The sequence below is a fragment of the Terribacillus saccharophilus genome, from assembly GCF_002272075.1.
Classification (GTDB): domain Bacteria; phylum Bacillota; class Bacilli; order Bacillales; family Amphibacillaceae; genus Terribacillus; species Terribacillus saccharophilus_A.
Genome location: NZ_NPBJ01000022.1, coordinates 57012 through 114682, shown reverse-complemented (window position 1 = coordinate 114682; position 57671 = coordinate 57012). Strand labels below are relative to the sequence as shown.

Here is a 57671-nt window from a genome sequence, read left to right as displayed (position 1 = left end):
TTCGGAACATTGGGTAAAAAACAAACACGCCGAACAGGATGATAGAAGGAAGCAAATAGAGCCAGCCCTCAAGGAAGGCGAATAGGTTCCGCTTTGGGCGGCGGCTTTCTTGAGGTGGAACAGGCTGCAGGTCCCGACTGTCATTCATCTGAGTACCTCTCTGGCTGTCTGGTTTGGCTGTCCGTCATTGGCTGCCCATAGAATCCGTCCATTGTCTTTTGAAAAGAGGTGGATAGCGTCTAAGTCGAAACGGATTGGTATTCTGTCCCCGACAGAGAATTGCCATTGACCGTTCCAACGGGCAATCCATTGATCTTTGGCATTATCCAGGATGAAGGTGATGAGCGTCTCTGTACCAAGTACCTCAGTATTAACGACCTCTACCACAGCATCTGCTTGCTCGGGAGCGGAAAACAGGATATGCTCTGGCCTGATACCGACTTGAACATTTTTGCTTGCTGCTTTCACATTGCCTTTCATCGGGTTAGGCAATGTGCAGTGGGGTGAGAGACCGATTTCGCTCGGAGAAACGTCAGCTTCCATTACATTCATGGCAGGTGATCCGATAAATGATGCAACGAATGTGTTGGCAGGGTGATTGTAGATATTAAGCGGTTTGCCGATTTGCATGGCTTCGCCTTCATGAAGGATCATCATCCGGTCTGCCATCGTCATCGCTTCGGTCTGATCATGCGTGACATAGATCATCGTAATTCCCAGCTTCCGCTGTATCTGCCTAATTTCAGAGCGCATCCGGGTTCGAAGTTTCGCATCGAGATTCGATAATGGCTCATCCATGAGGCAAAGAGGAGCTTGCGTCACAATAGCTCTTGCAAGAGCAACTCGCTGTCTTTGGCCGCCTGATAATTCACGTGGTTTACGTCTTAAGTAATCAGCTAAGCCGAGCATCTCGGCAGCTTCAAGACAGCGGCGTCTTTGTTCCTCGCGTGAGATTTTCTTTGTATGTAAGCCGAAGGTGATATTTTGTTCTACATTCAAATGCGGATACAGTGCATAATTTTGAAAAACCATAGATAAATCCCGTTTATTCGGTGGTGCATCATTCATTCTCTTGCCATTCACAAACAATTCCCCGTCCGTTATTGGCTCAAGACCAGCTATCATGCGGAGAATTGTGCTCTTCCCGCAGCCTGAAGGCCCGACAAGGACGAAGAACTCACCTTGCTGCAGCTGCAGATCCACTTGCTCAATTACATTTTTTTTGCCATCATATGACTTTTTTAAACCAGCCAGTTCTACATGTGTCATAATCTGCTCCTTTCCGCGAATTCATCTATACTATAACGAGTGAAAATTGAGTTAACGTGAAGTGTGGGTGAAAAAGCGTTTACAGAGAAGAGGGGAATGGTTATTTATTTTACAAAGCTCATACAATCTCAGAAAAAAAAGACTTGCAGGCAATATTGCCTGCAAGTCCTTTTTTGTGTTCTATTACTTTCTACGCATTTTGCGTAAGATAAGGCTTAATACAAAGACGAAGATAATGGCACCGATTAAAGCTGGAATGATTGCCATCCCCGCTAGATCTGGACCGAAGTCTCCAAAGATAAGTCCGCCAAGCCATGCTCCGACAATACCGGCAATGATATTACCAATGATGCCGCCTGGAACGTCACGTCCAAGGATCAAGCCTGCTAGCCAGCCGATAATACCACCGATAATTAGATATAAGATAAAACTCATAATAACTACCTCCAAATAAGTGATGTGATTTAGTGTGTTGTAGAAATAGCATTCCCGAACTTACAAGATTGCAAACATCTATTGCTTTGTTGCATGTTTACATGTTCTTAAGATAAGCTGCATCATTCTACACAGCAGCTCAACATCCCCTTAATAAAAGGTCGTTATATTGAAAGTACAAAGAAGATGAATAAAGATCACCGTCCAATTCTTGTACTTTCCATATTGCAAAGATTACAATCCAGATACTTACAGGGAGATGATCCGAATGATGAATCAGATTAGTCCATCGTACGAGTCCGTAACTACAAGATCGCTTGATAGTCAGTCCGTGCAAAATGGTATCCTGCCAGTCATTGCTCATCGCGGTGCTTCCGGATTTGCACCTGAAAATACAATTGCAGCTTTTGACTTGGCTGTAGAGATGCAAGCCGATTTCATCGAGCTGGATGTTCAAATGACAAAGGATGGTCAGCTTGTCGTCATACATGACACATCAATCAATCGTACAGCTGCTGATGGCCCGGAAGAGACTGTATATGTGAAGGATCTTGCATTTACCGCCTTACAATCTTATGATGTAGGCGCTGGATATGATTCCGTATATGAAGGTCAGCGCATCCCACTGTTAGAAGATATAATCAGAAGGTATAAAGGAAAAACAAAATTCCTTATCGAATTAAAGTCACCAGAGCTTTACGATGGAATAGAGGAAGCAGTAGCTGAGCTGCTGGAAAGATATAAATTAGCTAATGTTCTTTATGAAGAAGTGATTCTGCAATCTTTTAACTTCGGATCTGTTGCATATCTGTCGCAGCTGTTGCCGCAAGTTCCGCTTGGTGTACTAACGTCAAGAAGTGCAGACCTTACAAATCGTAAACTTGATAAAATATCTACGTATGCAGACTATGTGAATACGCATTTCACTAATGTTACGCAGGATGATACGTTGGTTGGCAGGATTCATACACGTGGCATGCGGATTATGCCTTGGACAATTCGGGCTCCTGGCGAAGTACAACCCTTAATTCGAGCAGGTGTCGATGGTATCATTACAGACTATCCAAATTACGTGAAATAAAAAAAGGAGACCTATTTCGCAGGTCTCCTTTTTTCATGTCATCTATTCTGAACGAGTCGAAGCAGTTCGAATGCTCTGTCTCCTGCAAGGGCTGCAAGATCCTCCCAGCACTCATCGCGCTTCAGGTCGAGTTCTACAATCTGTTGGGCTAAATCAAGGGCTTCCTGATCATGTGCCACGTGCTTGACGCTCCTTTCAGTGTTTCCTATTTACTATTACGTTCAGTATACTTATAGCCGAATTACTTTGCATTAAACATGTAAGCGATGCTGACGAACTATTTTGTTGTTTGTTAGGTTTCCTCACACAACACTAGGATGATTGGATAAATACGGTATAATGTGTAATAACAGCACATGGTGATGAGGTGAACAGATGAGTAATGAGCCTTCTTACAAGAACAGGAAAGTGATCACAATAGGAATTGTGAGTGAACTGACTGGTCTGACTGAACGTAAAATTCGTTATTACGAGGAACGCAAGCTCATTTTTCCTGAACGTTCAGCGAAGGGAAATCGCAAGTACTCTTTTTCGGATGTAGAGCAATTGATCGAGATCGCCAACAAAAGGGAAGAGGGTGTGCAAACCTTCGAAATCCGTCAGCAGATGCTGAGAGACAAAAGGAAGGAAGCGGAAAGAGAGAGCCGCCAGCAAATGCTGCGTGGGCAAATCAATGCCCGCTTTGGTATACAGAGAGAGTAAGTGTGTGTACGTATGTGTTGGGAGGCCTTGTACACAGGAAAGCCGGATGTTTTTCATCCGGCTTTTTATTGTGTTAAAAATTATAATTTGCGGTCTTTAAAATCATTCATAGTTCTCAAGCATGCTGTGATTTAAACCAGTTTTAAATAATTTTTAATGAGAAATAGTATACTCCAAGTAAAATGTTCAGATTACATATATAGATTTAAAAATCCGTTGAAATCGCCATAATTCACTTGGGAGGAAGCGTTATCTAAGGGGGTAACAAAGGATAGATGTAAACTTCTGTTGATTTTTGCCGCTTAATCAATCGCTTGTTTTAAAGGTCTGTGGTCGTATATTCTCGTATTCTTCGGCTGAGTCAAATGACTGCATACTCTCCTGCTATCCTAATACAAAAAAACAGATTGATTTTTCTATAAATTTTAAAATTATATTGACAATAACTAGATTGGAAGGTAAAGTAACAAACAGATCAACAACAAAAGTATAATGAAATTCTTATCAAGAGCGGTGGAGGAACAGGTCCTATGAAGCCCGGCAACCAGATCAATGATCTAGGTGCTAATTCCTGCAGACGGTGAAAGCCGTACTGAGAGATAAGAGAATTAGTGCATACGAATACCATGCGCCTCTCTTAATCTAGAGAGGCGCTTTTTTATTGTAGTTGATGACAGCGAAGAAAAAAGGGGAGAGCAACATGAAAAAAATCTTAAGCTTTGGACTTATCGGATTATTAGCATTATTCTTAGCGGCATGCGGCAATGATAAATCTGCTGCACTAGCAAATGACAAAATATTGGTCGGCGTCAGCGGCGGACCTCATGAGCAAGTGATGGAAAAAGTGAAAGAACTAGCAGCCGATGAAGGTATCGATGTAGAAATCAAAACATTCAATGATTACAATACACCAAACAGTGCGTTAGATGATGGAAGCCTGGATGCGAACAGCTATCAAACACTTCCTTTCCTAGAAGATCAAGTAAAGAATCAAGGATATGAACTAAAAGAAGTATTTAAGACACTTACGTTCCCAATGGGTATCTATACAGATAAGATTTCGGATATTTCCGAATTGAAAGAAGGCGACAAAATCGCTGTACCGAATGATCCTGCCAACGAATATCGTGCGTTGAAACTCTTTGAGACAGCAGGAGTATTGAAAGTAGATCCAGAAGCAGAGAACTCTGCAACGGCTAAAGATGTCGTTGAAAATCCACTGAATCTGGAAATCGTTGAATTGGATGCTTCTCAGCTGCCAGCTCAGCTTCCGGAAGTAGCAGCAGCGGCAATCAACACGAACTTTGCAATGGGTGCTGATTTGAATATCAATGATGATGCTATCTTTGCAGAGGAATCTGCAAACAACCCATGGTCCAACTACTTTGTTGTAAGATCAGCGAACACGGACGATGAAGTTGTGAAGAAGATTCAAGAAATCTATCAATCTGATGAAGTAAAACAGTTTGTGGAAGATGAATTCCAAGGATCCGTTGTTCCAAGCTGGTAAGGGGGAAGCAATATGATTGAACTGAAAAATGTATCGAAGACCTTTACCACGGGCAAGAAGAAAGTGGAGGCGTTGAAAGACGTCTCCTTGAAAATAAATAAAGGTGAAATCTATGGCGTAATCGGATTCAGCGGAGCAGGGAAAAGTACCCTGATCCGCTGTGCCAATTTACTGGAGCGTCCCACTGAAGGCGAAGTATTCATCGACGGTGTAGATCTTACTAAGCTTAAAAAATGGCAGCTTCGTAAAGCAAGAGGGAAAATCGGTATGATATTCCAGCATTTTAATTTGCTGTCGACAGCAACAGTTTATGAGAACGTTGCTAGACCGCTGAAGCTTAGTAAAGTGCCGAAGCATGAAATTAAGGAACGTGTTGATAAATATCTGAAGATTGTAGGTCTGGAAGAAAAGAAAAATGTCTATCCGGCCCAATTATCAGGTGGTCAGAAACAGCGGGTAGCTATCGCAAGGGCACTTGCTCAAGAACCTGAAGTGCTGTTAAGTGATGAAGCAACAAGTGCTTTGGACCCGAATACGACGTCTTCCATTCTTGAACTGCTGCTCAGAGTGAACAAGGAGCTTGGCATCACGATCTTCCTGATTACACATGAACTGGATGTCATCCAGCGTATTTGCGATCGTGTTGGTGTTATGCACCATGGAGAACTGGTGGAAGAAGGATCCGTTATCGATGTCTTCACCAAACCGCAACATCCGCAGACACGGAAATTTGTCTTTGATGATGCGAATTTCCAAGTTCCGGACAGCGTGAAGAAAGGACTTTCTGCTACAGGGCGTCTCGTTTCACTGACGTTTATCGGAGAAGCTTCGAATGAGCCGTTTCTTGCAGCGATTACAAAGAAATTTGAAGTTGTTCCAAGTATACTGGCGGGCGGAATCGATCAGCTGAAAGCTAGCTCCGTTGGTAAATTGCTTATCCATTTGCAAGGAGATCCAGCAGAAGTGGAGAAAGCAATATCGTACTTGGAGTCGCAGCACGTAACGGTTGAGGAGGTGGCGTCATGATTGAGTTCTGGACAGAATGGGGCACTGACATCACCGAGGCATTTTGGCAGACACTGCTAATGACAGGTATTTCTTTAGCTATTTCAATCCTGATTGGATTGCCATTAGGTATTTTACTGGTCATGACAAGAAAAGGCGGACAAGCAGAGAACCGGGTATTTTATTCAATAGTGAATACAATCATAAATGTTATCCGATCTATTCCTTTCATCATCCTTTTGTTCTTGCTATTGCCTCTGACAAGAGCCTTGGTCGGAACTACAATAGGTGTTGAAGGAGTTATCCTTCCGCTTGTTGTCTATACAGCGCCTTATATTGCGCGTTTAATGGAGTCAGCATTACTTGAAGTGAATAAAGGAGTCATCGAGGCTTATGAATCGATGGGAATTTCCACAACTAAAATTATTTGGAGCGTTATCATAAGAGAAGCCAGATCAACGATGATCCTTGGTTTGACGATTGCGACAATCGGTTTGATTGGAGCCACAGCAATGGCGGGTCTTGTCGGAGCTGGCGGTCTTGGAGATTTGGCATATCAATATGGACATTTGCGTTTCGAGCCTGTCGTTATGTATGTAGTTATCATCATCCTGATCATACTTGTACAGGCAATGCAGACATTCGGAAATGTGTTAGCAAGACGCTTGCGAAAAGATTAAAAAAAGCACGCTTGGTTAATTCCAAGCGTGCTTTTCGTTATATTTAAAAGAAAATGTTCAAGATGTAATAAATCAGACCACCCAGACAAGCTGTAATCGGCAGTGTAATGAACCACGTGATGATCATGCGTTTCGCAGTACCCCAGTTAACACCTTTACGTCGGTGAGCTGCACCAACCCCCATGATAGAGGAAGAAATAACGTGCGTTGTACTTACTGGCAAGTGAATAAAAGTGGCACCGAAAATGATGAAGGCTCCAGTCAAATCAGCTGCAACGCCGTTCACTGGACGGATCTTCATGATCTTACCGCCAACAGTTTTGATGATTTTCCAGCCACCTATTGAAGTACCAAGTCCCATAGCAGTCGCACAGGCAGCTTGAACCCAGAATGGAATATCAGATGTTGTATGCAGACCTGCTGTAATTAACGCCATCGTGATGATTCCCATTGCTTTTTGGGCGTCATTCGTACCATGGGTGAATGATTGCAGTGCCGCAGTAAAAATCTGTACCCGACGGAAATTCTTGTTCGTCTTCGGTAAGTTCTTTTCCCGGAAAATTAGCTTGATGATGTTATATAATATGAAACCTACAACAAAAGCCAAAATCGGAGAAATGATCAATGCTTGCAAGATCTTAAGGAATCCGTCTAAATTAAGAATGGCAAATCCGCTTGAAGCAATGACTGCACCTGCAAGAGAACCGATGATGGCATGAGAAGAACTGCTCGGGATCCCGTAATACCATGTAATCAAGTTCCATGCAATTCCTGCAATCAAGGCAGCTAGGATAACGACAGAGCCGTTGACAATGTCGTTAGGATTTGCGATATCACTTGTGATTGTTTTAGCAACTCCAGTAAAAGTCATGGCACCAACGAAGTTCATGACTGCAGCCATGATAATAGCATGTCTTGGTTTCAATGCTTTTGTCGAAACAGATGTTGCGATAGCATTGGCGGTATCATGAAATCCGTTGATGAAGTCGAATGCAAGAGCGAAAATGACAGTTAAAATAGTTAATACTAATAAAACATCCATTGTTTACGCCTCACGAATTCTTCATGATGATTGTCTCAAGATTGTTCGCAACAGACTGGCAGCTGTCTGCGATTTCTTCCAGGATGTAGTACAACTCTTTGTACTGAATTACCTTGATTGGATCTTTTTCGTTCTGGAATAGCTGTTTCAAGGATTTACGGAAGATTGTGTCACAGTTTTGCTCGTGTTGCTTGATTTTAATTGCATGTTCTTGGATTTCTTTTAATTTGTTGTGAGAAAGTAAATCGATTGTAATCAAGATTTCTTTTGCACAAGCACGAATTTCTTCTGTGAATTGATCGATGAAGCTATCGGAAGAATAGATGCCGTATGTATCCATCATTCCAGAGAATTCTTCTATTCCATCAAGTACATCGTCCAAGCTGTTCGTAAGCTGAAGGATGTCTTCGCGCTCGATAGGTGTGATAAAGGCGTGGTTCAATTCCTTTATGATCGTATGTACAAGCTGATCACCCTTTGTCTCAAATTCCTTCAATTTATTGGAGAACTCGGATAAAGTCGCTGCATCCTTCACTTTATACGTAACAAAAAAGTCAGCTGTCTCATCAATATTCTTTGCTATATCGGATAAAAGCAAAGAGAATTTGTCTTGTTTCTTCTTGAACATTACAAAACCTCCGAATGGTGTTTAAATAGGGATGTTCCCGGGAACATATAATGATAAATTTTTGTAAACTATCCTCTAGAGATTGTAAACTTTTTATTAATAATTATCAATGTTTTACTTTGATTTTTGTCGAATGAGGTACACTTTGTCACTATTTGTTATAGTTGTATAGAAGGGGTGAAATTATGCAGATCTCCATTACAAAACCCGCATCAAACTGGTTTGTTCAAGAAATGGACCTTGAACCTGGCAGTGCTGTGCGTTTTTATGTTCGTTATGGCGGAATTGGCGGCATTAAAGAAGGATTTTCACTTGGCATTACTGCGGAACAGCCAAATGACCCAATTACGACCGAGGAAGTACAAGGAATCACATTCTTCGTCGAACGATCAGATGCATGGTATTTTGAAGGGGTAGACTTGAGCGTTAAGTATTCACGAAAGTGGGACGATATCCAATACGAATATCCTCCGCATAATTGAAAAAATGAGCAGGAGCCATAAGAGGCTCCTGCTCATTTTTTAGTTTCGGACAGGAAGCATGGAAGGGACAGAATCTTTTATGCCAACCATTCCAAGCAGGGCAAGCAGAATTCGCTGCGGCCCGTAAAAGGCATCAGTCGGATCGAAGAACTCCTCCAGCGTATGGTGTCCACCGCTGTTACCGCCACCGCCGAGTGTAAGGGCAGGAATACCCAGGCTGATCGGAACATTTGCATCGGTACTTAGCGGTTCTTCCCGTTCGACCTCAATTCCAAGAACTTCAGCTGCTTGCAAAGCAATATGACGAATCGGGGCATCTTTTGGCTGGCTGCCTGCAGGTCTGTCTCCAACCAGCTCTGTCGTAACTGAAATGCTGCCCGGCTGCTGTTGTGCTTCGCCTTCAGCCTGTGCTGCTTCTTCAATAATTGCAAGTGCGTTAGCCTCTAACTCTGCAAGAGCATCACTAGAAACAGAACGTAAATCCAGCTGAAATCCTGCGTGCTGGGCAATAGTATTGATGGATGTACCGCCATGAATCGTGCCTACATTGTATGTTGTCTTTGGATCTTTAGGAACAGTCAGATCTGCTAACGCAGCGATCGCGCGCCCTGCTGCATGGATGGCACTTGAAGTACCGAAATCTCCAAAGCTGTGTCCGCCTTTTCCTTTGAAGGTTAAGTTATAGCGTTTACTGCCGACGCCGCAATAAATCAAGTCACCAGGAGCACCTGGCTCCACAGAAATGAAGCCATCCACATATGTATTGTCCCGGAAATATGCTTTCATACCGCGTAAATCGCCTAGACCTTCTTCGCCGACATCAGCGAGAAAGACGATATCTCCTTCTGTTTCGATCTTATTTTCTTCCAAAGTACGCAACAAGGTCAGTAATACTGCTAAACCACGTCCGTCATCACCGATTCCAGGAGCGTAGACGATTCCTTCTTCTACTTTGGCTTTCACATTTGTACCTGCAGGGAAGACGGTATCCAAATGAGCTGCTATAACAACCGTGGGTCCGCTGCCGCTGCCTTTTCGTATGCCATATACATTTCCTTCGTCATCTGTCTTTAAGTCTTCCAAGCCGAATGCTGCCAGTTTCTCCTTAAAAAAGGATGCACGGATTTCTTCTTTGAATGGAGGTGCCTCCACTTCCGTTACTTCTATCTGATCCTTTGTCGTCTGTTCATTATCTTGCTTGAGAAAATACAGTGCGTCGCGTACTTGCTGCAGATCCAAAAGCTGCTCGAATTCCTTTGCAAATACCTTGCTGGTTGATGTCATATATTCCCCTGCTTTCCTGTGGTATACGTGTACTGTAACACAAAATCGCAATATACTGACAATTTAAACTGCGTAAATAGTCGAAAAGTAACGATTTGTTCTAATTTTATATTTACAAGGCATAAGATGTTATGTAAAATAAATGAACCAGAATGAATAATTATAGATTTTATTGTAAGTTTACAATATAGATAGAAAAGGGAGATCAACTATGAAATCAGTAAAAAAGCTTATGGCAGCTGCTGGACTTGTTAGTGTTTTATTCTTAAGTGCATGTATATCTAATAATGAATCAAGCGGTTCTGGCGGTGAGGAGAAGCTTACTATCGGAACAGAAGCAACTTTCGCTCCTTTTGAATCAATGGAAGGTGATAAGATTGTTGGATTTGATGCAGATTTGCTGGATGCGGTTATGAAAGAAGCAGGTCTCGATTATGAATACGAAAACACTGGCTGGGATCCAATGCTAGTCGGAGTAGATGATGAGACGCTGCAAGCTGGAATGGCTGGTATTACAATAACGGATGAGAGAAAAGAAACATATGACTTCTCTGCGCCTTATTTCGAAGCAACACAGGTTATCGCTGTACCGGAAGGAACGGATATTCAATCAGCCGAGGATCTTCAAGGGATGAAGATCGGCGTACAGAACGGTACTACTGGTGATGAAGCTGCACAGAAACTCGTTGGGGAGAACAGCAGCGATCTTTCTAAGTATGATTCATCAGCAGCAACTATGATGGCATTGCAAAACGGTGACGTAGAGGCTGTAGTGACCGATATCGCAGTAGCTCAGCATTATGTAAAAAATAATCCTGATGCCAATCTTACTTTAGTTGAAGATGACGAGAACTTTGATCAGGAATACTACGGTATGCTGCTTCCGAAGGACAGTGAGTATAAAGAACAAATAGATGAAGCTATTCAAACGATCATGGAAAACGGAACGTATGAGGAAATCTATCAAGAGTGGTTTGAAGGCACACCGGATATCGAAGCGCTGGAAAGCGCACAGCCATAAGAAGAATCATATAGCGTAACGAATAACCGTTACGCTATATTTATGTTTTGATTTATCAGCTATACTGAGGTGAGAGAAATGGATTTTAGATGGGAAATCATTAGCGAATATTTACCTTTCTTTATGAGAGGTCTCGGATATACAATCCTGGCGTCCTTGATTGGATTCCTCGTTGGGGCTTTAATTGGATTAGTGATCGGGATGGGGAAAAGCTTGTCTAACCCAATACTTCGGCTGCCGTTCATTTGGTATGTGAATATTTTCAGAGGTACCCCGCTGTTAGTACAGATCTTTTTGATTCACTTTGCGGTGATGCCGATTTTCATTAAGCCGCCGGAGCCGCTTATATCATTAATTGTTGCATTGGCATTGAATTCAGCAGCTTATATTGCAGAAATCTTCCGCGCTGGTATCAACTCCATCGATAAGGGGCAGCGAGAAGCTGCATATAGTCTTGGAATGAACCATGCACAGGTGCTGCGGCATGTCGTGCTGCCGCAGGCATTCAAACGGATGATTCCGCCGCTTGGCAACGAATTTATTGTGTTGGTGAAGGATTCTTCACTTGGAGCTGTCATTGCTGCACCGGAACTGTTCTACTGGGGAAGAGTAGCAGTTGGAGCGTATTCGAGAGTCTGGGAGCCATATTTGGCGGTTGCCGTTTTATATTTCGTTGTTTGTTTAGTATTATCATATGTACAGAGCTTTTTAGAAAGGAAGTATGCGACAGATGATCAGCGTAAAAAACCTAAAAAAGTCGTTCGGCGATCTCGAGGTGCTGCGGGACATTAACGTCGAAATAGAGGAAAAAGAAGTAGTCGTCGTTATCGGCCCTTCCGGTTCCGGGAAGTCCACTTTCATTCGGTGTCTCAACCGAATCGAGGATATTACGGGTGGTCATGTTTATATAGAAGGAACTGATATCTCTCAGAGAAAAGTGAACATCAATAAAGTGCGGACAGATGTTGGGATGGTATTCCAACAGTTCAACCTGTTTCCACATAAGACAGTAATGGAAAATATCATGCTTTCTCCGATGGTCGTCCGCAAGTGGAAAAAGAAGGATGCGGAAGAAAAGGCATTATCACTGCTTCGAAAGGTCGGTTTGGAAGATAAAGCTGGCGTATATCCGGAATCGCTTTCCGGAGGACAAAAGCAGCGTGTGGCTATTGCCCGCGCCTTGTGCATGGAGCCGAAGGTGATGCTCTTCGATGAACCAACATCTGCCCTAGATCCAGAAATGGTCGGAGAGGTGCTTGAAGTCATGAAGCAGCTTGCGAACGAAGGCATGACAATGATTGTTGTGACGCATGAAATGGGCTTTGCGCGCGAAGTCGGCGATCGAGTGCTATTCATGGATGGCGGTTATATCGTAGAGGAAGCAAAACCGGAGGATATTTTCAATAATCCGAAGGAAGAACGGACAAAGGCTTTCTTAAGTAAAGTATTATGATAATTACAATGCTGGGAAAAAAGTAATCTAGCTCATTAAAAACCGAAATTTAGGGGAAATCTGAATTGATATCGCCCTAGAGTTCGGTTTTTTTGTTTTTTATTATATTTCGTAGAAGGATTCTATGGTTTAGGAAAATACACTCGATAAGCGCAGGCAGTATACGGAGACTCCCGCGTGAAGAAGGCCTAGGTGAGACCCCGGAGTGCGAAGCGCGAGGAGGCTCACCAGCCGCCCGCAGGAAAGCGGAGATTCTGCCGAAGCGGCTCCTCCATCTATAAAACTTCTGTTAGGTTCTTATCCAGAGTGAAAATCATGTTGTGACTATTGTGAATCAGTCATGTTTTTTTATAAAAAGGATGTCAAATTACCTTACAAGATTACTGTTATCCTATATTTCCTATGCTAAAGTAAGGGTAAGATTTTCGGGTAACAAACGAACTGTAACCAATAGGCAACATTCGTCATGTTCTCGGTTAATCCCTCTCATTTGCAAGCAGAATGCATTGTTCGGCTTGTCTTACAGCTTGTACAGGTGATATGTTGCGTGGCATATCCGACTGTGCAGGCTGTTTTTTTTGTGCTTTTTGCAGAAATAAGGAAAATTGTGCTGGACATGCTATAAATTTGTAATCATTTAGCACACTCCTGCGTATGATGGGTCTATAGAAATGACAGGAGTGGCGCAATGTATAAATTAAAGGTCGTTGATGCTAGCAAGATATTCAGACGCGACGGACAGGAAGTTGTTGCATTGCAAGAGACAACAATGCAAATACCTGCTGGACGCTTTGTCAGTATTATTGGCCCCAGTGGCTGCGGCAAGTCGACACTCTTTAATATGATTGCCGGGCTTATCAAACCGACCACTGGAAAAATCCTTTTGGATGGGCAGAATATTGTCGGTAAGAGTGGTTATGTTGGTTATATGCTTCAAAAAGATCTGCTGCTGCCATGGCGGACAATCTTGGATAATGTGATTCTCGGTTTGGAAATCAAGGGTGTTTCGAAACGAGAGGCAAGAAAGAAGGCACAGCCATTACTAGAAAGATATGGTTTAAAAGGATTTGAAAACAATTATCCGCCGGAGTTATCAGGTGGTATGAGACAGCGGGCAGCATTATTGCGAACGCTGCTTTATGACCAGGATGTTATCCTGCTTGATGAGCCATTCGGGGCACTGGATGCACAGACAAGACTGCAGATGCAGGGGTGGCTGCTCCGTATTTGGGAAGACTTTCAGAAGACTATTCTATTCATCACTCACGATATAGATGAAGCTATTTACTTATCAGATGATATTTATGTTCTGTCCCATCGCCCCGGCAAGTTGAAGGCAAAGATTCACGTGGAATTGGAGCGGCCGCGCGGGGAAGAGACATTGCTGTCGGACAATTTCATATCATTAAAGCAAAAATTGCTAGATTTGCTTAGAGAGGAACCGAAAGACAATGGCACAACCTGATAAGAAACGATACATCGAGGATGAGAAAAAACGCCAGCAGCGAATGAAGCGAATTGTTTTTGGCGGTCAGATTGGTCTTGGGATACTGGTGATTGTACTATGGGAGGTTCTGACACGATACGAAGTGATGGATCCTTATTATTGGAGCAGTCCAAGCACAATCTATGAAACTGCCAAGGTCGCCTTTTTGGAAGGCTCGCTTTGGGATGATTTAGTCTATACGTCGCTTGCCACACTTGCTGGCTTTGTGTCAGGAACTTTTTTTGGATCATTGATTGGACTGTCTTTTTGGTGGTCTGCTTACTATTCCAGAATATCTGAACCATACCTGATTGCTTTCAATGCGATACCGAAGCTGGCACTTGGTCCAGTCATCGTCATTCTGTTCGGCATCGGGTTCTTTTCCAAAGTGATGCTCGCCTTCCTGATGACTGTCATTGTCACTGCACTGGCGGCTCATAGCGGAATCAAAGCAATTGATAATGATCTGGAAAAGCTGCTCTATTCCTTAGGAGCAAAACGCAGACACGTGTTTATGAAAGTAGTTGTCCCGACAACGATGCCTTGGATTGTCAGCAGTCTGCGAATCAATATCGCATTGGCGCTTGCGGGGACAATTGTCGGAGAATTCATCAGTTCCCGCCAAGGGATCGGCAGGATGATCCTTTATGCAGGACAGATTTTAGATATTGACCTTGTTTGGGTAGGTGTCGTTGTATTGTCTCTATTATCTATGCTCATGTACGCAGGGACAGTCAGCTTAGAAAAGTTATTGCTTCGCGGTCAAGAGCCGAAACAATAGGAGGTGTCCAATGAGTAAAGTACGGTTGTTTGGTGTAATTTGTTTGGCAATTTTGCTTGGTATTCTGGCAGGATGTACGGGTGGCGGTGAGGAAGAGAAGCTGAAGAAAATTACTATTGCAGAACCAGTGCATTTGACAGGCTACCTGCCACTGTATGCAGCAATCCATGAAGGATATTTTGAGGAAGAAGGACTGGATGTAGAAGTAGTAACCGCAACTGGCGGAGCGCACGTGACAACCGTTGTAAGCGGAGATGCCTGGGGTAATATCGCTGGTCCGGATTCGAATGCCCTTGCTAATATTGATTCTAATGACCCAATCGTATCAGTCGTTAACGTTGTTAACCGTGCTAATGTCTACTTGATGGCAGACGGAGACACACCTCCCGCAGGAGCATCAGAGGAAGAATTGGCAGCTTACCTGGAAGGAAAAACGATTGCAGCTGGACGCTACGGCGGCAGCCCTAACTTACTGACGCGTTATTTAATCATGGAACTTGGCATGGAGCCAGGTAAAGACGTTTTGCTTGAGGAGCCTGCCGATGCAAGTGCAGTCGTATCGTTAGTAGAGAATGGTCAGGCGGATATTGCCAATGGAGCGGAACCTCAAATATACGAAGGTATTGAAAAAGGGGTTTGGAATGAACCTTTCTATGGGTTTCCTAGTTTAGGAGATTATCCGTACAGCGTTATCAGTGTAAAGCAATCCACTATCGATGAGGATCCTGAAACTGTCCAGAAATTTGTAGAAGCTATTACAAAGGCTTTAAAAGCGGTGGATGAGGATGAAGAGCTGGCGATGCGGGTATTAAAGAAGGAGTTCCCTACAACAGAAGAAGCGAGCCTGCAAGCATCACTGGATCGAGCATATGCTGATGAGCTATGGAGCAAGGATGGCTATATAACGGAGGAAGCAACTGATAAGACGATGGATGTAGTGACGAAGACAGGTGTGTACAAGGGAGATTATAAATACGAAGAGCTGGTTAATATGGAGTTTGTCGAGGCGTTGGAATAAATTGTGGCTGGCAATTGATGCCAGCTTTTTTCTTGGAAACTTAGGCAGGACATCGCCATATAGTATGGATGGAAAGGGCTTTTTCATGTTTAAAAGTTTCTACTAGGAAACTTTATTGTTATAGTGCATAATAAGAGAAATAGAGAATGACAGCAGAACAAGGAGGGCAATGATGGACGAAAATGTATTACTAGCCTTAGGTTTGACTTTGATGGCTGGCCTTGCAACAGGTATAGGCAGTCTGATGGGATTTTTCACCTCTACAACAAATACAAAATTTCTATCACTCAGTCTCGGGTTTTCTGCCGGGGTAATGATTTATGTCTCGATGGTCGAAATCTTCATAAAAGCGAAAGACGCTTTAACTGGTGCCATGGGCATCCAGGCAGGTAACTGGGCAACTGTTGGGGGATTCTTCGGCGGAATGCTCCTCATTGCCCTAATCGATAAGTTGATACCTAAGCAATCAAATCCCCATGAAGGCAAGAAAGTCGAAGAGATGGATAATCCGACACAGAATCAGGCCTTGCTCAAAATGGGTACATTCACTGCATTGGCTATTGCCATCCATAACTTCCCGGAAGGTATTGCTACCTTTACGTCTGCCTTGCAGGATCCTTCACTTGGGATAGCGATTGCCATTGCTATCGCCATCCACAATATTCCGGAGGGGATTGCTGTTGCAGTGCCAGTCTACTTTGCGACGGGTAATAAGAAGAAGGCTTTTGGTCTTTCTTTCTTATCTGGTCTTTCGGAACCAGTAGGTGCTGTTCTTGCTTACCTTGTTCTAATGCCGTTCTTGAACGACATCATGTTCGGAGTTATCTTTGCTGCTGTGGCGGGAATCATGGTCTTTATCTCACTTGATGGTCTGCTTCCAGCTGCAAAGAAATACGATGAAGGTCATACATCCATTTATGGATTAATCAGCGGCATGATGGTAATGGCTGTTAGTTTGCTTCTATTCATCTGAATCAGAACCCGTCTGCTTAAGCAGGCGGGTTCTTTGTGTATAATAGGAAGAAACAGGAGGGATACCCTATGGGAAGTAAATTAGTGGAGAATAGCAGGAATGTATTGAGGAGCAGTCTGGCACTGAAAAAAGAAGAAACCTTGCTTATCGTCACAGATGACAGTAAGAAGGAACTGGCGGAAGCACTCTATGCAGCTGGCAGATCAATCGGATCTGAAACATTGCTGCTTGTTATGCAAGATAGGGAGAAGTCCGGTCAGGAACCGCCGAGCGGTGTGACAGAAGCAATGAAGCATTGTGATGTGGCTGTTTGTATTACGGAGCATTCCCTCACACATACACAGGCAAAAAAGGATGCAGTAGCAGCTGGAGTTCGCGTGGCGACGATGCCTGGTATTACATATGATATGTTTTTGGAAGGCGCAATAAGTGCAGATTACGATACAGTTGAAAAAATGACCTTTGAGGTAACGGAAAAATTGAGCCAATCAAAGCAAGTAATAATCAGAAAAGATGGGGAAGAGCTAAGCTTCTCTATCCAAGGCCGCAGCGGCGTACCAAGTACCGGTATCTACCGGGAAAAAGGACAATCCGGAAACCTGCCTTCTGGTGAAGCATTCATTGCGCCCTTGGAAGGTACAGCTTCAGGACGTATATGGATCGATGGTTCAATTTCTGGTTTAGGCAAGCTGGATGAACCGATTCTCCTTACAATGGAAGAAGGAAGTTTGACAGCTGCTACCGGCAGGCAAGGAGAGATGCTGCTGCAATTGCTTGGGAATGGTGATGGCCGCAATGTAGCTGAATTCGGTGTCGGTACGAATGAAAAAGCCCGAATCACTGGCAACGTCCTGGAGGATGAGAAAGTTTATGGGACGATTCATATCGCTTTTGGCAGCAATAACACCTTTGGAGGCACGATAGCTGCTGGTGTCCATATCGATTGCGTTGTGAAAGCTCCGACAGTTTATTTGGATGAAGCATTACTTTTGGAAGAAGGACACATGAAGCGCAGCTAATGCTGCGCTTCTTAGCATATCGCACAATAAAAGCGCTTACATTTTGTGCAAGTGACAAATGGAATTTAAAGACGAAACAAGGTAAAGTTAAGATATATAAAAGGAGGCGCTTACATTGGCTAAAATACAGTTGAAGAATATCCAGAAAGTCTATGATAAGAACGTTATGGCAGTTGAAGATTTCAACTTAGAGATAGATGACAAAGAATTCATCGTTTTCGTTGGTCCCTCCGGTTGCGGGAAATCAACGACTTTACGTATGATTGCTGGTCTGGAAGAAATCTCAGGCGGTGACTTCTATATGGACGGAGAAAAAATGAACGATATTCCGCCTAAGGATAGAGATATTGCAATGGTATTCCAAAACTATGCGCTTTATCCTCATATGAACGTATACAATAATATGGCATTTGGTCTAAAGCTGCGTAAATTCAAAAAGGATGAAATTGATAAGCGTGTCCAGGAGGCCAGCCGGATTCTTGGTTTGACAGACTACTTAAACAGGAAGCCGAAAGCCCTTTCCGGTGGTCAGCGTCAGCGGGTGGCACTTGGACGTGCGATTGTACGTGATGCGAAAGTATTCCTCATGGATGAGCCGCTTTCCAACTTGGATGCGAAGCTGCGGGTACAGATGCGAGCAGAAATCCAGAAGCTGCATCAACGCTTGCAGACTACCACTATCTACGTAACACATGACCAGACAGAAGCGATGACGATGGCAAGCCGCCTTGTTGTCATGAAAGACGGCATCATCCAACAGGTAGGTGCACCAAAGGACGTTTATGATAATCCAAATAACATGTTCGTAGGCGGCTTCATCGGTTCTCCATCTATGAACTTCCTCAACGTGACGATCCAGGAGGGCAAAGCAAAGCTTGGAGATGTCACATTCCAGCTTCCGCCGGCTAAAAAGAAAATGCTGCAGGAAGCAGGCTATGGCAACGGAGAGGTCGTGATGGGAATTAGGCCGGAGCATATCCACGATGCAGATTATGAAGAAAGCCTCGCCCATGCTCATGAAGTGGAAGCAACAATCGATGTAGTCGAATTGATGGGTGCTGAGAGCTTCCTTTACGCAGACATGGCTGGCCAGGAATTCGTTGCTCGTGTTGATGCCCGTTCGGATATCAAGGGCAAGGATAAGCGGACGCTATTGTTCGATATGGAGCAAGTACATTTCTTCGATAAAGAGTCAGAAGCCCGAATTACCGAAGCAAACGCTGCTTCACAAGTATCCTGATATGTAGACTGTGCCCAATTGGGTACAGTCTTTTTTTATGGTAAGATTATCTAAATTAAATACAGGGGAGGGGTTTGATGGACAAAAGATTTCCTATCGGTCAGTTTCAACAGGATGGCCCTATATCGGAGGAGCAAATAAAGCGGTGGATAGAGGAAATAAGTCAGCTGCCAGAGCAGGTCATATCGCTAGTGAAGGGGCTGTCGGAATCAGAACTTCTGCATACATATCGGGAAGGCGGCTGGAATATTAAACAGCTTGTACATCATGTAGCTGACAGTCATCTCAATTCCTTCATCCGTTTCAAATTGGCGTTGACAGAAGAAAGTCCAATCATTAAGCCATACGAAGAAGCAGAATGGTCCAAACTGCCAGACTATGACATGCCTCCACAAACTGCTTTGGATCTGCTTGCATCCATACATCGTAAATGGGTTGTTCTGTTGCGCGCGCTTACTGCTGAACAGCTGGAGCGAACATTCCAGCATCCGGAATCAGGTGAAGTGAGCTTGAAGGAGAATATCGGAATATATGCTTGGCATGGCAAACATCATTTGGCTCATATTCGCTTGGCGCTGGAAAGCCAGGACTAACCATGGAAGAGTATCCTACACGGATACTCTTTTTTAATGAACGGGGTTTTACTTCGGGATCAGTAAGGAAATAACTAGTAGATAGATGAAGGAGTGGATGACGGGATGGACGCATCTTTGAATGGGAAAGTAGCGGTTGTGACTGGAGCTGGATCTGGTATCGGAAAGGCAGCTGCAATTATGCTCGCTGAAAAAGGTGTTCAGGTAGGGCTGTTTGATATGGACGCTTCTGCTGTAGAGAAAACAGCAGCCGAAATCAAGACTGCTGGAGGTGCGGCGATAGCAGCTAAAGTCGACGTAGCAGATAGCATGCAGCTGCAACAGGCGTACATGCAAGTGCTTAAAAAGTTCGGACAGCTGGACATCGTTTTTGCAAATGCTGGTATCAATGGAACACTTTCTCCTATTGAACATTTACCTGAAGAAGATTGGGACAAGACGCTTGGAACGAATGCGAAGGGGACGTTCTTGACGGTCAAGTTCGCTATCCCTTACATGAAAAGCAATGGCGGAAGTATTATCATCACAAGTTCGATAAATGGCAATCGTACGTTCTCGGGTTTCGGGATGAGTGCGTATAGTGCCTCAAAAGCAGCAGAAACTGCCTTCGGTAAAATGGCTGCATTAGAGTTATCAGCTTATCGAATTCGAGTAAATGTCATTTGCCCAGGTGGAATCGAAACGAATATTGAAAAACGGACGAAGAAGGATGAGGAGCATCTGGCAGAAGTGACGATTCCTAAAATCTTTCCCAAAGGTCAGCACCCATTAAAAGGAGAGCCTGGAAAACCAGAGGACGTAGCTTCTATTGTCTGCTTTCTGGCATCGGATGCTTCCGGTCATATGTCAGGGAGCGTTCTTTATGCGGATGGCGCAGAAACATTGCTATAGGTGCAGTTTAATTAATAGGAGGCAAGTAAATGTATGATGTAATTATTGTAGGCGGCGGAATTGCAGGTATTCAAGCTGCAATCCAGTTCGGCAGATACAAGCGGGATGTACTAGTTTTGGATAAGCGAAATGATGGAAGATCGCATTGGTGTAAAAGCTACCACAATTTGATCGGCTGGCCAGAGGGTGTTTCAGGAAATCATTTGCTTGAGCTTGGCAGGAAGCAGATCGACTCGTATGGCTGTATAAAGATCGAACAGCAGGAAGCAGTAGAAGTGGAGAAGTGGAAGGAAGGCTTCACAGTCAAAACAGCAGACGGGCATACGCATGATACAAAACTTCTGTTGTTTTCCACTGGAATAACAGATCGGATACCAATCAAAGAACTGTATCCGCTGCTTGGCACAGATGTGTATGTGTGCCCAGATTGCGATGGATACGAAATCAGCGGAAAGCGGACTGTTATTGCTGGTACAGGAGAAGCAGGGGCTCATTTAGCCATTATGCTCTCTTACTGGTCAAACGATGTTGTCTTTGTGAATCACGAGCAGGAGCCCGTGTCCGAGGAAACGTTCGAGGAATTGAAAAAGAACTCAATCGAATACTATGATCAGCCGATTCAGGAAGTCGTACTAGACGAAGAGGATCAATTGGAAGGTTTTATAGTAAATGGTGAAAAGCTGTGGGCGGAAAAAGCTTTTGTCGCCTTCGGTAAAAATCGAGTGAACAGCAAGCTGGCAGAATCACTTGGTGTGGAGCTTCATAAGAACAAGCATATCGAAAATAATCCCCGCACTAAGGAAACAAATGTAGAAGGTGTCTGGGCTGCCGGAGATGTGACGGTACATTCCGAGCAGGTGAGCATCGCAATGGGTGATGGCATGCAGGCAGCTATTTGGATGCAAAAGCGTTTATTGAAGACAAAATGAAAAGATTGATTATAACGTGCCTGATTACAGATTTAATCTGTGGTCAGGTTTTTTCATGCGTTAATCATATACATCCACTATAATGTGAATTATCTAGCTTAGATCAAGCATGCATGTGTTATAGGCATTTCTTCACTACTGATGTTCAGTGCTTCAAAGCATGGTTTTCTATAAAACAGCATATAAAAGGAGTGTAATAAAGTGAAGTTTTCTATTTATTCAGTAATGACTCCGGATATCACGCCTGAAACATTGATTGCCTATTTGAAAGATACCAACTACACAGCTGTAGAGTGGCGGTTCAGTGAAACACCGGCTGACTTTAAAAGTGAAGAACCGAGTTATTGGCGGAATAACCTGTGTACAATTTCCCCCTCGATAACGGACTATGACATACAAGTTTTAAAAGATAAAGCAGAAGATAGCGGCATTAACATGTTAAGTGTACTTCCATACTTAACTGCTGGTGACTTGGAGTCAACAGAACATGCGCTGCAGGCTGCTAAAAAACTAGGTGCTTCCACTATCCGTGTTGGGATTCCTGTTTATAATCGTTCCCAGCACTATAAAGAGTTATTTAATTCTGCGTTAAGGTATTTAAATGAAGTTGAGCAGATGTGTAAACATTATAAAGTAAAAGGATTAGTAGAGACACATCACCACACAATTGCACCTAGCGCAAGTATGGCGTATCAGTTAGTTTGTTCATATGATCCTGATAACATCGGAGTTCTGTATGATCCCGGTAATATGGTGCACGAAGGTTATGAGAATTACAGAATGGGGCTAGAAGTGTTAGGCGATTATCTTGCACATGTACATGTTAAAAATGCAATCTGGCAGAGGGGACAAACACACACGGATGGAACTGTTGATTGGTCCGTGCAGTGGGTACCAATCGAAAAAGGAGCTGTGAATTGGAAACAAGTACTTCTTGATCTAAAAGCAGTTGGGTACGATGGGTATGTCGGTATGGAGGATTTTAGTGCATCCATGCCTACAGTAAAATCGATCAAACACAACATTGAAACAGTTCAACGATTCGTTGCGGAGAGTGATAGTGCTTACTAATTGAGTGGCAGGAACTATTCTGCCAGTCTAACATGAAAGAGTAATAAAGATGGAAAAAGGTTTGTATATTATGGATCTTATATTCTGGAACTTCCACATGTTGATTCGGGCTTGTGTAAAGGCATGCAGAGGTTTTGAATATATTTATCGTTAATTTGAGATGCATTATGAAGTTAATGAAATATATAGCGTAAAAAAGAGAGTCTATCCGTTCAGAATGGAACGGATAGACTCTCTTTTTGGTCACGCTTTATGCTCTGTCTTTTTGTTGGTTATATTTTTCAATTGCTTTTGCAACTAGTTCACTGTCTTTAGGCTGCCCGCTAATATGTGACAGTGTGGAAGCAGCTCCTTCAGACTTAATGCGTTCCTGCAATTCTTTCGCTTCATCGTCGCCTTCTGGATCGAATTCCAATGCATAAGCGATAGTCGTAAGCAGCGCATCAGCTGATTTGCCTTGCTCTAACAATGATTGTGCTGGGTAGACTAATCTATCCTTCGGACCAAGCTTGCGGATAGGGCCGCGACCCACGCGTGTTACCAAATCGGAAATATACGGATTCTGGTAACGCTGAAGGATCTTTGTAATGTAGTGAGTGAGGTCTTCTTCCTCAAAGTCCCATTTTTCCTGCAATAAGGAGCTAGTTTCTTCTAGTGCCTGTTTAGCCAGATTCAGAATCTCTTCATCATTAATAGCATCAATGATGGTGTCATAGCCTTTGGCATATCCTGCATAAGCAATAGCAGCATGACCTGTATTAACTGTCAGAAGCTTTCTTTCAATATAAGGCTCCAGATTATCAACAAAGGTAATTGCTTTGATGTCAGGAAGTTCGCCCTGCCAGTTTTTCTTTTCCACAACCCATTCGAAGTAAGGTTCCACCTGGACTGTCAGCAAATCCTGCTGCTCCTGTATCGGAACAATCCGATCTACAGCAGCATCGCAGAATGCTGTATAGCTTTCTACATTTTCCATGTCCTGTTCATCGATATGAGAGATGACGAACTCGCGTAGCTGGCTGGAGCCGCGGATCATATTCTCACATGCAATAACATGGACCGGTTTAGGCTGTTTTGCACGCTGAACAAGTCCCTTGGCAATTACAGGTGCAACATGAGGTAGGATAGATGGACCTACCGCAGTTGTAACAAGATCAGCTTCTGCAATTGCTTTGATGACTGCTTCTTCTTCTGTGGCACTATTCAAACCCGTAACACCGGTTATCGTTTCAGAATGTGCTTCTTCCTGTGCGTAGACGACTTCATATTGCTGCTTTTCTTTCAAAGCAGAGATGATGTCACTGTTTACATCAGCAAAAGTAACATGTACATCGGCGTGAGAAAGAAGGGCACCGATAAATCCTCTGCCGATATTGCCGGCACCAATGTGTACGCTCTTCATTACGCATCAACCTCAGAGAACATATCAATGATCTCTTGCTTGCTTGTTGCATTCACAAGCTTTTCGATGTTTTCCTCTTCTGAGCAAACGATAGCAATTTGCGAAAGGATATCCAAATGTTCATTGTTTTTACCGGCAATACCAAAAACAAGCTTTACTTCATTGCCATCGAATGTAACGCCTTCTGGTGCTTGGATGATAGAGATACCGGAAGCGATGACCTCGCCCTTAGCATCTTCTGTACCATGCGGGATAGCTACGAAATTACCCATATAAGTTGACGTTAATGCTTCTCGTTCGATCATCTTATCCACGTATGTTGCATTAACATAGCCATTATCCACAAGAATTTGGCCGGCTTTCCGGATAGCATCTTCCTGATTGTCCAATTTTGTGTTCATTAAAATATTAGCTTCTTGTAATACTTCCATGATTACCCTCCTAAATGATCTGTGAATTGTTGGATGTGGGCAGTGAGCAGCTGCGCCAATTCCTTGCTGAGTGCCTCATGATCCGCAGAACGAATCATGTGCTGAATATGCTCTTCTAATATTAGAATACTGATCTTACTAAACAGGTCGTAACAGCTCAAAGGCAAATTGTCCGGTGCAGCAAGGATGAAGAGACGGTCAGCCTCCATCACTTGATTGTCCATCCCCTTGATTATGATAGGGGAGGATAGCGCCATCATCCAAAATGCAGGCTGTTCGATTTCTGTGCTACGGCTGTGATACAAAGCCATTCTTGTATCAGGGATACCCATTCCTCCGAGCTCATCCCGTTGTCTGAGAAGGGAAGCAAGTGTTCCGTATTTTTTTATGACAGCGTGTTCAGCTGCATGTTGATCGATATGAGCGAACAAATCTGTCTGCAATTGATATGTTCCATCAATCATAAAGTTATTCCATAAGGTGCGGCTCACCGCTGTCAATGTCTGCAATTCTTTTAGTTTTGAATCGAGAGCTGAAACTGTCGGAAATGCTGCTGGTATCTCTTTTACAGGTGCTGCCTGCTTTCTTTTTTTATAGATAGTCGGGAGTTCCTGTTGAATAAATGCATCCACCCGTTTGACATCCGGTCCAGGCAACAGTGGATTGACAAGCAAATACTGGCGGTGGAATTGATCAAGGCTGATTGTTGATATAAGCAAATCAAAACTTTCCAATTCCATGTCCTTCAACTCTAGGAAGGATGACAGCGACACCTGCGTGATCTCGGGGAATTCATTCTGCAGCCTGCTGGCAAGCATCTTAGAAGTACCGATTCCGCTTGCGCAAACGACTAAGGCATGCAAACGTTGTCTGCTGCGCTGCCGCTCTCTTGCAGAAGCGAAGTGCAGTGCCAGAAAGGCAACCTCTCCCTGTCCGAAACGAAAAGTTGGAAACACAGTTTCAAGGGCTTGCCGGACAGCTGAGACAACTTCTTGATAATCCTGTTCAATCTTCTCTGTAAGCGGATTGTATGTTTGAATTCCTTCTCTTGCCCGGCTGATTGCTGGTTCGATATGGGCAAGCAACCCAGCGGTAAAAGTTTCATCCTTTTCCAGCTGCGGCAGCTGTATCGCAGCAGCAACCAGCTGGATGAAAGCTTGTACTTGCAGCTCGAATAGCGGGTCAGAACGATGTGTTGTTTCGTTCCGCTTCGCTCCTTGGATCTGAACGGCAATATAACCGATCTCCGAGGCTGAAAACGTAACAGAGAAGGTAGTTTCCAATTCCCTGCTGAGTGCGGTGGCAATCGTATATTCTTCCGTTTTTTGTAAAGATTCCAGTAAAGGCGGGGATAGGGTGACGAATTTAGCCTGCTTTATTCTTTGGATCGTAATACTGATATACGTAATAAGCGCGACATAAGCATTATCTGCAATGGAATAAGATAGCTTGGTTAAATGATCCATTACGTATTTTTCCACCATTGTCATACGCTGATTCTTAATGATATTTTGAAGGAACTGATGCAAATTCTGTTCCTCATGATCATTGGTAAACGTATAAATAGATGCTTGATCCAGCTGCTCCATCATGAGCTGAACGAGTACCTTCCTTTTTTCGTTCTCTTCACCATCGAGCTCAACCCCAACACCGCGGCGCCTTATGATGGACAGCGAATAATCGGCTAGCCTGGCTTCCAATGCATCCAAATAAACGGATAAGGCCGTCTTCGATAATTGCACTTCATTTGCCAAATAAGCTACTTTAACAGGTTCACTAGCTTCAACCAGTAAATAAAGCAAATGGAGCAGCCGCTCTTCCTGGGTCGTATCTACCTCGACCGCATCACGCAGCTGCTCTTGCAATGCTTCCATCTGATCCCCTTCTCCTTCAACCCGAATACCAGATCCAGTAACGCGCAGCAGGGACAGCTTATTCTCAGCAAGTGTTCGTTCCACTTGCTTCAATTCCCGGTGAATAGTTCGAGAGCTGACATGTAATAGCTCTGCCAGCTCTCGAATGGAGATGAATTGGTTTCTGGACCGCAGCAATTGCAGGATTATTCTTCTTTCTCTGCTGCTCACCATTTCCAAATCAATCACTCCTTACTTATTGATGCTTCTTAAGGTTCTCGATCAGTTCTGCGTACCTCGGACTGTTCAAGAAGTTTTCCACTGAGATATGCTCAGCGTCCGGACGTTTGTTGCGGGCACGGTCCGTCAGATTCTTCTGTGTGATGACGATGTCAGCATCATTCTGGATATTGGAGATGGCTGCATTATCAACCTTGATTTCGGTCAAGCCAGCATCCTTCATTTTCTTACGTAGAAGGGAAGCTCCCATTGCGCTTGATCCCATTCCGGCATCACAGGCGAATGTAATTTTGTTTACATTGCTGTAGTCGAAAGAACCGTTGTTATTGTCTTCTTGCTGTGCATTTGTATCGAGTGTTTCTGCGGCCTCATCTGTCGCGCCGCCAGATTGGTTAATACCAACTGCAGCTGCAGGTTTTGTGCCTTTCATTTCTTTAGACTTCGCAGTTGCTTCTTCGATATTCGTATCTGCGGCGATCGGGCTGCGTTTCAGGACGACAGCGGAGATTGCGAATGATACAGCAGTTGCACCGATGATACCGATTGCCAAGCCAAGGTAATCACTAGGGTTACCCATTAGGAAGATGGCGATAACGCTACCTGGTGAAGCTGGTGAGCGAAGACCAACATCCAATAGAGAGAATAGAAGAGTTCCTGTTACACCGCCGCCAATTGCAGCAACGATAAGGAAAGGCTTCATTAAGATATACGGGAAGTAGATTTCATGAATACCCCCGAAGAAATGGATGATTGCTGCACCTGGTGAAGATGCTCTTGCGCTTCCTGTACCGAAAAACATGAAAGCAAGCAATATTCCGAGTCCCGGTCCTGGGTTTGCTTCAAGCAGGAATAGGATGGATTTTCCTACTTCAGCTGATTGTTCAATTCCAAGCGGTGTAAAGACACTATGGTTGATAGCGTTGTTCAAGAACAAAACTTTCGCTGGTTCAATCAAGACGTTTACAAGTGGCAGAAGACCAAGTCCAACGAGCCAGTCGACACCAGAAGCCAATACATTTGTTAAACCTTCAAGAAGCGGACCTACAAAATAGATTGCACCAATAGCGAGTGCACCGCCGATGATACCGGCAGAGAAGTTATTGACAAGCATTTCGAAACCGGAACGTACTTTAGAACCGACATACTGATCAAACAATTTGATGGCATATCCGCCGAGCGGACCCATTGCCATTGCTCCAAGGAACATCGGAGTATCCGGTGAACCTACAATTGCCCCCATGGTGACAATGGCTCCGACAACCCCGCCTCGGAAATCGTGTACGAGACGTCCGCCAGTGAAACCGATCAATAGTGGTAATAGATAAGTTATGGACGGGCTTACAATTTGTGCGATTGTTTCATTTGGAAACCATCCGTCAGGAATGAATAAAGCGGTAATAAGACCCCAAGCAATAAATGCACCGATGTTTGGCATAACCATGCTGCTCAAATATGAGCCAAACTTTTGAACACGAGCGCGGACACTGGCTTTTTCCTGTGCCATGCTTTTTCCCCCTTTTATATGTGAAAAATAATGAATGAAGTAGTGCTTGCTTCTATCTTACGTGTTATGTATGCGATTTCACAACAGAAACAAACACCACCTTTGTCACGTGTCTTCCTGCCAACTGTGTCTAATGCAATGTTTTTAGCTTAGGTAAATGGCCGCAGAATATACTGTCGAATACAATTATGACACTTTTGTTACTGTTTACCTTCTCTACTGGAAAAGAAACGTAAAGTTTATGAAAAAGCATACAGATTTTATAATTGCATCCGATATTAATGGTAATCAAACTTTTTTAGGAGAATGGAATATATGGATAAATCATCAATCATTGGTGTTATATTGGGCTTGGTTGCCGTCGGAGTCGGTATGGTATTGAAGGGTGTAAGTCCTGCAGCACTTATTAACCCAGCTGCCATACTAATAATCATTGTCGGAACAGCAGCTTCTGTTGTACTGGCATTCCCGGGAAATGAATTGAAGCGATTCCCTAAGCTGCTTGGTGTTGTATTTAAGAATAAACAGGAATTCGATACGAAAGAGCTTGTCCGTATGTTCTCGGAATGGTCGCAGATCAGCCGGAAAGAGGGACTGCTGGCATTGGAGAACAGTGCTCGTGATGTAGAAGATGACTTTCTTCGGAACGGTTTAAGCATGGCAGTTGATGGAGAATCACCTGAATATATTCGTAATGTCTTAAATGAAGAGGTCGATGCGCTGGAAGATCGGCATGCGATTGGAGCATCCATTTTCACACAGGCTGGAACTTACGCACCGTCATTAGGCGTTTTGGGAGCTGTTATCGGTCTTATTGCAGCACTTGGAGATATTTCCGATATCGATAAGTTAAGTCACGCTATTGCTGCTGCCTTTGTTGCTACATTGATGGGGATATTCACAGGCTATGTCATCTGTCACCCAATCGCAAATAAATTGAAACGGAAAACACAGCAGGAAGTGCAGCACAAGCTGCTAATGGTGGAAGGCATCCTTTCTATCCTGGAAGGTGAAACACCGCGAATGCTCGAACAAAAGCTGCTCGCTTACTTGCCAAGTAAGGAAAAAGCTGAGTTTGCTGAGGCTGAAGAAGAGGAAGTGGCAGTATGAGCCGGAAGCGCAAGCACAAAAAGCATGAAGAACATGTGGACGAATCCTGGCTGCTTCCGTATGCCGATCTTCTGACCCTGCTGCTGGCGCTTTTCATTGTCTTGTTTGCTACCAGCTCAATCGATGCGCAGAAGTTCGCTAAGATATCTGACTCTTTCAGTAGTATCTTGCATGGCGGAGAAGGATTATTGGAATCCAATACAAGCATGACACCAGGAAACGATACTAGTTCAACTGTTATCGATCAGAATAATGAAGAAGAAAAGAAAGAGGAGACAGTCGCATCTGAAGAGGCTGATAAAGAGAAAGCTAATGAAGCAGACTTGGAAGCAGCCGAACAAGAAGAGCTAAAGAAAATCCAGGAGAAAATCGAGACATACATCAAGGATAAAGATCTGAGTGATAAGTTTTCAACTGCATTGACAGATGAAGGCTTGCTGCTGACGATCAACGACAATGTCTTGTTCAATTCAGGCAGCAGTGAGGTCAGTGTAAGTGATGAAGAGATTGCAAGAGAAATCTCAGACTTGCTAGTGATGGATCCGCCGCGAGAAGTAATAATCAGTGGCCACACAGATGATGTGCCGATCAGTACATCATCGTATAATTCCAACTGGGAGCTCAGTGTGATGCGTTCTGTCAATTTTATGAAAGTCGTATTAGAAAACACGGAGCTTGACCCGCGCTGGTTCAGTGCAAAAGGGTACGGAGAGTACAAGCCGATCGCTTCAAACGATACAGCAGAAGGCAGGGAAAAGAACCGCCGAGTGGAAGTGTTGATTTTGCCTCGAGAAGCTGAAACAGAGTAACAGTCCTTTAAGGGCTGTTATTTTTAGTATGAAATGAAAATGCTTACATAAGAATATGGAAATAAGGTAGGATTGAGTTAGGTAAATTTGTGAAATACTAGATATAGTTAGGAAAGAACGGAGGAATTCGGATGATTACGAAAGAGTCATTACCGCAGCAGGTGAGTGAAGCTGCTGAGCGCAATCGGCAGCAGGATGATGAACGTATGGATGTTTGTCCTGCTGTCTGCAAGGATAATCACATACCGGTGCATTATTATTTTACATTTATGCCAAGCAATGAACGGCTGCTTGTTGCAGAAGACGGCAGGGTTCCTGCACAGCATGAAGTGGAGGACCTTGCCGCGCGTTATTATAGTTATATGACCAGCGTACAGATGATACGGAGGTTGACTTCTGATAATGGAGTCAAATTGACGGATAAGCGCTATCATTCTTTTCGTCAGCTGCTGGAGGCTGTGGAGAAGAATGTTATACATTTGGCTACGGATATCATCAAGCAGGCGTTCTCCAGATTTTTTGAGCTATTGGATACAATTCGGCAGGAGCAGCAGACCATACTGAAGCATACAGCGGAAGCCGAGAAGCTGATGGACGATACAATCAGCAAGGGAACATTCACGACTGCAGAGCAGGAAGTGATGGAACAGCATGTGAATAAGATCGTTCAGGCACAATTTGCGATTGCACAGAAGAAAGAAGAGACGACAGCTAGTCAGGCAGAAGTATTTGAATTCTTCAAAGAAGAAATGTGGCTCGATCTGAAGCTGATGACTTATTATGTAAGACTTCGAGTCCTGAGGAAAGAATTATGGAGTGAAGACGAATCTTATATGCAAAATCCTGACAATCCAGCATTGGTGCCGGAAAGCCAGGATGAGCAATTTAAAGCATTTATTAAGCAGAAGCTGCGCAATGAAAAGAAAGTACTAACTTAAAGGTAAAGGTATAGCTCGCGGTTCACGTTTATCGAATTGGCAGATATGCGTGAAACCGCATTGTCTGGCAATTTGTGCAGCCTCTTTTATACCTGCTCCGACTGTTTCTGCTTTATGAGAATCCGAGCCGAGTGTGAGGATTTTTCCGCCTAGATCATTGTATAGCGAAACGATCTGCGGTGTAGGCAGAGCCTCACTTAAGGAGCTCCGCAAACCGGATGTGTTAATTTCAATACCGATACCGCGTTGTATCGCTTTTTCTAAAATCGCGGCAATTTGATCTCTATGTTTTTCGAATGTATAAACGTTATGTCCTTCTTGGACAGCATACCGCTTCATCAAATCGATGTGAGCAAGTACGTCGATATCGGCATCCGAAACGAGCTTGTACATTTCAGCGAAGTAGTCATCGTAGAAAGTGTCCTCATTCGCACGAAGATGAAGACGCAGCTTCTGGTTGCCGATATTATGAACAGATCCCATGATAAAATCAAAAGGAATCGAGCTGAGCTCTGTTTGGTACACATCCATCATCAGATGTGGTTCACATAGCTCGATTCCCATTTTGATTGTAAGTTGGTTACCATAGGAATGCTGTGAGTCTGTAATATCTTGCTGATATTTGGCGAAATCCATATGACCATATGTTGGTGCAGATGGATTTACGGAAAAATGCTCGGTGAAACAGATTTCTTTGATTCCTTTACTGATTGCTTGTTCACACACGTCCTGCATAACAGCTTTGGAATCGATTGAGTTATTCGTGTGATGATGGTAATCCATATACATAATCTCTAATCTGCCTTCTTTCCGTTCGTACTTATTAGGTTATCCACATGTGGATAACAACCCCGGAATAGTATAACAAATTTATTGTATATATGCGATACCAATTATATGAAACTAGTATTTATTATGCTTTCATTAATGAAAGGATGTAAGAGAAGAAAGCATCATGATTCACATCATGAACCAATTGAATTTCTTTCCCGTTTTTATCCTCATATGTACGTCCTTGTGATGGGCCATTAGCCTCTACACTGACATAAACAGGCTGTTTTTTAACTAAGGAACTATTACCGACAGAAGCCGTCGTTAGTACATCCCATAGGTAATACGTTGAGTTTGTTTCGAAGTGAACGAGCGGCGGAACAGCAGCATAGCTTTGACCGACAAAATCGACACCTTCATGCTTGCGGTTGCGTGCCCATTCTTCGCGAATATCCACAGTAAGAGGAACTTGATTTGTACTCTCCAATGCTACCATATCAATTAGTATGTCACTTTTCCAAACAGTGTCCATCGCTTCGGGATCCCAGAAGGCATTCCATTCCGCTGTCCCATCATGCTCGGGCTCTTCGACGTTACCTGTTGGAAGCAAAGTGCCGCCCATCCATACAAGTTTTTCGATATGCTGCTCAATTGACGGATCCATTTCCAAAGCCCGTGCCAAATCAGTCAGGGGACCGATGAAAATGAGAGTCGTTTTCTCTTCTTGAGCTTTCAATTTATCTATTATATCCAAGTGGGCAGGTTTTTCAGCAACCTGTGTGCGCACTGGAAGATGTTCATTCAAAATTGGCAACGCATCAACAAAGAAGGCATGCATACGCCAGTCTTTCGGAAACGGATTTTTACCTCGGGAAGTGGATGCAGCAATTTCGAGTGTGTCCGGATTACCGAATCGATCATTGATTTTTCGACTTGCTGACAGTGCAGGCTCCAAATAGCAATCTGCTGGAATAACAGAACAGCCGATGAGGCGCACATTCTCCATTTTTAGTAAGAGATATAGCGAAATCAGATCATCAACTCCGCCATCATGATTCAAATAGACGTTTTTCATTTTATGACTCCCTTTCTTCTATGCTGTCTGACTTTCTTACTATATCATAGAAAGAGAGAGTCAATTTTGAGTATTCGCATAAAAAGGAGAGGGTTTGAATGAAGCTAGTAGCTTATAAAGTTGGCAGAGACCTTAATCCGTATCGAATCGGAAGCAGAGTGGAAGGGCGTATTATCGACTTGCAGGAAGCATACAGGCATTATTTGCTGGCAGAGAGCGAGATAGATTTGGCGATGACAGTCGAGAGTTTGCTCCCAGCCGATCCGAATGCTTTCTACAGTATGGGTCCGCATGCAATGAAGCGTGCATTCCGAGCAGAGGCATTTGCGCTTGCACAAGGGCTGGAGGAGGTTCAGTACAGAGCAGAAGAAATCATACTCGGAGCCCCTGTGCCGAAACCCGGGAAAATCATTTGTGTAGGTTTGAATTATAAAGACCATATTGAAGAGATGGGACGGGAACTGCCAGAGTATCCAGTTCTTTTCGGTAAATTCGCTAATGCGGTATGTGCACATGATCAAGGTGTATACCATTCCAAGCTGACTGAGAAATTGGACTATGAAGGAGAACTCGCAGTAGTAATTGGGAGAAGAGCACAAGAGGTAACGGAGAGTGAGGCAATGGACTACATAGCAGGGTATACTGTTGCCAATGATGTGTCGGCACGTGACTTGCAGCGCCGAACTCCGCAATTCCTTCAAGGGAAGACTTTAGATCGAAGTGCTCCGATGGGTCCGCATCTTGTCACTGCGGAAGAAATCGATGACGTATCCAATCTTGCAATTCGTACGTTTGTAAATGGAGAAAAACGACAGGATTCCAGTACAAAACATCTGATTTTTTCGGTACCTCATTTGGTGTCATTTATCTCAGGCATCATGACGTTGGATCCAGGCGATGTTATCATGACAGGAACACCAAATGGCGTTGGGTTCGCGATGGATCCGCCACAATTTTTAAAAGACGGAGATGTTGTTGAAATTGAGATTGAAGGAATCGGTCAGCTTCGAAACGCGATTATTCCGAAGCCAGCCCGAATCTAATAGAAAGAGGCTGGGACATAACTATATAACTCATACCTAAAGATGAGCAAGTATCAAATTGGGAGGATGAATCACCGCTCCGAAAAGCGAAGTATTCTGCCGGAGCGGGATTCATAATCGTATTGTGAATAAAAAATCCGAACGATGCAATGAGAAATTCGCATCGTTCGGATTTTTGTTTGGTCAAAACACTTTTGTCCCAGCCTCTTTTATTTATTGCTGATTTCCACAGGCAAGCCATTACTCAGGAATACATCCCGCATTGCCTTTTTCGCTTCTTCGGCATCTTCACCGTATATCTCTAAGCGGAAGAAATCAGATGTCAGTACACTATTGGAGAGCCCAAGCATACTTTTGGCATCTACCACTTTATTATCCATTACTAATACAATACTTGATTTAAACTGGTTTGCAGTCTGATTAATATCTACTGCAGCATGGATGAGTGTTTTCTTTGATCGCATAAATCATTCTCCTTTGTCTCCATTTGCCATACCAAATTTTACATCAGTAGCAGAAAAGTGCAAGATTAACTTATTGATAGCGCTTACAAAGATTCTTGATTGCAGTATAACATATTGTACAGCGAGTGCAATAATTTTAATAAGCATATGCAAGAAAGCACACAACAGTTGCACATTCTCTATTAAAATAGTCGAAGTTCTTTTCGCTCTAGTGGAACAGCTTCAAACAAAACATTTATTGATTCATCTGCTGCAGTTATTAGTTTTTATTTACCTTTCTCAAAGGCGTATACTTCCGATCATAAAATATCCCCTAAAGTTTGTCATTGGCAAATACAGCTGTCTCTTCTTTATAAAACTGCTTATTGTCTTGCTGACCAAATCAGATAGTTCTGTATAAAGACTTCATTTTACATGTTCTCATCCTCTGAATAAAAGATATAAATAAATAACTGTCCCTAATAAAAAAGAAAATTATCACAAAAAAATCAATGTATCTAGAGGAGGCTGCAAGTTTATAATTTTCCTCTTACCTATTGAATAAAAATACACATTAAAGTATAATTACTAACTAATTCGTACTTGTTTATAGGAGGTTACGTTCGTGAAAGTCGCAATAATAGGCGGTACAGGTTATGGTGCGGTAGAATTACTCAGGCTTTTGCATATACATCCATATGCAGAAGTGAAAGCAATTATATCCCATTCCAACGCGGGGAATTCATTGACAGCATTGTATCCGCATACGGATGGGTTTGTAGAAGGAACTATGGAAACTTTTGATATGGAAGTCTTGAAAGAACAAGTGGACTTTGCATTTTTCGCTGCTCCTCCTGGGGTGAGCAGAGATCTTCTTCCGGAGCTTGCAGAAGCAGGTATCCGCTGTGTGGATTTAGCAGGCGATTTCCGCTTGAAGGATCCAGCAGTCTACAAGGAATGGTATAAGCTTGACGCTGCATCAGCTGATCTGTTGGAAAGAGCGGTTTACGGACTGCCTGAGCTGAATGGTGAAGAGATTGCGGGGGCTTCTTTTGTTGCTAATCCTGGTTGTTATCCGACAGCTACGTTGCTCGGTCTGTTGCCGGCAGTACATAATGGTCTGATTGATCCATCTTCCATTATCATTGATGCTAAATCGGGTCTTTCCGGAGCTGGCAAGTCTTTGAGTACGGTAACGCATTATAGTGAGATAAATGAAAATGTGAAAGCTTATAAGTTAGGCGCACATAAGCACATCCCGGAGATAGAACAAGTTCTAGCAGGAGTAGGCGGTACACAGCGGGCTGTCACCTTTTCCACACAGCTTGTTCCGATGACAAGGGGAATTCTCGCAACCATTTATGCAGATCTTAAAACGGACTTATCAGAAGTTGAATTATTAGAATCATATGAAAATTATTATCATGCACACCCATTTGTGCGAATCAGATCACAAGGAGAATGGCCGGCGACAAAAGAAGTAGCTACAAGCAATTTCTGTGATATCGGATTGCATGTGGATAAGCGGACAAACAGGCTGACTATCGTATCGGTAATTGACAACCTGGTAAAAGGAGCGGCAGGTCAAGCCATTCAGAATATGAATATCATGCAAGGCTGGGAGCAGACTGCAGGATTGTGGATGCTGCCGGTTTATCCATAAAGGAGAGGGATCAAATGATAAAGACAGAACAGGCGATATATACAGTTATTGAAAACGGCAATATCACCAGTCCAAACGGATTCCAGGCTGGCGGTGTCGCAATTGGTCTCCGCAAGCATAACAAGCTTGATATGGGATGGGTCTATTCAGAAGTGCCAGCAGCCGCTGCTGGAGTATATACATTGAATTCTTTTCGGGCAGCTCCGCTTCTTGTGACAGAAGAAAGTATTCAGCAAGAGGGGAAGCTGCAGGCAATTGTAGTAAATAGCGCCAATGCGAATGCATGTACCGGAGAAGAGGGTTTGGCAAATGCTTATGCGATGCGCAAAGCTTTCTCAGATCAGCTCGGGATTCAAGTGCAGCATGCGGCGGTAGCATCAACTGGACTGATTGGCGTCCAGCTGCCGATGGATAAGATAATGTCGGGGATTCATTCGATTTCTGGAGAAGGCAAGGCAGAGGATTTCGCTCAGGCCATCTTGACAACAGATACTTGCACAAAGCAAATTGCAGTCAGTGTAGAAATTGATGGGGTACCAATCACGATTGGCGGAGCCGCAAAAGGATCTGGCATGATTCATCCGAATATGGCCACTATGTTAGCCTTCGTGACAACGGACGCTGTTATTTCAGCTGGTGTACTGGAGAATCAGCTGCGGAAGACGACGGATAAATCCTACAATATGATCACAGTAGACGGAGATACGAGCACAAATGATATGGTGCTTGTTCTTGCAAACGGAAAAGCAGGCAACAAGGAGCTAAATCCAAGTCATCCGGAATGGGACAAATTCTGCGCTGCTTTCCAGTATGTGTCACAGGAATTAGCAAAGAAAATCGCCCGTGACGGGGAAGGTGCGACAAAGCTAGTTGAAGTTCGTGTAAAGCAGGCGCAATCATCAGAAGAGGCACGGAAGATCGGGAAGTCGGTCGTTGCTTCCAGTCTAGTGAAAGCGGCAGTATATGGATCGGATCCGAATTGGGGCCGAATCATTACTGCAGCGGGTTACAGCGGTGCAGCATTCTCTCCTGAGAAAATTTCAGTTTGGCTCGGGGATGTATTGGTTGTACAGGAAGGCACACCCGCATTATTTGATGAGACGGAAGCTAGCGAACACTTAAAGCAGGACAATGTTGTAATCACAATCGATTTGCAGGAAGGAACCGGGGAAGCGACTGCCTGGGGCTGTGATCTGTCATACGATTACGTCAAAATCAATGTTTCTTACCGGACGTGAAGGGGGCAGCGGAATGAAATTTCTTATTATAAAATGCGGCGGCAGTATTATCGACCAGCTGCCGGATAATTTCTATGATAATATCGCTGCTGTTCAAAAGCAGGGTGATTGGAAGCCTGTCATCGTCCATGGAGGCGGTAAGCTGATCAATGAACTGCTGGAACAAACAGGCGTGAAGACGGAATTTGTCGATGGCCTTCGGGTGACGACCGAAGAGGTGCTTGATGTTGTCGAGATGGCGCTTAGCGGAGCTGTGAATAAGTTTCTTGTCCGTAAGCTGATGAGCAGAACGGATGCGTATGGTGTCAGCGGTCTTGACGGCAAGCTGCTTTATGCAGAACCTGTTGCGAATGCAGATAAACTCGGACTTGTCGGTAATGTGACAGAAGTGAATACGGCGCTTATCGAGCAAATTGTCTCACAAGACAATATCCCCGTCATTTCTCCGCTTGCTGGCGGTGAGGGCAATTCACGATTCAACATCAATGCCGATTTAGCGGCATCAGCTATCGCGCGAGCCTTGAATGCGGAGCTATGCTTTATAAGTGACATCCCGGGCATTTATAGGCAAGTGAATGGACAGAAGCAGATGCTCACGAATGTAACAGACAGTGAATTAAAGCAAATGATGGCTGAAGGATTGATTAAGGATGGTATGATCCCGAAGGTTCGGGCAGCCCTGGAAGCATTGGAGCATGGAGCTGGAAAAGTTACTATCGTCAATGGGCTATCTGATGACAGTTTGCTGCAGTTAGTGGAAGGGAAAGTCGCAGGTACTACCATAACATTATCAGAGGAGGCACATCATGTCTGAAACGAATACAGCAGTATCTTCTGTCATGCCGACTTATAGCAGATTCCCGATCTCTATCGCAAAAGGAGAAGGAAGCTATGTCTGGGATGCTGACGGTAAGCAATACCTGGATTATACTGCAGGAATTGCTACTTGCAATTTAGGTCACGCTCCACCAACAGTCAAGGAAGCAGTCAAGGAACAGCTGGACACCATTTGGCATTGTTCCAATCTATATCGTATACCAGTACAAGAGCAATTAGCGGAGCTTTTGACTGCCCATACTTTTGCTGATCAAGTATTTTTCGCCAATAGTGGTGCAGAGGCAAATGAAGCAGCAATCAAACTGGCACGCAGCTATGCCCAGAAGGTGAAAGGAACGACCGGCTTTGAGGTAGTTACTTTCAGTCAATCGTTCCACGGCCGGACTTTAGCGACATTGGCTGCAACTGGCCAGGAAAAGATACAAAAGTATTTCGCACCGCTAGTGAAAGGTTTCCGCCATCTTCCTTATAATGATGTTGAAGCACTTGATGAGCTGATCGGTCCGGATACATGTGGTGTATTATTGGAGCTTGTCCAAGGAGAAGGCGGCGTTATCCCGGCTGATCCTGCCTGGGTAAAGGAAGTGGAGCGTCTTTGTAAGGAGCACGATGTACTGTTTATGCTGGATGAAGTACAAACTGGAGTCGGCCGTACCGGCACGCTTTATGCTTATGAGCAGTACGAGCTGGAACCGGATGTGCTGACAACCGCAAAAGGACTGGCTTCAGGTATTCCGATTGGGGCTATGCTGGCAACAGGTAAAGCAGCGGCGGCATTTGAAGCGGGCAGTCATGGCAGCACTTTCGGAGGTAATCCGGTTGCAGCAGCAGCTGGCAAGTCGACATTGGAAGTAATTGCGAATCCTCAATTTCTGGTTGAAGTACAAGAGACCGCTGACTATTTCCGCAGTGAGCTGGAGAACATCGCAGCTGCTTCAAGTGCATTTACTGATGTGCGTGGAAAAGGACTCCTGATTGGTCTTGGTACAACAGGTAAAGCAATTGACCTTGTCAATCAGGCACGGGATCTCGGCTTGCTCGTGCTAGTAGCAGGAGAGCATGTACTTCGGATTTTGCCGCCGCTTAATACGAATAAAGCGGAAGTTGATTTCTGTATTGAAACATTGAAACAGATTGCTGGTGAATAAAGCTTCTCTCCACTCATACAATACATACGATTCCAATCATTTGGAATCGTATTTTTTTGTCAGAATTCCCTGTTGTAGAAACAAGATACAATCGTTAAGATAGAAGAATATTAGGAGGTTAGTCATGACCGTACATTATCTAGAAAAAATCAAAGCTTTCCAGCAGCAGAATGAAAACAGATATCGGATCGTCATTTCCTGTCCTGATCAGCCGGGGATTGTTGCAGCGGTTTCTGAGTTTCTTTATAAACAGCAAGCAAATATTATGGAATCAAATCAATATACAACAGATCCTGATGGAGGAAGCTTCTTCCTTCGGATTGAATTCGAGTGCCAGCAAGATGGCGACACACAGCAGCAGCTGGAGCACGGATTCCAGCAAATAGCGGACCATTTCAAAATGGATTGGCAGCTTGTGCGCGTACGGAATCTGAAGAAATTAGCGCTCTTCGTCTCAAAAGAGCTGCATTGCCTGCAGGAGATTCTTTGGGAATATGAAAGCGGACATCTCATGGCTGATCTTTCTGTGATCGTCAGCAATCATGAAGACGCGAGGGAACTGGCGAAATCCTACAATATACCTTTCTATCACATTCCTGCAAATAAAGATATCCGCCAGCAAGCAGAGCGTCAGCAGCTTGAGCTATTGGAACAATACAACATCGATACCGTCATTCTTGCAAGATACATGCAGATTTTGACACCTGGTTTCCTAGAGAATTATAAGAATAATATCATTAATATTCATCATAGCTTCCTCCCGGCCTTCATTGGCGCAAAACCATATGAGCGTGCCTTTGATCGCGGTGTGAAACTGATCGGGGCAACAAGTCATTATGTGACTTCTGATTTGGATGAAGGTCCAATCATCGAACAAGATATCCATCGGGTCAATCATAAGGATAAAGCGGAAGATTTGAAACGTGTCGGCCGTCTTGTCGAACGCAGTGTACTTATGCGGGCAATTAAATGGCATATAGATGATCGGGTAATTGTCTTCGGCAATAAAACGATCGTATTTTAAAGGGGGACTAGCTATGTCGCAGCAGCCGAGAATAACGATAATTGGCAGCCTCAATATGGATTTGACAGCCACTTCAAATAAACGCCCAGCAGCAGGGGAGACAATACTCGGCGAACGTTTCGAGACCTTTCCTGGCGGCAAGGGGGCCAATCAGGCCGTAGCTGCAGCGCGGCTTGGTGCAGATGTTACAATGATTGGCATGGTCGGTAAGGATCCTTTCGGGAATGAATTAACGCAGGTTCTCCGTCGGGAAGGTGTAGAAACAGAGCACATAGGAAGTGCCGACACATCATCTGGCGTTGCTGTCATTCAGGTAGTGGATGGAGATAACAGCATTACTGTTATTCCAGGAGCAAACTTTCAGCTGACGCCGGATTATATCGAGACAAAACGAGATGTTATCCAAAACAGTGATATCGTCCTCATTCAGCTTGAGATTCCGTTAGAGACAGTAGCGGCAGCTGCGAAGTGTTGTAAAGAGGTAAATGTGCCTTACATACTGAATCCAGCTCCAGCACAGTCGCTTCCTGAAGAAATTATCAATCAGGCTGCTTACATCACGCCGAATGAATCGGAAGCGATGATTCTTTTTGAGGACATCAATGAGGCATTAAAGAAATTTCCCGATAAACTTGTTATAACAAAAGGTGAAGAAGGCGTTGTCTACAGTGGCGGCCATGTGGCAGCGTTCCCTGTGTCTGCAGTCGACACGACAGGTGCTGGCGACACATTCAATGCAGCACTCGGACTGAAGCTGGCAAGCGGCAGTTCGCTGTCAGAAGCTTGCAGCTATGCAAACGCAGCAGCCGCTCTGCAGATCGGATCACACGGCGCGCAAGCCGGAATGCCGACGGATGCTGAGGTCATCGCCTTCATGAGACAAAACAGAGAAAATCATTTATAATAAGAAACGCTTGTGTAAAAGTTTGCAAGGAGGAATACAAATGGCAGGAAGAAATCCTGAAGAAATGGAAGACGTAACATTGCTTGGCAACCAAAACAATGTCTACGATTTCGACTATAAACCCGAGGTTCTCGAAACCTTTGATAATAAACACACATACCGTGATTACTTCGTGAAATTCAACTGTCCGGAATTCACGACACTGTGTCCAATCACGAACCAGCCTGATTTCGGTACGGTTTATATCAGCTATATTCCGGATGAAAAAATGGTGGAAAGTAAATCACTGAAGCTTTATTTATTCAGCTTCCGTAATCATGGAGATTTCCATGAAGACTGCATCAACATCATTCTAAACGACCTGAAAGAACTGATGAACCCACGCTACATCGAAGTATGGGGCAAGTTCACACCACGCGGCGGAATTTCTATCGATCCATACGTCAACTACGGCCGTCCAGGCACGAAGTATGAGCAAATGGCAGATCATCGCATGATGAACCATGATATGTATCCGGAGAAAGTGGATAATAGATAAGAAGAGCTAGTAAGCAGCTGAAAAAAGAGGTATCTCCATCAGGAGATACCTCTTTTTTGCCATGAAATTTAATAGAAGCTTATCAGCCGCCGTTATGATTGATGTTCCTGTAATTTTCCGAATCAACTTTCGCTCTTTCAGTGGAATTGCGATGATTATCGATTGGTAGATTTTTTTGACTTCTCGTTAGCAGTAACGCTGTTATTATCACTAATGCAAGCGGTCCGAATAATATTATAAATAGCATGGGTATACACCTCATTTTAGATATAAGTATTAAATAATTACTATACATATTATACAATATATTTGATAGAATATTCGGATAATAGGTGCCGATCCACAATTCAAGATTGTCTGCATATATGAAAACCCAGTCATAAAAAACTAGGATTTAAGGGAAGTAATAACGGATAAAGTAATCTTTTTAATGTAAACTAGTACGTGCGAGATCCAGTTAACCCAATCTAGGTACTTCAATGAACAGGGATAGTATATTGTTGTGGTTGTCTTCCGGTGTTATTATGTGCAATAACTAGTTTATTGTTTGAAGAAAGAATTAATGTATCAATGTTTATCTGTTAGAATCAGGGTTGTTGACGGAGCATTGAGCGCTGCATATATGAAGGAGGTAAGAACAGCATGAGAATCACTATTACCAGTATATTCGTAGAGGATCAAGACAAAGCTTTGGAATTCTATACAAAAACGCTTGGATTTTTAAAAAAACATGATGAGCCTGCCGGAGAATTTAGGTGGATAACCTTAGTTTCTCCCGATGATAAAAACGGCACTGAACTTCTGCTTGAACCAAATAACAATCCTGCAGCAAAAGAGTATCAAGAGAAGCTATTTGTTCAAGGTATTCCCGCAACAATGTTTGAAGTTGCTGATATTAATGAAGAGTATAATCGTTTATTAAAGCATGGCGTGAAGTTTACAACAGAGCCAACAGAAATGGGAGAAGTCACATTAGCTGTCTTCAATGATACTAGCGGTAACCTTATTCAAATAGTGCAGAATTGATAATTTTCTCTCTATATTTTGCTGCTTATCTATAATAAAAAATGCCTGACAGATTAATTTCTATCAGGCATTTTTTATTATTCTGTTTCCGCTACCTTCACTAACTGTTTCCCGAGGTTCTCACCCTTAAACAATCCAAGAAAAGCGTCTGGCACATTTTCAAAACCATCCACTACATTTTCTTCAAATGTAAGTTTGTCTTGGCTGAACCATTCAGATAACTGTTTCTTTCCTTCAGCGAACTTGTCGCTGTAGTCGCCTACAATGAAGCCTTGCATTTTGGCTTTGGATTTAACGAGATAGCCGTGGACGCGAGGTCCTTGATCTTCTTTCTTATTATAAGAAGAAATGCTGCCGCAGAGCGGAATGCGTGCGTGTGCGTTGAGCAGTGGGTAAACTGCGTCGGAGACGGATCCGCCTACGTTATCGAAGTAGACATCGACGCCGCTTGGGCATGCTTTCTCCAATGCTTCTGCTACATTGTCTTCCTTATAGTTGATTACTTCATCTGCACCGAGTGTGTTTTTCACATAATCAAGTTTTTTCGGAGAGCCAGCAATACCGACAACACGTGCACCGAGGATTTTAGCAATTTGGACAACGGTTGAACCGACTGCACCAGCTGCGCCTGAAACAACAACTGTTTCACCGGATTTCGGTTCGCCGATATCAGTCAAACCGAAGTATGCTGTAAGACCAGGCATTCCCATCACGCCTAATGCAGTGGAAATCGGTCCGAGCTCCGGATCTACTTTTTGCAGATTCTCAACATTCGCTGCATTGTAACGAGCCCAAGGGAGGTTTCCAAGTACATAGTCACCTTTTTGTAATTGATCTGATTTTGATTCGGTTACCTGACCTACGATGCCGCCCGAAATCGGAGCGTCCAGTTCATAAGGCGCTACATAGGATTTTGCATCACTCATTCTGCCGCGCATATATGGATCCACACTGATATAGATGCTCTTGATGAGCACCTGTCCTTCTTCAAGTTCTGGTATTTCTGTTTCGACAAAGCGGAAGTTTTCTTCTGTTGGAGTGCCTTCCGGACGTTTAGCCAATTGGATTTCTTCGTTTTTCGCCATGTGCTATCATCTCCTTTTTGGTAATAGGGCAATTGTAAGACGGGAAAACTGCTCATACAACTCTTTTGCTTATAGCGTTTCATAGAAGCAGCAGGGGGAATAGTATATACATAAAAAACGCAAAGGAGTTTTTAGCATGCCATGGACCATGGACGATTATCCTGCTTCGCTTAAAAACCTGGACAAGCCAGTAAAAAAGAAAGCCATAGAAATTGCCAATGCTATGGTGGATGAAGGCTATGACGAAGGCAGAGCTATTCCCATTGCAACCAATCAGGCGAAAGAGTGGAAGTCGAATGCTTCTGAAAAGGAAGTAAAGGACTTTCTGAAGAACGATGATCCGACAAAACGTGACTCAAATGCCTCACATAGTAATCCGGATTTGATTGATAATGCGGAGGAAGTAGTTCCACATGATGATGGCTGGGCAGTGCAATCAAAAGGATCAAAACGCCCGTCACAGGTCTTCGATAACAAGCAGGACGCAATTAAACGAGCGAAAGAGATTGCAGATAATAAAGGGACAGAGACGATTATCCACAAAAAAGATGGTTCTGTTCAGAAGCGTTCTTAGTAGAGGGCTGTATCACTAGTGATACAGCTCTTTTTGTATGTCGGCCTTTTCTACATGCTAGGATAATGCTTTATTTATTCCTAGAAAAGCTTATAATGGGGAAAGCAAGACCATAATGAAGAAAAGGTGGATCATTTCCATGAGAGGGTTAACCAAATGCATAGCGGCTTGTTTCGCCGTTGCTTTGATGTTCAGCTTTACCTTTTCCGATGTTGTATCCGCAAGTACAGGAAAGAACACGGATAGTATCAATGAAAAATTCGGCTTGCCGATTGTCGTAGTTGGAGATTCATTATCAGAAGCACAAAAAGAACAAGTCAGAGAAGACCTAGGTGTTACAAATACGGATAATATAGAAGAAATTCCGGTTACAGCCGATGATATCGTGAAATACATAAATGGAGATGCTAATTCCAGAATGTATTCTTCGGCGATGATCACAAGAGAAGATGAGGGACATGGGTTGGCTGTCCAAATCGTTACACCTGACAATATTACGCAGGTGACGGTAGATATGTACAAAAATGCTTTGCTGACAGCTGGTATCGAGGATGCGACAGTAGAGGTAGCTTCCCCGGTGAAGGTTAGCGGCCATTCTGCTTTGACAGGCATTTACAAAGCGTACGATACAGCAGACGGTAATCTTGATCCGGAACGGACAGAGGTAGCCAATGACGAGCTGGATCTTGCGACAGATTTAGCGCAGAAGGAAGGCTTGGATAACGAGAAGGTTACCCAGCTCTTAACGGATATCAAACAGGAAATTGCCGAGCAAAATCCTGCAACTCGGGAAGATGTCGAGCAGATTGTAACAGATCAGCTGAGCAAGCTGGAAATCAGCCTGAGCGATGAAGATCGTCAGCTGCTTATTGACCTCTTCGATAAAATGCGGGAACTGGATATCAATTTCGATGGCGTGAAATCACAGCTTGATGACATCGCTACTACAATCCAGGACAAGATCGATGAAGTGGCCGGTAATGATGGTTTCTGGCAAAGTGTGAAGGATTTCTTCAAGTCGATAGGTGACTTCTTCAAAAATCTGTTTTAAATAGGAGAGATATGTATGCGCAATATCATTCAAACTGACAAAGCACCACAAGCAATCGGACCTTATTCCCAAGCGGTTGAAACTGCAGGAACTGTCTATATTTCCGGTCAGATTCCATTGGATCCGGCAACAGGAGAAATGGCACAGACGATTGAGGAACAAACAGATCAAGTGATGAAAAACCTGGCTGCAATCTTGGATGAAGCCGGATTATCATTCGATCAAGTTGTCAAGACAACGATCTTCCTTACATCCCTGGATGACTTTACAGCTGTGAATGAAGTATACGGACGTCATTTGTCCGAGCCATTCCCGGCACGTGCAACAGTAGAGATTTCCAAACTGCCTAAAGGGGCGAATGTTGAAATCGAAGCGATTGCCGTCCGAAGCTTTAATATGTAAAAAAAAAAGATTGCCGAACATATCGGCAATCTTTTTTAAATGGAAGAGGTTCGTGTTTTTGCACGAGCATTCCGGATGTGTGCAGTGAGCAAGGTAATGCCGCAGATAATGAGCAGTGCACTTGTCATGTAAAATACTGCTGAAAAGCCGAAGTAACCAGCCATCATACCGCCAAGTATCGGACCGATGAAGTTTCCGAGGAACCGGAGGCTGTTATTATATCCGAGTACTTCTCCTTGCATCGTAAGCGGAGCTGCTTGCCGGATATAGGCTACTCGTAAAGGAATGATTCCACCGATCGCCATGCCGAGGAGCAGGCGGACGACAGCGAGTTCCCAAACAGAACCAACCAAAGCGCCAGGTATATAAACGATACCAGCAGCAAAAATAAGTCCAATCAGAATCTTCACATACCCGATACGGTCGCCAAGCTTCCCCCAAGTCCTTGTCATGAGCAGATTGCCGAGACCGGCCGCTGAAAATGCGATACCAGAGTAGAATGCGATATTCTCAGGTCCGTGTAGCTCTTGTACATATAAAGAAAGTATCGGCTGAACACTGAAGTTGGCAATCTGAATCAATGAACTTAAGATGAGTACAACTAATAAAATCGGGTCACGCAGAATATGCGCCAGCACTTCTCTTGAGGTGTAGTGTGACTTTTCGCCTTTTTGAATCTTGACCGGATATTCCTTTGTGCCGAAAGTGACCAAGATGGCAGAGGTGAAGACACTTATCGATACAAGCAGGAAAGTGCCATGGAAGCCGATACTGTCTGCAAGAATTCCGCCAATCAGCGGGCCGAAAAGCATACCAGTGATACTGCCGGTTTGTAAGGTGCCAAGCACTCTTCCAGCAATGTGGCTAGGTGTTTGTGTCGATATGAATGCTTGAGATATGCCGATAAAGCCTGTAAAGATTCCCATGAATACACGAAGCATGAATAGCTGCCAAACATTTTCGGTGAATCCGAGCAGGAGAATGGAAACCCCCATGCCGAAGGAAGATATGATCAGAATCAACTTTCGTCCATGCCGGTCACCGAGTTTCCCCCAGAAGGGCGAGCAGATGAATGCGGTAACAAAAGTCACCCCGAAAATGATACCTGACCAACTCTGAACCTCCCGTTCAGATAATGTGCCGAATGATGAAATATATAAGGACAGAAATGGCATGATCATACTCAGGCTCGCCGAAATGAAGAAGTTGGCAAACCACATGATAAACAAATTACGCTTTGCGAGCTGTTCGTCTGTCATGAATGAAAAACACTTCTTTCGCGTTAATATTTCGATTCCCTAACTAATTATACACACGAATAGAAAGGATATGCAAAGGGATAGCCTGGAAATAACCGGATAGAGAAAAATTGCAGGGGAACAATGAACATGGTAAAATAGAGGATGTTCTGCTAATATAACATAATTTAGCAAACCATTTAAAATTATACAATATTTATATATAAATGTCAATTGTTTTGGAGGGACGTCGCTATGACAGAAGATGAAAAGGATTTGAAGGACGAACAAGCCCGTGTGGCCAGCGTCCAAGAGACGATTGAAAAGAAACGAGAAAAAACAGCAGGCTTAATACAAGGTCTGAGAGAAAAAGTAATCGATCTGCGTAAGAACTTCTGGGAGGATGTAACGGTAAACCTGGATGAAGCGGATGATGTGAATGAAACACAGGCTAGCTTGAAGCAGCAAGCAGAGCTTTTAGGTGAACGAGAGCGGACACATCAGCAGATTCACAATGAAGTGAAGACGCTGGATCGACTGCAGCGCAACCCTTACTTTGGCCGTATTGATTTCAGGGAAGAGGGCGCTGATCACGACGAAGAAATCTACGTAGGCTTAGCGAGTCTGATGGATGAGAAAGAAGAGGATTTCCTTATTTACGATTGGCGTGCACCAATCTCCAGTATGTATTATGATTTCTCACCTGGTGGTGCTTCATATGAAACGATCGAAGGTAAAATACAAGGGGACATGACACTTAAACGCCAGTTCATCATCCGTAACGGAAAGCTAGAAGCCTTGTTCGATACTGGAGTAACGATTGGCGATAGCCTGCTGCAGTATGTTCTGGGCGGTAACGCAAGTACGGAGATGAAAAGTATCGTAGCTACGATTCAGAAAGAGCAGAATCAAATCATCCGCAATGAGTCAGCAGCTAATTTAATTGTACAAGGAGCAGCAGGCAGCGGAAAAACATCGGCTGCACTGCAGCGTGTTGCGTACTTGCTCTATCATTATCGTGATCGCATTACAGCAGAAAATATTGTGCTGTTGTCGCCGAACCCGCTGTTCAACAGCTATGTCTCCAATGTCCTGCCAGAGCTTGGCGAAGATAATATGAAACAAGCCACTTTTTATGCCCATATGGATGCTCAGCTGGAAGGCAGAGAGACAATCGAGACACCATTCGAACAAATGGAGTATATGCTGCTTGCTTCCGGAGAGGAAAAAGAGCAGCGACTGGCTGGGATTCAGTATAAAGCAAGTCTTGATTTCAAACGGTATATCGATGACAAGCTGGAAGAATTCAAACAAGCTGGGCTTATCTTCAAAGATGTCAGCTTCCGTAAGCAGCGCATCGTGAGCAAACAGGAAATCCAATCTCATTTCTATAGTCTATCCAATTCTTTACCACTTTCGAATCGAGCAGAGCTGACCGCAGCTTGGATCGTAGAGAAGCTGCAGCTTTGGGGTGAGTGGGAAACAAGGAAAGATTGGGTGCGGGAAGAAGTAGAGCTGATGGAGAAGGAAGACTATGTCCAAGCCTTTTCCGAGCTTCAGAAGAAAGACCGCACAGATACAGATGACTTTGAGGAGAACAAGCAGGAAGAAGAGATCCTTCGCAAGTGGGTTGTCGAAAGGAAGCTTCGCCCGTTGATCAAGAAAGTGCGTAAGCATGCTTTCATCAATGTGAAAAAGTCTTACTTGCGTATGCTGACAGCTGAAAGACGACCGGAAATGCCAGCATCATGGACGGATCTTTATGAAACAACCAAGAAAAATCTTATTCGCAAGTACATGAATTGGGAAGATGTGACGCCATTTGTCTATTTCCGTGATAAGGTGCTTGGTGATCGTTCGGATAAAACAATCCGTTATGTGCTTATTGATGAAGCGCAGGATTATTCTGCTTTCCAATTCGCTTATTTACAGCAGGCCTTCCCTAATGCGAGAATGACATTGCTTGGTGATATCAACCAAGCAATTCAGGCGCATGCTCTGACAGGGGAGAATGTACTCTCTGGTAATACAGCTGACAGCCATCGGATCGAGCTATGGCGCAGCTATCGTTCGACAAGACAGATAGTCGACTTCACGAAGGAACTCCTGGACCATGCCAAGCAAATCCAGCCATTCAACCGGGATGGAGAGCTTCCGACGCTGACGAAAGCGAATGGTGAAACGGAAAGACGCCGACTAGTCCTGGAGAAAATCCGTTCTTTGCAGGAATCAGGCTATGAAACAATTGCAGTTATCGCTAAGACAAGCAAAGAGAGCAAAGAAGCGCATAACTGGATCAAGGAAGAAATGGAAGCTGATCTGATTACTGAGACAACTTCCCAATACAAAAAAGGTTTATCGGTTATTCCGGCTTATTTGGCCAAAGGTATCGAGTTCGATGCGGTTATACTGTATGATGTCTCAGATGAGGCGTATGGCCATGAATCGGAACGCACTTTACTTTATACAGCTTGTACACGAGCGATGCATGAACTGCATATGTACAGCGTTGGCAACTTGAGTCCGTTTATTGAAGCGGCAGATTCTGCTACTTATACAAGCAAATAAAAAACAGGAATCCATAAGGATTCCTGTTTTTTTTACCATAGACCAATTAGTTTCCACCATAGTCCGCCGATACCGATCCAGACGATCAAGTGAATAATGGAGATGAGGAAGCCGAGCCCCCACCATTTTTGCTGGGTGACGAAGCCAGCGCCAAAGAATACCGGTGCAGGACCACTGCCGTAGTGTGTCAGACAGCCGAACAAGTTACTGAAGAAAGCTAACAATAGGGCTGACAATAATGGCGGCGCACCAGCAGCCACAACTACTGAAAGAAAGGCTGCGTACATGGCGCTCACATGTGCTGTGTTACTCGCAAAGAAATAATGAGAGTAGAAATACACGATAGCCAATACAAGCAATGCCACAGGCCATGAAAGTGTACTTACAACATTCCCCATAATATCACTGAACCAAGGTACAAGACCAAGTTCGTTCAAGTAATTCGCCATCATAACAAGCACAGCGAACCATACGAGTGTATCCCATGCACCTTGTTCTTGTTTGATATCAGACCAAGTCAATACTTCTGTCAGTAATAGAACGACAAGTCCGATGAATGCTGCAGTCGTAGAGCCGATTCCGAAGCTTTCGCCGAAAATCCACAATACAAGGAGAAGCAGGAATACGCCGATCATATACCATTCAGAGCGCTTTAGTTTACCCATGCTTTGTAATTTCTCTGTAGCCATTTCAGTCGCCTTCGGTGTCTCCTTGATTTCAGGAGGATACAGCTTGAAGATGACGAAAGGAATAACAATCAAACTGATGATACCAGGCACGATGGAAGCAAGAATCCAGCTTCCCCATGAGATTGATTGACCAGTAACACTCTCAGCAGCACTGGCTGCCAATGGGTTTGCTGCCATTGCTGTCAGGAACATTGCTGAAGTGATCCCGTTTCCTTGGTAGGATGCAAAAGTCAGGAAGGAACCAATTTTGCGCTCTGTACCATCACCGCTTTTAGAACCATATGAACTTGATAATGACTGGATGATTGGGAAAATGATACCGCCGGCACGAGCAGTATTAGATGGCATGGCCGGTGACAGAATCAAGTCACTGCCGATCAACGAGTAAGACAAGCCTAAAGTCTTTTTACCGAATAGGCGCACGAACAAATAGGCAATTCTGGACCCGAGACCAGTTTTGATGAAACCTCTGGAAATAAAGAACGCAATGACGATGAGCCAGATTGTACTATTCTGGAATCCGCTCAACGCTTCTTCTAGTCCGAGTGTCTTCGTCAAAACGATAGCCGTCAGCGAAAGGATAGCGACACTGCCCATTGGCATCGGTTTAATGATCAGACCGATGATCGTAGCGACGAAGATAGCAAATAAATGCCATGCTTCTGCTTGTACACCATCTGGTGAAGGGACGAACCAAAGGATTACGCCGATCAATACAGTGATTAGGAGCGGAATCCATTTGACCTCCCGTTTTGGTTTGTTAGATGAATCAGCCATGATGAAGACCCCTTTAGAAAGATAATAAATTAATAAAACCATAATTATCTTAGCATAAAAATATTGATATAAAAGTATTCTGCTGGTAGGGTGCCTATTTTTAACTGATTTAAAAAATTTAATAAATCATACAGATAATAATGATTATAATTTGGTGAAAATAAGCAAAAAAATTACTTCACATGAATTAAGTACCTTATGCCTACATACCCTGTACATATTGTTAATATGCCAATGTTAATTAAAAATAATAGATGAGAATAAAAAAAGAATCCGAAAAAATTCGGATTCTTTGTCTAATATGTGTCAATCTCTTGCTAAAAGTGCATAAACGGCAGCGACATCCTGTTTGCCATAGCCGTTCTTTTTCGCTAATGCATACAGTTCTTTAACACTGTTTGTCATCGGAAGAGGAGCGCCTGCTTCATAAGCTGTTTCGGAAATCTGCTGCAAGTCTTTGTATGCATGCTCCAGAGGAAATTGCGGATCAAAGTTCTGCTGGAGAATCGTATCCCGTTTCCCAGCTTGGATATCACTTGTCACAGGCAGGGCGAGCAATACATCCATCAGATGCTCCCGATCAAGACCGACTGCTTCCCCAAAGCTGATTGCTTCAGATAAACCAGTCAGAGACTGAACAAGCAGCATATTCACTGCAAGCTTAGTAGATGAGCCATTACCATTGACGCCCATATGCTGGATGCTTTGTCCCATTTTCTCAAGCAGCGGGGTGATCTCTTTAACATCTTGTTCGTCTCCGCCAACTAGAAAGTGCAGTTTACCTTGCTGCGCCGGAGCCTTTGAACCTGATACGGGTGCATCAACAAAACGGATATGATGCGCACGAGAAGCTTCAGCCATCTCTTTTGTGAACGCAGGTTTTACGGTACTGACATCCACCCACAAACTATTTTCCTTCATGCCGCTGAAAAGTCCATCTTCCCCATAAGCAACTGCTTGGACAGCAGCTGGGTCTGTCAGCATCGTAAATACGATATCAGCTTGTTCCCCGACTTGCCGTGGCGATTCTGCCCAGTTAGCACCTTTATCCAATAGTGCTTGGGCTTTTTCTTTTGTGCGATTAAAGACTACTAATTGTTCGCCTTTTTCGAGCAGGTTTGCTGCCATGTTTTGTCCCATGATTCCTAATCCGATAAATCCGATCATTTGAGCACCATCCTTTTTATTCGGTCATTTCTAGCATACAGAAAAACGGATTGTTTTTAAAAGTCTTTCGCACAGGATATGATACAAAGAAGGAGTGGGTAGAATGAAGCTTAGTATATTGGATCAATCCCGAATCAAAGAAGATGGCAATGCGGCAGATGCATTGGAAGAAACAGTGAGGCTGGCAGAGCTCGCTGATCAGCTTGGGTATACGCGCTTTTGGGTGTCCGAACATCACGCTGGCAGCTTGGCTCATAGCAGTCCAGAGCTTCTGATGGGGCATCTTGCTGCCAAAACCTCCCGCATCCGTATCGGATCAGGCGGTGTTATGCTGCCTCATTATAGTGCGTATAAAGTGGCTGAAAATGCAAGATTGCTCGAAGCACTTCATCCAGGAAGGATCGACCTTGGGATCGGGAGGGCTCCTGGCGGTATGCCAGCCGCAAAAAGGGCACTGCAGGAGCATAAGGCTGTACCGGAGGATTGGTATGATCGGCAAATACGTGATTTGCTTCATTATTTGGATATAAGAAAAGAAGAAAAGCATCGCTTCGGAGATCTGGTAGCAATGCCGAACATTAACACTGCTCCGTCTGTCTGGCTCCTTGGCGGAAGCGCAGGCAGCGCTGGTCTTGCTGCATATCATGGAATCGGGTTCGCTTATGCCCAATTCATACGTGGAGATAAAGATGCAGCAGTGCTGGATGTGTATCAGAAAGCCTTCCAAGAAGGGAAGCATCAGCCGCAAATGATGGTAAGTCTGTTTTTATTCTGTGCGGAGACGACAGCAGCTGCACAAGCGCTGGCGAAAAGTCATGAAGTTGCATCGCTGCTTCAGGAACAAGGGAGACCAGTCAAAGGGATGCTGCGCCCGGATAAGGCAGCAGACTACAAAATGTCTCCTTATGAAAAAGAGCGTCTTGAGGACAATCGTCCTACCATGGTAATTGGGACACCAACTGAGGTGCTGCAGCAGCTTGAAGAGCTGGAAGACTATTACGGCGGGGAAGTTGAGTTCATGCTCACCAGTCCAGTTTATGAAGAGAAAGCAAGACAAGATGGGTACCGTCTTTTGATGGAGGCACATCAGCGTAAGCAATAGCAGTTATTCTGTTTGAATCAGACACTGCTAATCTGGTATAGTAGGAAGTACAATTCATAAGAAATCTTATAACGAGTGGTGGAGGGAAAGGCCCGATGAAGCCCGGCAACCCACTGTAGGAGGGCAGTCCTGCAGGAAGGTGCTACGACCTGCAGCAAAAGCTGCGTGATAAGATGACGACGGCTGCAATACAGAGCTTCTTCTCATCGAAGAAGCTTTTTTAGTAGAATCGATGTGTCGTTCGGTAGGATTTCCTATGTGCAAAAGGAGTAATAACAATGAAATATGCATACTGGCAGCCAGTTTCAAGCAGCTGGCTGCGTCATGTGGAAGATGGAGGACCGCTTAGCCTGTCAGATGTGAAGGAAACTGCGCATACGGCTGAAAACTTAGGATTCGATGCGGTCTTCCTGCCAGACACCTACCTATACCAAGGAAAAAATGCCGGTCAGCAGCTGAACTTTTGGGAAGCTGCTGGCGCTATTGCGGAGGCAACCGATAAATTGCACATTATGGCGGCAGTCCGGCCAAGCATCGATCAGCCTGTGGAAGCAGCGAGACAGGCAGTAATGATTGATCAGATTAGTAATAGCCGTTTTTCACTAGCGGTCGTTTCTTTCTTGCGTGAAGAGGAGCAAAAACGCCTAGATGGTGATATTGCAGGATCAGAGGATTTCTATATGCAAACAGAGGAATTCTTTGAAGTGCTGCGCGGAGTTTGGACAGCTAGCAGTTACACATATGATGGCTTGTACTATCAAGTACAGCATGTCGATTATTTACCGGCAGGCAAGACCAAAGAGATTTCGCCATTATATGCTGGTGGAGAAAGCGACTATTTACGGCAGACAATTGCCGAGAAATGTGATGCATATGTAATGAAAGGCGGCTCTGTACAGGAAGTGGCCAGTATGATCGCTGATATGCAGATTCGTCGTGAGGCAGCTGGCAAATCTCCATTTACCGAATTCGGTATGACAGCTTATGTCATTTGCCGTGAAACGGAGGAAGAAGCCTACCAGGAATGGGAAAGAATTACCGGCGGAGATTACGAATCATATGTAACAGAGGAAGAGCTGGCACAAAAAAGCAAAATTAGCGATGATGCTGTTTCTGCAAGAGGGCTTCGGCCGCATCTGGTTGGTACCCCGTTACAAATTGCACAGCGGATACTTGCATACGAGCACGCTGGTGTCAGTCTTTTGCTGCTTCAGTTTTCGCCGCATATGCAGGAGATGGTGCGGTTCGCGAACGAAATCATGCCACTAGTCGAGGAAATGCGCGATAACTCGATCTGATTGGAAATATACGGTAGACAAGCCTGGAGATATCGCTTACATTAGTAAAAAAGGAATAAGTATGGGGGCAAAACATGGAGCTATTGACGATTTTCGATGAGCAGCATCGGGAGCTTGGGGTGAAAGAAAGAGAGGAAGTCCATCGTGATGGAGACTGGCATGAGACTTTCCACTGCTGGTTTATAGAACATGATGGTACAGAACTATACATTTATCTACAGCAACGTTCTTTCAATAAAAGTGAATTTCCCGGGAAATACGACATTACTGCAGCTGGTCATCTGGAAAGCGGCGAAACGCCTGTGGTCGGAGGCTTACGTGAAGTGCAGGAAGAATTGGGTGTTACGCTTCAAGAGAGCGATCTTTTTTATAAAGGAATCATTCAAGAAGAATTATTCGCCAAAAATTTAGTCGATCGGGAGTTCTGTCACCAATTCTTCTACTACTTAGAGGAACTGCCGGATATTCTTTTAAACGAAGAAGTGCTACAAATCGTACGGATGCGTGTAAATGATTTGGAAAAGCTCGTCGAGGGAAAAGCGGCAAGCGTAGAAGCGGAAGTTGTTGCAGGAGCTCCACGTCAGCGGATCGAAGTAGCGAATGAAGAACTGTGTCCTCATCAGCTTGGCTATTACCGAGAAGTACTCATGATTTGTCGTACATAGCAAAAGGAGCAGCGTTACGCTGCTCCTTTTCTGTGTCTTTAAAAAGCCCAGTTTCCTTTTTCGAAGATAGCTTCAGTTGTTCCATCTGGCGTTTCGCCTGTGATGGATAATTCTCCGGAACCAACCATGAAATCAACATGGGTCAGACTGTAGTTAAAGCCTATTTCCATCAATTCTTCTTTTGATTTATTGCGAGCATCCTTTACGCACATGCCAATCGCTTGGCCAAGAGCCAAATGACAGGAAGCATTCTCATCGAATAAAGTATTATTGAACACGATCCCAGACTGAGAAATAGGCGACTGGTGCGGTACTAGCGCAACCTCTCCAAGGAATTGTGCCCCTTCGTCTGTTTCAAGCAAATTCTTCAATGTTTCATAGCCTTTTTCCGCTGTGAAGTCTACCACTTTTCCTTTCTCAAAGGTAAGGGAGAAGTTCTCTAGCAAAGTTCCTGCATAATTCAATGGTTTTGTGCTGCTAACTGTTCCGTTTACTCCTGTCTTTACAGGAATAGTAAATACTTCTTCAGTAGGGAGATTCGGGATATATGTAGAGCCATCTTCTTTCATAAATTCGGCGCAAGTCCAGAAGGAATCAGGATGCAGTTCAATTGTCAAATCTGTTCCAGGTCCCTTATAATGCAGCTTGCGATAGTTACGTGCATTTAAATGGTCAGCATTCTTTTTCATAGCTGTAACATGCTGTTCCCACAGCTCAACTGTATTTTCCTTATCAGAGCGAGTTGTGAAGAAGATAGCATCCCATAGCTTGTCGATAGCTGACTGGCCTTGTGAATCAGGGAAAACAGATTCGGCCCATTCTACAGTTGGCACCGATGCAATTAGCCAGTTCACACGGCCATTCGTTTTGTGGGCTTGATAGCCTTGTCTGGCAGCGCCCATTGCTTTCGTATAACGGGCAACTCTAGCAGAATCGATTCCCTCAAAGAGAGATGGATTCGGTGTTTTGAGCTCCAGGAAAGCAGTATCGGCTGCTGCTAGTTCTTCATACACACGGCCGCGGAATGGAGTGAAGTAATCCAAATCATCTTCTTTTGCAAGCTTCACTTTTGCTTTTGTAATGTTATCATCCTGATAATCGACAATAACATCACGTAAGCCAGCTTCGTATGCTTTCTGAGCTACCACCTTTGTAAAAGGAGCAGCAGCTAGATCGGCTACAATCATCAAATCCTGTCCTTGCTTTACTTTCAAGCCGATATGCAGCAGTAGCTCGGCGTATTTTTCTAATTTCTGTTCGAATTGCATTCAAAATCCCCCTTTAATCATACTATCTTCATATTTTACCAGAAAATTATGACTAGAGCCGATACTCGAGCGAGAATTTTGCGATCGGCTCAAAATGGGCCGAATGCTTGATATGGCGAGGGAAGATCCAGCGTCTGGATAGCTGTTTCCGGGCACTGGTCAAATCGGTTCTGGCACCGCTCCAGAATGCCTGCCATACAAACTTTGTGCAATAATTCCAAGCAGGGTCTGCCAAGGCGCGGCTAAAACGGTATCCTTTCATCAAGCTAATGGAACGTTCAGCCCACTCTGCTGCACCAGACGGATCTATTTTTGGCCGGAGCAGCGTGATTGTACCGCCATGATGGTGACGGGACAGGTATGATGTTAATGATTCGGTGATACCGCCAGATGGATGTGCATGAAAAATTCGTCCATCGCTTCCGACGATACCGGCATGACTGAAGAAGTAGGTGGAAGGACCGATCGAGCTGTATAGTACATCACCGGCCTGCAGCAGCTTCTGAATAGTAGAAGCTGTCTGAAAGAGCTTCTCAAATTCTGCTTTGGATTTTCTCATTTAGGTCACTCCTGTTCAAATGTCACAAAATCGCAAACGAAAGCATGTTCCTTTATCTCTGCATGTATTATGATAGAGAAAGATTAAAGATTTGTGGAGGTTTAAGCATGAACGCATTAGAGAAACAAGGGTACAGCATATATGACTTACAAAAGGATCTGGCATATGAGGGGATGGAACAGGATTTAGCTGAAATACAGGCTGTTTTCGATACACTGCCGGCAGACAGCTATGCCTTGGATTTAAATCGTTACCGCCGCTATTCACGGGCAATCATATTCGACAAAGATGGCCGTTTAGAATGGCTGCCTGGTATTGAACGTGAAAACGGAAGCATGGCGCAGTATTTCCAAGGACGCTTCAATCCAGAGTACGTCGATTCCTACCGTGAATTTCCATCCCTTCCGGATCATATCCTGGAAAATAAATTATTACAGAAAATCATCATGCACGATTATCACGAAACTTTCTGGCGTAAAGAAGATCTAATTCTGCCAGTACATGCAGGCATTCATTTCGTAAAGCTGGAAGTGACAGAAGATGGACAAGAGGGCGTCTCTTCGCCTAACCTGATTCATCAGGATGGGGAACCATTTACATTTGCTCATCTAATTAAGCGCGATAACGTTGTTGGAGGT

At 43.9% G+C, this 57671-nt stretch carries 59 protein-coding genes and 2 riboswitches (2 of these 61 cut by a window edge); of the genes, 39 read left to right on the top strand and 20 right to left on the bottom strand.

From position 1 onward, the window contains the following. The 3 genes from CHH48_RS11735 to CHH48_RS11725 all read right to left on the bottom strand — a co-directional run. A protein-coding gene (locus CHH48_RS11735; RefSeq protein WP_095219158.1) for a carbohydrate ABC transporter permease crosses the window boundary here: on the bottom strand, positions 1–148 show its 5' end (the start). It extends 779 nt beyond the left edge of the window; the window shows 148 of its 927 coding nt (coding positions 1–148); the start codon lies at positions 146–148; its stop codon lies beyond the left edge, outside the window. Next, the gene (locus CHH48_RS11730; RefSeq protein WP_095219159.1) at positions 145–1269 is read right to left on the bottom strand and encodes an ABC transporter ATP-binding protein; all 1125 of its coding nucleotides are present in this window, start codon (positions 1267–1269) and stop codon (positions 145–147) included. The genes CHH48_RS11735 and CHH48_RS11730 overlap by 4 nt, the downstream gene beginning before the upstream one ends. A gap of 183 nt (positions 1270–1452) precedes the next feature. After that, positions 1453–1704, bottom strand: a complete 252-nt coding sequence (locus tag CHH48_RS11725; protein WP_095219160.1) for a GlsB/YeaQ/YmgE family stress response membrane protein — start codon at positions 1702–1704, stop codon at positions 1453–1455. 268 nt (positions 1705–1972) lie between these two features. On the opposite strand from CHH48_RS11725, the gene CHH48_RS11720 reads away from it, so the two are divergent. Continuing rightward, positions 1973–2785, top strand: coding sequence for a glycerophosphodiester phosphodiesterase (locus tag CHH48_RS11720; RefSeq protein WP_176466418.1), 813 nt, complete (start codon positions 1973–1975; stop codon positions 2783–2785). Between the two features lie 38 nt (positions 2786–2823). On the opposite strand, the gene CHH48_RS19575 is transcribed toward CHH48_RS11720, so the two are convergent. Beyond that, a complete protein-coding gene (locus CHH48_RS19575; RefSeq protein WP_176466419.1) occupies positions 2824–2964 on the bottom strand; it encodes a hypothetical protein in 141 nt (46 codons plus the stop codon). A 196-nt stretch (positions 2965–3160) separates the two neighbouring features. Between CHH48_RS19575 and CHH48_RS11715 the strand changes: the two genes are divergently transcribed. The 4 genes from CHH48_RS11715 (at position 3161) to CHH48_RS11700 (ending at position 6682) form a co-directional block, all read left to right on the top strand. Beyond that, positions 3161–3487, top strand: a complete 327-nt coding sequence (locus tag CHH48_RS11715; RefSeq protein WP_038563668.1) for a MerR family transcriptional regulator — start codon at positions 3161–3163, stop codon at positions 3485–3487. Positions 3488–3985: 498 nt separating this feature from the next. Then, a riboswitch (SAM riboswitch) is annotated at positions 3986–4093 on the top strand. 94 nt (positions 4094–4187) lie between these two features. Then, positions 4188–4997: a MetQ/NlpA family ABC transporter substrate-binding protein gene (locus CHH48_RS11710; protein ID WP_095219162.1), complete on the top strand. Its 810-nt coding sequence runs from the start codon at positions 4188–4190 to the stop codon at positions 4995–4997. A 12-nt stretch (positions 4998–5009) separates the two neighbouring features. Continuing rightward, a complete protein-coding gene (locus CHH48_RS11705) occupies positions 5010–6023 on the top strand; it encodes a methionine ABC transporter ATP-binding protein (protein ID WP_095219163.1) in 1014 nt (337 codons plus the stop codon). Next, a complete protein-coding gene (locus tag CHH48_RS11700; RefSeq protein WP_095219164.1) occupies positions 6020–6682 on the top strand; it encodes a methionine ABC transporter permease in 663 nt (220 codons plus the stop codon). Before CHH48_RS11705 ends, CHH48_RS11700 begins: the two co-directional genes overlap by 4 nt. Before the next feature lie 43 nt (positions 6683–6725). On the opposite strand, the gene CHH48_RS11695 is transcribed toward CHH48_RS11700, so the two are convergent. Next, the gene (locus CHH48_RS11695; protein WP_095219165.1) at positions 6726–7724 is read right to left on the bottom strand and encodes an inorganic phosphate transporter; all 999 of its coding nucleotides are present in this window, start codon (positions 7722–7724) and stop codon (positions 6726–6728) included. A gap of 10 nt (positions 7725–7734) precedes the next feature. Then, positions 7735–8352 (bottom strand): DUF47 domain-containing protein, encoded by a 618-nt coding sequence (locus tag CHH48_RS11690; protein WP_095219166.1) that lies wholly within the window; start codon positions 8350–8352, stop codon positions 7735–7737. 185 nt (positions 8353–8537) lie between these two features. Between CHH48_RS11690 and CHH48_RS11685 the strand changes: the two genes are divergently transcribed. Next, positions 8538–8834, top strand: a complete 297-nt coding sequence (locus CHH48_RS11685) for a HesB/YadR/YfhF family protein (RefSeq protein WP_095219167.1) — start codon at positions 8538–8540, stop codon at positions 8832–8834. Positions 8835–8873: 39 nt separating this feature from the next. Here the strand turns inward: CHH48_RS11685 and CHH48_RS11680 are convergent, their stop codons facing one another. Beyond that, a complete protein-coding gene (locus CHH48_RS11680) occupies positions 8874–10118 on the bottom strand; it encodes a M20/M25/M40 family metallo-hydrolase (protein WP_095219168.1) in 1245 nt (414 codons plus the stop codon). A gap of 211 nt (positions 10119–10329) precedes the next feature. On the opposite strand from CHH48_RS11680, the gene CHH48_RS11675 reads away from it, so the two are divergent. The 13 genes from CHH48_RS11675 to CHH48_RS11615 all read left to right on the top strand — a co-directional run bounded on the left by CHH48_RS11675 (position 10330) and on the right by CHH48_RS11615 (position 22593). Beyond that, the gene (locus tag CHH48_RS11675; protein WP_095219169.1) at positions 10330–11139 is read left to right on the top strand and encodes a basic amino acid ABC transporter substrate-binding protein; all 810 of its coding nucleotides are present in this window, start codon (positions 10330–10332) and stop codon (positions 11137–11139) included. Positions 11140–11217: 78 nt separating this feature from the next. Then, a complete protein-coding gene (locus CHH48_RS11670) occupies positions 11218–11931 on the top strand; it encodes an amino acid ABC transporter permease (RefSeq protein ID WP_095219170.1) in 714 nt (237 codons plus the stop codon). Then, on the top strand, positions 11870–12592 hold the full coding sequence (locus CHH48_RS11665) for an amino acid ABC transporter ATP-binding protein (RefSeq protein WP_095219171.1): 723 nt from the start codon (positions 11870–11872) through the stop codon (positions 12590–12592). The genes CHH48_RS11670 and CHH48_RS11665 overlap by 62 nt, the downstream gene beginning before the upstream one ends. A 688-nt stretch (positions 12593–13280) precedes the next feature. Continuing rightward, entirely contained in the window at positions 13281–14057 is a 777-nt protein-coding gene (locus tag CHH48_RS11660) for an ABC transporter ATP-binding protein (RefSeq protein WP_095219172.1), read from the top strand. Further along, positions 14044–14859 (top strand): ABC transporter permease, encoded by an 816-nt coding sequence (locus CHH48_RS11655; RefSeq protein ID WP_095219173.1) that lies wholly within the window; start codon positions 14044–14046, stop codon positions 14857–14859. Before CHH48_RS11660 ends, CHH48_RS11655 begins: the two co-directional genes overlap by 14 nt. A 10-nt stretch (positions 14860–14869) precedes the next feature. Further along, positions 14870–15877, top strand: a complete 1008-nt coding sequence (locus CHH48_RS11650; RefSeq protein ID WP_095219174.1) for an ABC transporter substrate-binding protein — start codon at positions 14870–14872, stop codon at positions 15875–15877. 172 nt (positions 15878–16049) lie between these two features. Further along, positions 16050–16850, top strand: coding sequence for a zinc transporter ZupT (gene zupT / locus CHH48_RS11645; protein WP_095219175.1), 801 nt, complete (start codon positions 16050–16052; stop codon positions 16848–16850). 68 nt (positions 16851–16918) lie between these two features. Then, a complete protein-coding gene (locus CHH48_RS11640) occupies positions 16919–17869 on the top strand; it encodes an aminopeptidase (protein WP_095219176.1) in 951 nt (316 codons plus the stop codon). A gap of 115 nt (positions 17870–17984) precedes the next feature. Continuing rightward, the gene (locus CHH48_RS11635) at positions 17985–19109 is read left to right on the top strand and encodes an ABC transporter ATP-binding protein (RefSeq protein WP_095219177.1); all 1125 of its coding nucleotides are present in this window, start codon (positions 17985–17987) and stop codon (positions 19107–19109) included. Positions 19110–19186: 77 nt separating this feature from the next. Then, positions 19187–19702 (top strand): YfiT family bacillithiol transferase, encoded by a 516-nt coding sequence (locus CHH48_RS11630; protein ID WP_095219178.1) that lies wholly within the window; start codon positions 19187–19189, stop codon positions 19700–19702. A gap of 105 nt (positions 19703–19807) precedes the next feature. Continuing rightward, on the top strand, positions 19808–20593 hold the full coding sequence (locus CHH48_RS11625; protein ID WP_095219179.1) for an SDR family oxidoreductase: 786 nt from the start codon (positions 19808–19810) through the stop codon (positions 20591–20593). A 29-nt stretch (positions 20594–20622) separates the two neighbouring features. Beyond that, positions 20623–21522 carry an NAD(P)/FAD-dependent oxidoreductase gene (locus CHH48_RS11620; RefSeq protein ID WP_095219180.1) on the top strand — a complete coding sequence of 300 codons (900 nt, stop codon included), beginning with the start codon at positions 20623–20625 and terminating at the stop codon, positions 21520–21522. A 201-nt stretch (positions 21523–21723) separates the two neighbouring features. Continuing rightward, positions 21724–22593, top strand: a complete 870-nt coding sequence (locus tag CHH48_RS11615) for a sugar phosphate isomerase/epimerase family protein (RefSeq protein WP_095219181.1) — start codon at positions 21724–21726, stop codon at positions 22591–22593. 250 nt (positions 22594–22843) lie between these two features. Here the strand turns inward: CHH48_RS11615 and CHH48_RS11610 are convergent, their stop codons facing one another. Genes CHH48_RS11610 through CHH48_RS11595 form a run of 4 tightly spaced genes read right to left on the bottom strand, consistent with a single transcriptional unit; the run spans position 22844 to position 28023 of the window. After that, positions 22844–23995 (bottom strand): mannitol-1-phosphate 5-dehydrogenase, encoded by a 1152-nt coding sequence (locus CHH48_RS11610; RefSeq protein ID WP_095219182.1) that lies wholly within the window; start codon positions 23993–23995, stop codon positions 22844–22846. Continuing rightward, a complete protein-coding gene (locus CHH48_RS11605) occupies positions 23995–24426 on the bottom strand; it encodes a PTS sugar transporter subunit IIA (RefSeq protein WP_095219183.1) in 432 nt (143 codons plus the stop codon). The genes CHH48_RS11610 and CHH48_RS11605 overlap by 1 nt, the downstream gene beginning before the upstream one ends. A 2-nt stretch (positions 24427–24428) precedes the next feature. Continuing rightward, positions 24429–26513 (bottom strand): BglG family transcription antiterminator, encoded by a 2085-nt coding sequence (locus CHH48_RS11600; protein WP_245840363.1) that lies wholly within the window; start codon positions 26511–26513, stop codon positions 24429–24431. A gap of 22 nt (positions 26514–26535) precedes the next feature. Then, a complete protein-coding gene (locus tag CHH48_RS11595) occupies positions 26536–28023 on the bottom strand; it encodes a PTS mannitol transporter subunit IICB (RefSeq protein ID WP_095219185.1) in 1488 nt (495 codons plus the stop codon). Between the two features lie 315 nt (positions 28024–28338). On the opposite strand from CHH48_RS11595, the gene motA reads away from it, so the two are divergent. The 3 genes from motA (at position 28339) to CHH48_RS11580 (ending at position 30880) form a co-directional block, all read left to right on the top strand. After that, complete coding sequence (gene motA / locus CHH48_RS11590; RefSeq protein ID WP_095219186.1) at positions 28339–29133, top strand: flagellar motor stator protein MotA; 795 nt, start codon at positions 28339–28341, stop codon at positions 29131–29133. Beyond that, positions 29130–29942 (top strand): flagellar motor protein MotB, encoded by an 813-nt coding sequence (gene motB, locus CHH48_RS11585; protein ID WP_095219187.1) that lies wholly within the window; start codon positions 29130–29132, stop codon positions 29940–29942. Before motA ends, motB begins: the two co-directional genes overlap by 4 nt. 131 nt (positions 29943–30073) lie before the next feature. After that, complete coding sequence (locus CHH48_RS11580; protein WP_095219188.1) at positions 30074–30880, top strand: hypothetical protein; 807 nt, start codon at positions 30074–30076, stop codon at positions 30878–30880. On the opposite strand, the gene CHH48_RS11575 is transcribed toward CHH48_RS11580, so the two are convergent. Then, the gene (locus tag CHH48_RS11575; RefSeq protein ID WP_342747537.1) at positions 30872–31663 is read right to left on the bottom strand and encodes a histidinol-phosphatase HisJ family protein; all 792 of its coding nucleotides are present in this window, start codon (positions 31661–31663) and stop codon (positions 30872–30874) included. The genes CHH48_RS11580 and CHH48_RS11575 overlap by 9 nt on opposite strands. Positions 31664–31793: 130 nt before the next feature. Beyond that, complete coding sequence (locus CHH48_RS11570; RefSeq protein ID WP_095219190.1) at positions 31794–32726, bottom strand: nucleoside hydrolase; 933 nt, start codon at positions 32724–32726, stop codon at positions 31794–31796. Positions 32727–32824: 98 nt separating this feature from the next. Here CHH48_RS11570 and CHH48_RS11565 point away from each other — a divergent pair, with 98 nt between their 5' ends. Continuing rightward, on the top strand, positions 32825–33769 hold the full coding sequence (locus tag CHH48_RS11565) for a fumarylacetoacetate hydrolase family protein (RefSeq protein ID WP_095219191.1): 945 nt from the start codon (positions 32825–32827) through the stop codon (positions 33767–33769). Between the two features lie 209 nt (positions 33770–33978). Here the strand turns inward: CHH48_RS11565 and CHH48_RS11560 are convergent, their stop codons facing one another. Further along, complete coding sequence (locus CHH48_RS11560) at positions 33979–34233, bottom strand: HPr family phosphocarrier protein (protein ID WP_038563758.1); 255 nt, start codon at positions 34231–34233, stop codon at positions 33979–33981. 604 nt (positions 34234–34837) lie between these two features. On the opposite strand from CHH48_RS11560, the gene argC reads away from it, so the two are divergent. The 8 genes from argC (at position 34838) to CHH48_RS11520 (ending at position 42590) form a co-directional block, all read left to right on the top strand. Further along, positions 34838–35875 (top strand): N-acetyl-gamma-glutamyl-phosphate reductase, encoded by a 1038-nt coding sequence (gene argC, locus CHH48_RS11555; protein WP_095219192.1) that lies wholly within the window; start codon positions 34838–34840, stop codon positions 35873–35875. Positions 35876–35889: 14 nt separating this feature from the next. After that, a complete protein-coding gene (argJ, locus tag CHH48_RS11550; RefSeq protein WP_095219193.1) occupies positions 35890–37113 on the top strand; it encodes a bifunctional glutamate N-acetyltransferase/amino-acid acetyltransferase ArgJ in 1224 nt (407 codons plus the stop codon). Positions 37114–37126: 13 nt separating this feature from the next. Then, positions 37127–37927, top strand: a complete 801-nt coding sequence (gene argB / locus CHH48_RS11545) for an acetylglutamate kinase (protein ID WP_095219194.1) — start codon at positions 37127–37129, stop codon at positions 37925–37927. Further along, on the top strand, positions 37920–39098 hold the full coding sequence (locus tag CHH48_RS11540) for an acetylornithine transaminase (protein WP_095219195.1): 1179 nt from the start codon (positions 37920–37922) through the stop codon (positions 39096–39098). The genes argB and CHH48_RS11540 overlap by 8 nt, the downstream gene beginning before the upstream one ends. A gap of 124 nt (positions 39099–39222) precedes the next feature. Beyond that, positions 39223–40122 carry a formyltetrahydrofolate deformylase gene (gene purU, locus CHH48_RS11535; protein WP_095219196.1) on the top strand — a complete coding sequence of 300 codons (900 nt, stop codon included), beginning with the start codon at positions 39223–39225 and terminating at the stop codon, positions 40120–40122. Between the two features lie 13 nt (positions 40123–40135). After that, positions 40136–41026, top strand: coding sequence for a ribokinase (gene rbsK / locus CHH48_RS11530; RefSeq protein WP_095219197.1), 891 nt, complete (start codon positions 40136–40138; stop codon positions 41024–41026). A gap of 40 nt (positions 41027–41066) precedes the next feature. Then, positions 41067–41564 carry a preQ(1) synthase gene (gene queF, locus CHH48_RS11525; protein WP_038563780.1) on the top strand — a complete coding sequence of 166 codons (498 nt, stop codon included), beginning with the start codon at positions 41067–41069 and terminating at the stop codon, positions 41562–41564. A 642-nt stretch (positions 41565–42206) separates the two neighbouring features. After that, complete coding sequence (locus CHH48_RS11520; RefSeq protein ID WP_095219198.1) at positions 42207–42590, top strand: VOC family protein; 384 nt, start codon at positions 42207–42209, stop codon at positions 42588–42590. A 77-nt stretch (positions 42591–42667) separates the two neighbouring features. On the opposite strand, the gene CHH48_RS11515 is transcribed toward CHH48_RS11520, so the two are convergent. Next, a complete protein-coding gene (locus CHH48_RS11515; RefSeq protein ID WP_095219199.1) occupies positions 42668–43675 on the bottom strand; it encodes an NADP-dependent oxidoreductase in 1008 nt (335 codons plus the stop codon). Positions 43676–43811: 136 nt separating this feature from the next. On the opposite strand from CHH48_RS11515, the gene CHH48_RS11510 reads away from it, so the two are divergent. From CHH48_RS11510 to CHH48_RS11500, 3 genes are all read left to right on the top strand, one after another. Further along, on the top strand, positions 43812–44249 hold the full coding sequence (locus tag CHH48_RS11510) for a DUF2188 domain-containing protein (protein WP_095219200.1): 438 nt from the start codon (positions 43812–43814) through the stop codon (positions 44247–44249). Between the two features lie 139 nt (positions 44250–44388). Then, positions 44389–45300, top strand: a complete 912-nt coding sequence (locus CHH48_RS11505) for a DUF1002 domain-containing protein (RefSeq protein ID WP_095219201.1) — start codon at positions 44389–44391, stop codon at positions 45298–45300. Positions 45301–45315: 15 nt separating this feature from the next. Beyond that, positions 45316–45702 (top strand): RidA family protein, encoded by a 387-nt coding sequence (locus CHH48_RS11500; protein WP_095219202.1) that lies wholly within the window; start codon positions 45316–45318, stop codon positions 45700–45702. 35 nt (positions 45703–45737) lie between these two features. On the opposite strand, the gene CHH48_RS11495 is transcribed toward CHH48_RS11500, so the two are convergent. Further along, positions 45738–46961, bottom strand: coding sequence for an MFS transporter (locus CHH48_RS11495; RefSeq protein ID WP_095219203.1), 1224 nt, complete (start codon positions 46959–46961; stop codon positions 45738–45740). Between the two features lie 234 nt (positions 46962–47195). Here CHH48_RS11495 and helD point away from each other — a divergent pair, with 234 nt between their 5' ends. Beyond that, complete coding sequence (gene helD / locus CHH48_RS11490; protein ID WP_095219204.1) at positions 47196–49508, top strand: RNA polymerase recycling motor HelD; 2313 nt, start codon at positions 47196–47198, stop codon at positions 49506–49508. A 32-nt stretch (positions 49509–49540) separates the two neighbouring features. On the opposite strand, the gene CHH48_RS11485 is transcribed toward helD, so the two are convergent. Further along, positions 49541–50974, bottom strand: coding sequence for an anion permease (locus CHH48_RS11485; RefSeq protein WP_095219205.1), 1434 nt, complete (start codon positions 50972–50974; stop codon positions 49541–49543). Between the two features lie 306 nt (positions 50975–51280). Next, complete coding sequence (locus CHH48_RS11480) at positions 51281–52141, bottom strand: NAD(P)-dependent oxidoreductase (RefSeq protein ID WP_095219206.1); 861 nt, start codon at positions 52139–52141, stop codon at positions 51281–51283. Between the two features lie 103 nt (positions 52142–52244). On the opposite strand from CHH48_RS11480, the gene CHH48_RS11475 reads away from it, so the two are divergent. From CHH48_RS11475 to CHH48_RS11465, 3 genes are all read left to right on the top strand, one after another. Continuing rightward, positions 52245–53243, top strand: a complete 999-nt coding sequence (locus CHH48_RS11475) for an LLM class flavin-dependent oxidoreductase (protein ID WP_095219207.1) — start codon at positions 52245–52247, stop codon at positions 53241–53243. Between the two features lie 63 nt (positions 53244–53306). Then, a riboswitch (SAM riboswitch) is annotated at positions 53307–53418 on the top strand. A 103-nt stretch (positions 53419–53521) separates the two neighbouring features. Then, positions 53522–54541, top strand: coding sequence for an LLM class flavin-dependent oxidoreductase (locus tag CHH48_RS11470; protein ID WP_095219208.1), 1020 nt, complete (start codon positions 53522–53524; stop codon positions 54539–54541). Positions 54542–54615: 74 nt separating this feature from the next. Further along, on the top strand, positions 54616–55206 hold the full coding sequence (locus CHH48_RS11465; protein ID WP_095219209.1) for an NUDIX hydrolase: 591 nt from the start codon (positions 54616–54618) through the stop codon (positions 55204–55206). A 38-nt stretch (positions 55207–55244) separates the two neighbouring features. Here the strand turns inward: CHH48_RS11465 and CHH48_RS11460 are convergent, their stop codons facing one another. Beyond that, entirely contained in the window at positions 55245–56474 is a 1230-nt protein-coding gene (locus tag CHH48_RS11460; protein ID WP_095219210.1) for an aminopeptidase, read from the bottom strand. Between the two features lie 52 nt (positions 56475–56526). Further along, a complete protein-coding gene (locus tag CHH48_RS11455) occupies positions 56527–57033 on the bottom strand; it encodes a hypothetical protein (RefSeq protein WP_095219211.1) in 507 nt (168 codons plus the stop codon). Positions 57034–57140: 107 nt separating this feature from the next. Here CHH48_RS11455 and CHH48_RS11450 point away from each other — a divergent pair, with 107 nt between their 5' ends. Further along, positions 57141–57671, top strand: the 5' portion of a protein-coding gene (locus tag CHH48_RS11450) for a 2OG-Fe dioxygenase family protein (protein ID WP_095219212.1). Its footprint extends 222 nt past the window's final position; 531 of the gene's 753 nt are visible here — the first part of the coding sequence; it begins with the start codon at positions 57141–57143; its stop codon lies off the right edge, out of view.

Coding starts and splice junctions, on each gene's coding strand:
- CHH48_RS11730 (WP_095219159.1), bottom strand. CDS start 1,269: ATGACACATGTAGAACTGGCTGGTTTAAAAAAGTCATATGATGGCAAA.
- CHH48_RS11725 (WP_095219160.1), bottom strand. CDS start 1,704: ATGAGTTTTATCTTATATCTAATTATCGGTGGTATTATCGGCTGGCTA.
- CHH48_RS11720 (WP_176466418.1), top strand. CDS start 1,973: ATGATGAATCAGATTAGTCCATCGTACGAGTCCGTAACTACAAGATCG.
- CHH48_RS11715 (WP_038563668.1), top strand. CDS start 3,161: ATGAGTAATGAGCCTTCTTACAAGAACAGGAAAGTGATCACAATAGGA.
- CHH48_RS11710 (WP_095219162.1), top strand. CDS start 4,188: ATGAAAAAAATCTTAAGCTTTGGACTTATCGGATTATTAGCATTATTC.
- CHH48_RS11705 (WP_095219163.1), top strand. CDS start 5,010: ATGATTGAACTGAAAAATGTATCGAAGACCTTTACCACGGGCAAGAAG.
- CHH48_RS11700 (WP_095219164.1), top strand. CDS start 6,020: ATGATTGAGTTCTGGACAGAATGGGGCACTGACATCACCGAGGCATTT.
- CHH48_RS11695 (WP_095219165.1), bottom strand. CDS start 7,724: ATGGATGTTTTATTAGTATTAACTATTTTAACTGTCATTTTCGCTCTT.
- CHH48_RS11690 (WP_095219166.1), bottom strand. CDS start 8,352: ATGTTCAAGAAGAAACAAGACAAATTCTCTTTGCTTTTATCCGATATA.
- CHH48_RS11685 (WP_095219167.1), top strand. CDS start 8,538: ATGCAGATCTCCATTACAAAACCCGCATCAAACTGGTTTGTTCAAGAA.
- CHH48_RS11680 (WP_095219168.1), bottom strand. CDS start 10,118: ATGACATCAACCAGCAAGGTATTTGCAAAGGAATTCGAGCAGCTTTTG.
- CHH48_RS11675 (WP_095219169.1), top strand. CDS start 10,330: ATGAAATCAGTAAAAAAGCTTATGGCAGCTGCTGGACTTGTTAGTGTT.
- CHH48_RS11670 (WP_095219170.1), top strand. CDS start 11,218: ATGGATTTTAGATGGGAAATCATTAGCGAATATTTACCTTTCTTTATG.
- CHH48_RS11665 (WP_095219171.1), top strand. CDS start 11,870: ATGATCAGCGTAAAAAACCTAAAAAAGTCGTTCGGCGATCTCGAGGTG.
- CHH48_RS11660 (WP_095219172.1), top strand. CDS start 13,281: ATGTATAAATTAAAGGTCGTTGATGCTAGCAAGATATTCAGACGCGAC.
- CHH48_RS11655 (WP_095219173.1), top strand. CDS start 14,044: ATGGCACAACCTGATAAGAAACGATACATCGAGGATGAGAAAAAACGC.
- CHH48_RS11650 (WP_095219174.1), top strand. CDS start 14,870: ATGAGTAAAGTACGGTTGTTTGGTGTAATTTGTTTGGCAATTTTGCTT.
- zupT (WP_095219175.1), top strand. CDS start 16,050: ATGGACGAAAATGTATTACTAGCCTTAGGTTTGACTTTGATGGCTGGC.
- CHH48_RS11640 (WP_095219176.1), top strand. CDS start 16,919: ATGGGAAGTAAATTAGTGGAGAATAGCAGGAATGTATTGAGGAGCAGT.
- CHH48_RS11630 (WP_095219178.1), top strand. CDS start 19,187: ATGGACAAAAGATTTCCTATCGGTCAGTTTCAACAGGATGGCCCTATA.
- CHH48_RS11625 (WP_095219179.1), top strand. CDS start 19,808: ATGGACGCATCTTTGAATGGGAAAGTAGCGGTTGTGACTGGAGCTGGA.
- CHH48_RS11620 (WP_095219180.1), top strand. CDS start 20,623: ATGTATGATGTAATTATTGTAGGCGGCGGAATTGCAGGTATTCAAGCT.
- CHH48_RS11610 (WP_095219182.1), bottom strand. CDS start 23,995: ATGAAGAGCGTACACATTGGTGCCGGCAATATCGGCAGAGGATTTATC.
- CHH48_RS11605 (WP_095219183.1), bottom strand. CDS start 24,426: ATGGAAGTATTACAAGAAGCTAATATTTTAATGAACACAAAATTGGAC.
- CHH48_RS11600 (WP_245840363.1), bottom strand. CDS start 26,513: ATGGTGAGCAGCAGAGAAAGAAGAATAATCCTGCAATTGCTGCGGTCC.
- CHH48_RS11595 (WP_095219185.1), bottom strand. CDS start 28,023: ATGGCACAGGAAAAAGCCAGTGTCCGCGCTCGTGTTCAAAAGTTTGGC.
- motA (WP_095219186.1), top strand. CDS start 28,339: ATGGATAAATCATCAATCATTGGTGTTATATTGGGCTTGGTTGCCGTC.
- motB (WP_095219187.1), top strand. CDS start 29,130: ATGAGCCGGAAGCGCAAGCACAAAAAGCATGAAGAACATGTGGACGAA.
- CHH48_RS11580 (WP_095219188.1), top strand. CDS start 30,074: ATGATTACGAAAGAGTCATTACCGCAGCAGGTGAGTGAAGCTGCTGAG.
- CHH48_RS11575 (WP_342747537.1), bottom strand. CDS start 31,663: ATGGATTACCATCATCACACGAATAACTCAATCGATTCCAAAGCTGTT.
- CHH48_RS11570 (WP_095219190.1), bottom strand. CDS start 32,726: ATGAAAAACGTCTATTTGAATCATGATGGCGGAGTTGATGATCTGATT.
- CHH48_RS11565 (WP_095219191.1), top strand. CDS start 32,825: ATGAAGCTAGTAGCTTATAAAGTTGGCAGAGACCTTAATCCGTATCGA.
- CHH48_RS11560 (WP_038563758.1), bottom strand. CDS start 34,233: ATGCGATCAAAGAAAACACTCATCCATGCTGCAGTAGATATTAATCAG.
- argJ (WP_095219193.1), top strand. CDS start 35,890: ATGATAAAGACAGAACAGGCGATATATACAGTTATTGAAAACGGCAAT.
- argB (WP_095219194.1), top strand. CDS start 37,127: ATGAAATTTCTTATTATAAAATGCGGCGGCAGTATTATCGACCAGCTG.
- CHH48_RS11540 (WP_095219195.1), top strand. CDS start 37,920: ATGTCTGAAACGAATACAGCAGTATCTTCTGTCATGCCGACTTATAGC.
- purU (WP_095219196.1), top strand. CDS start 39,223: ATGACCGTACATTATCTAGAAAAAATCAAAGCTTTCCAGCAGCAGAAT.
- rbsK (WP_095219197.1), top strand. CDS start 40,136: ATGTCGCAGCAGCCGAGAATAACGATAATTGGCAGCCTCAATATGGAT.
- queF (WP_038563780.1), top strand. CDS start 41,067: ATGGCAGGAAGAAATCCTGAAGAAATGGAAGACGTAACATTGCTTGGC.
- CHH48_RS11520 (WP_095219198.1), top strand. CDS start 42,207: ATGAGAATCACTATTACCAGTATATTCGTAGAGGATCAAGACAAAGCT.
- CHH48_RS11515 (WP_095219199.1), bottom strand. CDS start 43,675: ATGGCGAAAAACGAAGAAATCCAATTGGCTAAACGTCCGGAAGGCACT.
- CHH48_RS11510 (WP_095219200.1), top strand. CDS start 43,812: ATGCCATGGACCATGGACGATTATCCTGCTTCGCTTAAAAACCTGGAC.
- CHH48_RS11505 (WP_095219201.1), top strand. CDS start 44,389: ATGAGAGGGTTAACCAAATGCATAGCGGCTTGTTTCGCCGTTGCTTTG.
- CHH48_RS11500 (WP_095219202.1), top strand. CDS start 45,316: ATGCGCAATATCATTCAAACTGACAAAGCACCACAAGCAATCGGACCT.
- CHH48_RS11495 (WP_095219203.1), bottom strand. CDS start 46,961: ATGACAGACGAACAGCTCGCAAAGCGTAATTTGTTTATCATGTGGTTT.
- helD (WP_095219204.1), top strand. CDS start 47,196: ATGACAGAAGATGAAAAGGATTTGAAGGACGAACAAGCCCGTGTGGCC.
- CHH48_RS11485 (WP_095219205.1), bottom strand. CDS start 50,974: ATGGCTGATTCATCTAACAAACCAAAACGGGAGGTCAAATGGATTCCG.
- CHH48_RS11480 (WP_095219206.1), bottom strand. CDS start 52,141: ATGATCGGATTTATCGGATTAGGAATCATGGGACAAAACATGGCAGCA.
- CHH48_RS11475 (WP_095219207.1), top strand. CDS start 52,245: ATGAAGCTTAGTATATTGGATCAATCCCGAATCAAAGAAGATGGCAAT.
- CHH48_RS11470 (WP_095219208.1), top strand. CDS start 53,522: ATGAAATATGCATACTGGCAGCCAGTTTCAAGCAGCTGGCTGCGTCAT.
- CHH48_RS11465 (WP_095219209.1), top strand. CDS start 54,616: ATGGAGCTATTGACGATTTTCGATGAGCAGCATCGGGAGCTTGGGGTG.
- CHH48_RS11460 (WP_095219210.1), bottom strand. CDS start 56,474: ATGCAATTCGAACAGAAATTAGAAAAATACGCCGAGCTACTGCTGCAT.
- CHH48_RS11455 (WP_095219211.1), bottom strand. CDS start 57,033: ATGAGAAAATCCAAAGCAGAATTTGAGAAGCTCTTTCAGACAGCTTCT.